Annotated in this window: 47 protein-coding genes (1 of these 47 only partly in view); 17 read left to right on the top strand and 30 right to left on the bottom strand. The window is 71.3% G+C overall.

Going from position 1 to position 57671, the window contains the following annotated elements; genetic code table 11:
- Window positions 1–309, top strand: the 3' portion of a protein-coding gene (locus tag Pen02_RS15445) for a phosphatase PAP2 family protein (protein WP_203866685.1). The gene continues 654 nt to the left of window position 1, outside the view; the window shows 309 of its 963 coding nt (coding positions 655–963); its start codon lies beyond the left edge, outside the window; it ends in the stop codon at window positions 307–309.
- On the opposite strand, the gene Pen02_RS15440 is transcribed toward Pen02_RS15445, so the two are convergent.
- The 4 genes from Pen02_RS15440 to Pen02_RS15425 form a co-directional block, all read right to left on the bottom strand.
- On the bottom strand, window positions 278–1174 hold the full coding sequence (locus Pen02_RS15440; protein ID WP_203866684.1) for a Sco1979 family transcriptional regulator: 897 nt from the start codon (window positions 1172–1174) through the stop codon (window positions 278–280). The two genes, Pen02_RS15445 and Pen02_RS15440, sit on opposite strands and share 32 nt — an antisense overlap.
- Before the next feature lie 117 nt (window positions 1175–1291).
- Window positions 1292–2257, bottom strand: coding sequence for an NAD(P)-dependent alcohol dehydrogenase (locus tag Pen02_RS15435; RefSeq protein WP_203866683.1), 966 nt, complete (start codon window positions 2255–2257; stop codon window positions 1292–1294).
- Window positions 2258–2425: 168 nt separating this feature from the next.
- Complete coding sequence (locus Pen02_RS15430) at window positions 2426–3391, bottom strand: permease prefix domain 1-containing protein (protein ID WP_203866682.1); 966 nt, start codon at window positions 3389–3391, stop codon at window positions 2426–2428.
- Window positions 3388–3723: a PadR family transcriptional regulator gene (locus tag Pen02_RS15425; RefSeq protein ID WP_203866681.1), complete on the bottom strand. Its 336-nt coding sequence runs from the start codon at window positions 3721–3723 to the stop codon at window positions 3388–3390. Before Pen02_RS15425 ends, Pen02_RS15430 begins: the two co-directional genes overlap by 4 nt.
- 202 nt (window positions 3724–3925) lie before the next feature.
- Between Pen02_RS15425 and Pen02_RS15420 the strand changes: the two genes are divergently transcribed.
- Window positions 3926–4279, top strand: a complete 354-nt coding sequence (locus Pen02_RS15420) for an MmcQ/YjbR family DNA-binding protein (protein ID WP_239140735.1) — start codon at window positions 3926–3928, stop codon at window positions 4277–4279.
- Window positions 4280–4403: 124 nt separating this feature from the next.
- Here Pen02_RS15420 and Pen02_RS15415 read toward each other — a convergent pair whose 3' ends face one another.
- Window positions 4404–5813: a glycoside hydrolase family 30 protein gene (locus Pen02_RS15415; protein ID WP_203866680.1), complete on the bottom strand. Its 1410-nt coding sequence runs from the start codon at window positions 5811–5813 to the stop codon at window positions 4404–4406.
- Between the two features lie 318 nt (window positions 5814–6131).
- Here Pen02_RS15415 and Pen02_RS15410 point away from each other — a divergent pair, with 318 nt between their 5' ends.
- Window positions 6132–7478 (top strand): LacI family DNA-binding transcriptional regulator, encoded by a 1347-nt coding sequence (locus Pen02_RS15410; RefSeq protein WP_203866679.1) that lies wholly within the window; start codon window positions 6132–6134, stop codon window positions 7476–7478.
- Window positions 7479–7624: 146 nt separating this feature from the next.
- Here the strand turns inward: Pen02_RS15410 and prfH are convergent, their stop codons facing one another.
- From prfH to Pen02_RS15395, 3 genes are all read right to left on the bottom strand, one after another.
- Window positions 7625–8278 carry a peptide chain release factor H gene (prfH, locus tag Pen02_RS15405; protein WP_203866678.1) on the bottom strand — a complete coding sequence of 218 codons (654 nt, stop codon included), beginning with the start codon at window positions 8276–8278 and terminating at the stop codon, window positions 7625–7627.
- Complete coding sequence (locus Pen02_RS15400) at window positions 8275–9477, bottom strand: RNA ligase RtcB family protein (protein WP_203866677.1); 1203 nt, start codon at window positions 9475–9477, stop codon at window positions 8275–8277. Before Pen02_RS15400 ends, prfH begins: the two co-directional genes overlap by 4 nt.
- Window positions 9478–9722: 245 nt before the next feature.
- Window positions 9723–10832, bottom strand: a complete 1110-nt coding sequence (locus Pen02_RS15395; protein WP_239140733.1) for an SGNH/GDSL hydrolase family protein — start codon at window positions 10830–10832, stop codon at window positions 9723–9725.
- Between the two features lie 184 nt (window positions 10833–11016).
- On the opposite strand from Pen02_RS15395, the gene Pen02_RS15390 reads away from it, so the two are divergent.
- The 3 genes from Pen02_RS15390 to Pen02_RS15380 all read left to right on the top strand — a co-directional run bounded on the left by Pen02_RS15390 (window position 11017) and on the right by Pen02_RS15380 (window position 14331).
- Window positions 11017–11715, top strand: coding sequence for an alpha/beta fold hydrolase (locus tag Pen02_RS15390; RefSeq protein WP_203866676.1), 699 nt, complete (start codon window positions 11017–11019; stop codon window positions 11713–11715).
- Between the two features lie 44 nt (window positions 11716–11759).
- The gene (locus tag Pen02_RS15385) at window positions 11760–12896 is read left to right on the top strand and encodes a phospholipase D-like domain-containing protein (RefSeq protein WP_203866675.1); all 1137 of its coding nucleotides are present in this window, start codon (window positions 11760–11762) and stop codon (window positions 12894–12896) included.
- 223 nt (window positions 12897–13119) lie between these two features.
- Window positions 13120–14331, top strand: a complete 1212-nt coding sequence (locus tag Pen02_RS15380; protein ID WP_239140731.1) for a calcium:cation antiporter — start codon at window positions 13120–13122, stop codon at window positions 14329–14331.
- 110 nt (window positions 14332–14441) lie between these two features.
- Here the strand turns inward: Pen02_RS15380 and Pen02_RS15375 are convergent, their stop codons facing one another.
- From Pen02_RS15375 to Pen02_RS41780, 3 genes are all read right to left on the bottom strand, one after another.
- Entirely contained in the window at window positions 14442–15560 is a 1119-nt protein-coding gene (locus Pen02_RS15375) for a Gfo/Idh/MocA family protein (RefSeq protein ID WP_203866674.1), read from the bottom strand.
- Complete coding sequence (locus tag Pen02_RS15370; protein WP_203866673.1) at window positions 15530–16240, bottom strand: ThuA domain-containing protein; 711 nt, start codon at window positions 16238–16240, stop codon at window positions 15530–15532. The genes Pen02_RS15375 and Pen02_RS15370 overlap by 31 nt, the downstream gene beginning before the upstream one ends.
- A gap of 193 nt (window positions 16241–16433) precedes the next feature.
- Window positions 16434–16976, bottom strand: a complete 543-nt coding sequence (locus Pen02_RS41780) for a hypothetical protein (RefSeq protein ID WP_239140729.1) — start codon at window positions 16974–16976, stop codon at window positions 16434–16436.
- A 203-nt stretch (window positions 16977–17179) separates the two neighbouring features.
- Here Pen02_RS41780 and Pen02_RS15360 point away from each other — a divergent pair, with 203 nt between their 5' ends.
- Window positions 17180–17788 (top strand): flavodoxin family protein, encoded by a 609-nt coding sequence (locus tag Pen02_RS15360; RefSeq protein ID WP_203866672.1) that lies wholly within the window; start codon window positions 17180–17182, stop codon window positions 17786–17788.
- Window positions 17789–17870: 82 nt separating this feature from the next.
- Here the strand turns inward: Pen02_RS15360 and Pen02_RS15355 are convergent, their stop codons facing one another.
- On the bottom strand, window positions 17871–18884 hold the full coding sequence (locus Pen02_RS15355) for an alpha/beta hydrolase (protein ID WP_239140726.1): 1014 nt from the start codon (window positions 18882–18884) through the stop codon (window positions 17871–17873).
- Window positions 18885–19000: 116 nt separating this feature from the next.
- Window positions 19001–19306, bottom strand: a complete 306-nt coding sequence (locus Pen02_RS15350) for a putative quinol monooxygenase (RefSeq protein ID WP_203866671.1) — start codon at window positions 19304–19306, stop codon at window positions 19001–19003.
- 162 nt (window positions 19307–19468) lie between these two features.
- Here Pen02_RS15350 and Pen02_RS15345 point away from each other — a divergent pair, with 162 nt between their 5' ends.
- Window positions 19469–20392 (top strand): AraC family transcriptional regulator, encoded by a 924-nt coding sequence (locus tag Pen02_RS15345; RefSeq protein WP_239140724.1) that lies wholly within the window; start codon window positions 19469–19471, stop codon window positions 20390–20392.
- A gap of 57 nt (window positions 20393–20449) precedes the next feature.
- Here Pen02_RS15345 and Pen02_RS15340 read toward each other — a convergent pair whose 3' ends face one another.
- Window positions 20450–22453 carry a cellulase family glycosylhydrolase gene (locus tag Pen02_RS15340; RefSeq protein ID WP_239140797.1) on the bottom strand — a complete coding sequence of 668 codons (2004 nt, stop codon included), beginning with the start codon at window positions 22451–22453 and terminating at the stop codon, window positions 20450–20452.
- 332 nt (window positions 22454–22785) lie between these two features.
- Here Pen02_RS15340 and Pen02_RS15335 point away from each other — a divergent pair, with 332 nt between their 5' ends.
- Entirely contained in the window at window positions 22786–23562 is a 777-nt protein-coding gene (locus Pen02_RS15335) for an SIR2 family NAD-dependent protein deacylase (protein ID WP_203866669.1), read from the top strand.
- A 72-nt stretch (window positions 23563–23634) separates the two neighbouring features.
- Here Pen02_RS15335 and Pen02_RS15330 read toward each other — a convergent pair whose 3' ends face one another.
- From Pen02_RS15330 to Pen02_RS15285, 10 genes are all read right to left on the bottom strand, one after another.
- The gene (locus tag Pen02_RS15330) at window positions 23635–24114 is read right to left on the bottom strand and encodes a hypothetical protein (protein WP_203866668.1); all 480 of its coding nucleotides are present in this window, start codon (window positions 24112–24114) and stop codon (window positions 23635–23637) included.
- 188 nt (window positions 24115–24302) lie between these two features.
- Window positions 24303–24977, bottom strand: a complete 675-nt coding sequence (locus Pen02_RS15325; RefSeq protein ID WP_203866667.1) for a YwqG family protein — start codon at window positions 24975–24977, stop codon at window positions 24303–24305.
- Window positions 24978–24979: 2 nt separating this feature from the next.
- Entirely contained in the window at window positions 24980–26047 is a 1068-nt protein-coding gene (locus Pen02_RS15320; protein ID WP_203866666.1) for a WxL protein peptidoglycan domain-containing protein, read from the bottom strand.
- Between the two features lie 62 nt (window positions 26048–26109).
- On the bottom strand, window positions 26110–26742 hold the full coding sequence (locus Pen02_RS15315; protein ID WP_203866665.1) for a hypothetical protein: 633 nt from the start codon (window positions 26740–26742) through the stop codon (window positions 26110–26112).
- Between the two features lie 160 nt (window positions 26743–26902).
- Window positions 26903–31645 carry an Ig-like domain-containing protein gene (locus Pen02_RS15310; protein ID WP_239140722.1) on the bottom strand — a complete coding sequence of 1581 codons (4743 nt, stop codon included), beginning with the start codon at window positions 31643–31645 and terminating at the stop codon, window positions 26903–26905.
- Between the two features lie 149 nt (window positions 31646–31794).
- On the bottom strand, window positions 31795–33723 hold the full coding sequence (locus tag Pen02_RS15305; RefSeq protein ID WP_239140720.1) for a glycoside hydrolase family 127 protein: 1929 nt from the start codon (window positions 33721–33723) through the stop codon (window positions 31795–31797).
- Window positions 33720–34637, bottom strand: a complete 918-nt coding sequence (locus tag Pen02_RS15300) for a carbohydrate ABC transporter permease (protein WP_203866664.1) — start codon at window positions 34635–34637, stop codon at window positions 33720–33722. The genes Pen02_RS15305 and Pen02_RS15300 overlap by 4 nt, the downstream gene beginning before the upstream one ends.
- Window positions 34638–34641: 4 nt before the next feature.
- Window positions 34642–35556 (bottom strand): carbohydrate ABC transporter permease, encoded by a 915-nt coding sequence (locus Pen02_RS15295; protein WP_203866663.1) that lies wholly within the window; start codon window positions 35554–35556, stop codon window positions 34642–34644.
- A 119-nt stretch (window positions 35557–35675) separates the two neighbouring features.
- A complete protein-coding gene (locus Pen02_RS15290; protein ID WP_203866662.1) occupies window positions 35676–36977 on the bottom strand; it encodes an ABC transporter substrate-binding protein in 1302 nt (433 codons plus the stop codon).
- A 676-nt stretch (window positions 36978–37653) separates the two neighbouring features.
- Entirely contained in the window at window positions 37654–38613 is a 960-nt protein-coding gene (locus tag Pen02_RS15285) for an AraC family transcriptional regulator (protein ID WP_203866661.1), read from the bottom strand.
- Window positions 38614–38716: 103 nt separating this feature from the next.
- Here Pen02_RS15285 and Pen02_RS15280 point away from each other — a divergent pair, with 103 nt between their 5' ends.
- Window positions 38717–39715 carry a zinc-dependent alcohol dehydrogenase family protein gene (locus tag Pen02_RS15280; protein ID WP_203866660.1) on the top strand — a complete coding sequence of 333 codons (999 nt, stop codon included), beginning with the start codon at window positions 38717–38719 and terminating at the stop codon, window positions 39713–39715.
- Window positions 39716–40196: 481 nt separating this feature from the next.
- Here the strand turns inward: Pen02_RS15280 and Pen02_RS15275 are convergent, their stop codons facing one another.
- The gene (locus tag Pen02_RS15275; RefSeq protein ID WP_203866659.1) at window positions 40197–40508 is read right to left on the bottom strand and encodes an NIPSNAP family protein; all 312 of its coding nucleotides are present in this window, start codon (window positions 40506–40508) and stop codon (window positions 40197–40199) included.
- Window positions 40509–40671: 163 nt separating this feature from the next.
- Between Pen02_RS15275 and Pen02_RS15270 the strand changes: the two genes are divergently transcribed.
- From Pen02_RS15270 to Pen02_RS15245, 6 genes are all read left to right on the top strand, one after another.
- Window positions 40672–42945 carry an ATP-binding cassette domain-containing protein gene (locus Pen02_RS15270; RefSeq protein ID WP_203866658.1) on the top strand — a complete coding sequence of 758 codons (2274 nt, stop codon included), beginning with the start codon at window positions 40672–40674 and terminating at the stop codon, window positions 42943–42945.
- 159 nt (window positions 42946–43104) lie between these two features.
- Window positions 43105–44238: an NAD(P)/FAD-dependent oxidoreductase gene (locus Pen02_RS15265; RefSeq protein ID WP_203866657.1), complete on the top strand. Its 1134-nt coding sequence runs from the start codon at window positions 43105–43107 to the stop codon at window positions 44236–44238.
- A gap of 223 nt (window positions 44239–44461) precedes the next feature.
- The gene (locus Pen02_RS15260) at window positions 44462–44854 is read left to right on the top strand and encodes a hypothetical protein (protein WP_239140718.1); all 393 of its coding nucleotides are present in this window, start codon (window positions 44462–44464) and stop codon (window positions 44852–44854) included.
- A complete protein-coding gene (locus Pen02_RS15255; RefSeq protein ID WP_203866656.1) occupies window positions 44854–47349 on the top strand; it encodes a DUF4132 domain-containing protein in 2496 nt (831 codons plus the stop codon). Before Pen02_RS15260 ends, Pen02_RS15255 begins: the two co-directional genes overlap by 1 nt.
- An 845-nt stretch (window positions 47350–48194) precedes the next feature.
- Complete coding sequence (locus Pen02_RS15250; protein ID WP_203866655.1) at window positions 48195–49877, top strand: hypothetical protein; 1683 nt, start codon at window positions 48195–48197, stop codon at window positions 49875–49877.
- Window positions 49874–50707 (top strand): nucleotidyltransferase domain-containing protein, encoded by an 834-nt coding sequence (locus tag Pen02_RS15245; protein WP_203866654.1) that lies wholly within the window; start codon window positions 49874–49876, stop codon window positions 50705–50707. The genes Pen02_RS15250 and Pen02_RS15245 overlap by 4 nt, the downstream gene beginning before the upstream one ends.
- 90 nt (window positions 50708–50797) lie before the next feature.
- Here the strand turns inward: Pen02_RS15245 and Pen02_RS15240 are convergent, their stop codons facing one another.
- From Pen02_RS15240 to Pen02_RS15220, 5 genes are all read right to left on the bottom strand, one after another.
- Window positions 50798–51352: a GTP-binding protein gene (locus Pen02_RS15240; RefSeq protein WP_203866653.1), complete on the bottom strand. Its 555-nt coding sequence runs from the start codon at window positions 51350–51352 to the stop codon at window positions 50798–50800.
- Between the two features lie 16 nt (window positions 51353–51368).
- Window positions 51369–51734, bottom strand: a complete 366-nt coding sequence (locus Pen02_RS15235; RefSeq protein ID WP_203866652.1) for a DUF742 domain-containing protein — start codon at window positions 51732–51734, stop codon at window positions 51369–51371.
- Window positions 51724–52161: a roadblock/LC7 domain-containing protein gene (locus tag Pen02_RS15230; RefSeq protein WP_239140716.1), complete on the bottom strand. Its 438-nt coding sequence runs from the start codon at window positions 52159–52161 to the stop codon at window positions 51724–51726. The genes Pen02_RS15235 and Pen02_RS15230 overlap by 11 nt, the downstream gene beginning before the upstream one ends.
- The gene (locus tag Pen02_RS15225; protein WP_203866651.1) at window positions 52158–54575 is read right to left on the bottom strand and encodes a sensor histidine kinase; all 2418 of its coding nucleotides are present in this window, start codon (window positions 54573–54575) and stop codon (window positions 52158–52160) included. The genes Pen02_RS15230 and Pen02_RS15225 overlap by 4 nt, the downstream gene beginning before the upstream one ends.
- 759 nt (window positions 54576–55334) lie before the next feature.
- Window positions 55335–55751 carry a VOC family protein gene (locus tag Pen02_RS15220; RefSeq protein ID WP_203866650.1) on the bottom strand — a complete coding sequence of 139 codons (417 nt, stop codon included), beginning with the start codon at window positions 55749–55751 and terminating at the stop codon, window positions 55335–55337.
- 129 nt (window positions 55752–55880) lie between these two features.
- On the opposite strand from Pen02_RS15220, the gene Pen02_RS15215 reads away from it, so the two are divergent.
- Window positions 55881–56834, top strand: coding sequence for a nucleoside hydrolase (locus Pen02_RS15215; protein ID WP_239140714.1), 954 nt, complete (start codon window positions 55881–55883; stop codon window positions 56832–56834).
- Window positions 56835–57671: the final 837 nt, after the last annotated feature.

Raw genomic sequence — 57671 nt, 5'->3', positions numbered from 1 at the left:
GCCGCCGTGCTGGCCCGGCCGCGCCGGGACACCGTTGACCGGGTCGGTCCGACCGGCACGGCGATGCGGCTGCTCGACGGGACACCGCTGCTCGGGCTGCTCGGCGGGGTACCCCGGCTTGGGTTGCTGGGCGACCGGCCGCCGCTCAGCCCGGACGCCGCGCCGGACGGCGTCGGTGGGCTGTTCGTGGCGGTCGCGGCCGGCAGTGGAGTCGTCGTCGTGGTCGTCGCCACCGTCCTGGTCCTGCTGCGGGCGGTGGACTTCGTGGACGTTCCGGTTATCCGGGCACCTCGCCGAGGTCGCGGATGATCCTGTCCAGGATCTGGTAGGTGTCCTTGATCGGCGCGGCCTCGACGAACAGCCGGTTCACCGCCTCGAAGTAGCAGTCGACGTCCTCGCGCTTGTCGAGGTAGAGCGCACTGGTCAACTGTTCGATGTAGACCAGGTCGGCCAGGTCGGGCTGGGGAAAGCGCAGGATGGTGAAGGCGCCGCCGGCCGCCGCGTGCCCACCGGCGGCGAGCGGGATCACCTGCAACCTCACGTTCGGCATCTTGGTGACGATGGCGAGCAGCGCCTCGAGCTGGTCGCGCATCACCTGCGGGCCGCCGACCGGGCGCCGCAGCGCGGCCTCGTCCACCACCGCCCACAACTTCGGCGGATCCGGACGGCTGAGCACCTGTTGGCGCTCCAGCCGCAGCCGTACCCGGCGCGCGACCTCGTCCTCCTTCGCGCTGCCGTGGCCGAGGCGTACCACCGCCCGGGCGTAGTCCTCGGTCTGCAACAGTCCGGGGACGAACTGGACCTCGTAGGTCCGGATCAGCGTCGCGGTCGCCTCCAGGCCCAGATAGCGCTGGAACCAGTTCGGCGTGACGTCGCTGTACGGGTGCCACCAGCCCGACGTGTTGGCCTCCCGGACCCGGGTCAGCAGCACCGCCCGTTCCTGCTCGTCGTCTACGCCGTAGAGCGACAGCAGGTCCAGTACGTCGCGCTCCTTGAAACCGACCCGTCCCAGTTCCATCCGGCTGATCTTCGATTCCGAGGCGCGGATCGGCTCGCCCGCCTCGGCCCTGGTCAGTCCTCGTTCCTCGCGCAGTCGTCGTAGCTGGGCACCCACGAGTATCCGTACGGCCGTGGGACCGTCGCCGGGTCCGTCGTGCTGTGCTGATCCGCTCACCACACACCTCCGGGTTCTTCCCCGCCGCCAAGCATGCCATCGGGCTCGGGCCGGAGCTACCGATCGGTCACGGATTGCGGGTGTCCGGGCGCCTCTGTCACCCTGCGGTGCCGCAGACTACACCGTCAGTACGATCTTGCCCCGGGCGTGCACGGTCTCGACGAGGTGCAACGCCTCGGCGGCCTCGCCGAGCGGGTACGTCCGTTCGATCACCGGCGTGATCCTCCCCGCCGCGACGAGTCCGGCCACCTCGTCGAGGTCGGCGACCCTGGTCGTCGCGGCCAGTACCCGCAGCCGCTGGCGTACGAACGGCGTTGTGGCGGTGACGGCTACGAGCCGGGGCAACGGGCCGAGCAGTGGGCCGCCGGTGCCGGTCGAGCAGACGTAGACACCGGTCGGGGTGAGCAGCCGGCGGACGGCGGCCAGCCGCTGGCTGCCGGCGAAGTCGATGACGGCGTCGAAGCGGGCCGGAACCCCGGCGACGTCCTCGCGGGTGTAGTCGACCACGTGGTCGGCGCCGAGCGAGCGGGCCAGCTCCACGTTGCGGGTACTGCAGACGGCGGTCACCATCGCACCACGCACCTTCGCCAGTTGCACCGTGAACGTACCCACCCCGCCGGAGGCTCCGTTGACGAGCAGGGACCGGCCGGGGCGCAGGTCGGCCCGGCGTACCGCCTGGAGGGCGGTGGTCGCCGCGACGGGCAGGGTGGCCGCCTGTTCGTGGGTCACCCCGTCGGGGCGGCGGGCCAGCCGGTCCTCGGGCACCGCCGCGTACTCGGCGAAGCCTCGCTGGTTCACCTCGCCGAAGACGGCGTCGCCGACCGCGAACCGGGTTACCCCGGGCCCGACCGCCTCGACGGTCCCGGCAACGGCCCGGCCCAGTACGGTCCGGTTCGGCCGGCGCAGTCCGGTCGCCAGTCGGGCCGCCCGGGGCAGGCCGTGCAACCAGACCCGGTCACCGTGGTTGACCGACGCGGCGCGAACCCGGACGAGCACCTCGTGCTCACCGGCGGTCGGCATGTCGACGTCGCCGTAGCGGAGGACGCCGGGCGGACCGTACTCGTCGTGGATGATCGCCTTCATGGGTGTCTCCCTTTCGTCCGAGGGCTTCCAGGGCGGGGTGTTCAGGAACGGTCGGTCGGTGGCACGGGTTGCTGGTGGCACGGGTTGCTGGTGGCACGGCTGTCCGGTGGCACGACTGGCGGTGGTGAACGGACGGGCGTGGCACGGGACGGCGGTGGCGCGGGGTGGTCAGCGGCGACGGGCCTGGCCGGCGGCCTCACCGATGCTGTGCAGGATCGTGAGGACCGCGAGGACGACGAGGCCGGTGCCGATCCACCTGGGCACCTCGGGCGACCAGCCGGCCGCCTCGACGAACGCGGGGTTGAGCATCCGGTCGGTGGTGGCCAGCCAGATCAGCATCGCCGGGGCCGCCAGGTTGACCAGGGTCCCGATGATGCCCAGGGCGAGGTTCCACCGCAGGTAGTACTTCGCGTACGAGAAGCCGAGGCTGAGCGCGGCGACGGCGACGAAGACGTAGACGACGCCGGTGTCCCACAGCCAGGGCGAGAGGACTCCGACGGGTCGGCCGTCGGCGTCCCGCTCGATGCTCAACACCGGCGACAGCAGGATGAGGCTGGAGAACAGGACCAGCGCGGCGGTCTCGCTGACCAGCTCGGCGTACCGGATGCGGCGGCTGGGCGGCTCGGGCAGTGCGGCCGGGTCCCACCGGCCCGGTCGCCAGCCGCCGGGATGACGCCGGGACGGGACGCGCTCGACGATCGCGAAGGCGAGTGTGGTCCAGAAGGCGATGTGCACCGCGACGGTGATCGCCGTGCCGAGGGCGGTGCCGAGCACACCGGTGACGGTGTCGCCCTGGACCGTCCGGAGCAGGGCGACGCCGACGGTGGCCGCCGGCACGACGGTGGCGAGCAGGGTACGCAGCAGCCGCGTGTAGTCCACGAACAGGGCGGGCCCGATCAGGTACGGCGGACGGTCGGCGTAGCCGGCGGCCAGCCGGTCCGGGTCACCGAGTTCGGTGAGTACGGCGGTCTCCGCCTCGGTCGGGTCGGCCCCGGATTCCAGCCGCTCGTCGATCGCGTCGGCGATCGAGGCGCGCAGTTCCCGCTCGATGTCGGTACGCTGCCGCGCCGGCAGCCGGCGGAGGGTCGCCGCCACGTAACGGTCGGTCAGGGTGCTGGTAGCGGTCGTAGTCATGGCTCATCTCTCAGGGTGCGGAAGGCGGCGTTGAGCGTTTCCCAGTCCTGGTGCAGCAGGTCGGCGACCTCGAAGCCCTCCGCGCTGGTGCGGTAGAACTTGCGCGGCCTGGACTCGTCGGTGTTCCAGTCGCTGGTCAGCAGCCCCTGCTTCTCCAGGCGGCGCAGCAGCGGATAGAGGGTGTTGGCGTCGACGGCGAACCCCCGCCGTTGCAGCAGTTCGAGCAGCGCGTAGCCGTAGTTCGGCTTCTTGAGGATCAGCAGGCAGGCCAGCACGACACTGCCCCGTCGCAACTCCTGGAGATGGGTCGAGAGAAGCTCGTCGTCCGGCATGAGTTACACGATACCGTGTGCCACACAGCATTGTAAGAGGACGCGGCGTCGTGTGCGCGACAGCATCATCTCTACGGCCGACGCCAGGCCGTACCGGCACCGGGACGACAAGCCCCGCCGAAAGGGAAAGAGACGAGCCCGCCGGTACGGCGGAACGAGCCTGCCGGGCACCTCGGACGTGCCGGTACGCCAGAATGACGCCGTGACCGTTTCGAGTAGCCGATTCCTGCGGATGGTGGACGACCTCGCGGAGGTCGAGCACGCCCAGGCGCGGGACTACACGTCGTTCAGCGTGCGCGGCAGGCGGTTCGGCTACCACTGGCCCCGGACCCGGACGGTCGGCCTGAAGCAGACCCTCTCGGAGCAGACCGCGCTGGTCGCCGAGCGGCCGGACGTCTTCGAGGTGCAGTTCATCTCCGGCGGATTCGGCTGGGTGGTCGTACACCTGGCCGGGATCGACGCCGACGAACTCGCCGAGCTGCTCTACGAGGCCTGGTGCCTCTCCGCGCCCGAACAACTCGTCGACGAACACCCGCTGGTCCGCCCCGCGAGGTAACGCGGCCGGTCCGCCGTCAAGGTGACCGACAAGGGGCAGCCGGTCCCGGGTACCGGCTCCGCCACGCCGGGTGCCCCTGCCGGCGGCCGGAGGTCCGACCGGGCAGGGGCGACGACGCCGGAGGTCAGCCCCGGCCGGGGCGCTTGCCGACCAGCGTGGTCAGCGACCGGGGCGCCAACTCGACCGTGGTGTGCCGGCCCCGCTTCCCCAGCACGCCCGGGGACCGCTCCAGGTTGTGGGTGGAGTCGGTGAGGTAGGCGGTCGGCCGTGACAGGTTGACGTCGGTGCTGACGGTCGCGGTCGTGGTGTTGATGATCTGCACGACCTCGGTGCCGTCCGCGTTGCGGTAGGCCGACACCAGCACGCCGTCGGGCGCGCCGTCGACACCGATCCGCACCGCACGGGGGCGGACGAACCTGCTGTACGCGGCGAAGGCGTACAGCCGCGACGACACCCGGAAGGTGTCGTTGGCGTCGTCGACCTGCACCAGCGCCGCCGTACCGCCCCGGGACGAGCCGAGCCAGAAGAGGAAGGCACTGCTGTCGGCCAGCGCGAGCGTGTCGTGGATCCGCTGGGCGATCGCGATGCCGTCGGTGCCCTTGCCACTGTCCCACGCCTCGTTCCAGCCGTCGGCGACGCTGGACGGAGCCCACTCGGTCATCCAGGTGGTCTCGCCGGTCGGCAGCGGGCGGTTCGACGGGCTCGCGTAGCCGTGCCCGGTGAAGAGGTCGACATGCCGACGGGCCGCCGGATCCGCCTCGATCGCCTGCACGTAGGCGTCCGACTGCTGCCACCCGAAGGAGTCGCAGCAGGCCACCTTGACCCCGGCCGCCTCGGCGATCGGGCCGAGTACCTTCACGAACTCGGCGGCCTGCGCCGGGGTGAACCGCATCGAGGCGTACGAGGCGGTCCAGTCGGGCTCGTTGGTGAAGCCCAGGGCGTCGAGCCTGATGCCCTCGCGCTTGTAGAACGTGGCGTACTGGACCAGGTAGCGCGCGTACGCCTCGCGCCAGTCGCCGCTGGCACAGGTGACGCCCTGAAGACCGCAGAGGGCACCGCCGTTGCTGTCGCTGCCGTTGTCCTTCATGTAGCCCGGCGCACTCCAGGCGTCGGCGTAGAACTGGTCGATGCCACGCTTACGGGCTTCCTTGACGTACCACACCTGGGCGCCGTCCCAGCCGTCCCAGGTGTAGTTCGGGGTGGCGTCCGGCCCGCCGGGGTCGGTCGGCTGGATGGAGAGCATCGAGTCGTACTGGTTGGTCGCCGAGGATCCGATGCCGAGCCGCAGGATGCTCGGCGCCGCACCCTTGTGCCGGTCGAGCAGCAGTTCGAGGGCAGCTTCCCGGTTGGCCTCGGAGAGGTTGTGCACCAGCGACGACCGCTGGAAGGCGATGGAGTAGCCGAAGCCGTCGATGACCTGGTGCCGCTCGGCACGGTCGACTCTGATCGCGGCTCCGGGGGCTGCCTGGGCCGGCGTACCGGTCAGCACGGTCACCGCCACGACAGCGGTCACCAGGAAGGGGGATCGAAGCACGACACTCTCCTTGGAATGGTTTCGGTCGTGTGGGCTGCCCGTCCACCCGGTCAGGTCCGGCTCAGAAACATTTAGCAGTATGATTCGAACTGGTTCGACTGGCAACCCCGCGAAGCCAAACCTCCAGGCGTCCCGCCCACCGCCCACGCTCCGGCCACGGCAGACGATCGTCCGGCGCCACTGCGGACAATGCCCAGGACATCTCGCCGCGCTCGCCTTTCACCGCGAAACAGCCCATCGGCGTACGCCACTGGTCGTGGAGCGATTCGTGGAGCCAGTTTCGATCGGGCATGGGGTGAGGTCTGTTAGGGTCGCTCCATGTCGGACCCCTCCGCCCGGCGCCGCCCCCGGGGCGAGATCGAGACCCTGCCCAGCGGTTCGCTGCGGGTCCGGGTCTACGCCGGCATCGACCCGGCCACCGGGAAACGGCGCCACCTCGTGCAGACCGTTCCGGCCGGTCCGACGGCCGCGCGGGAGGCCGAGGCGGTCCGCGCCCGACTGCTCGGCGAGGTCGGCGAGCGCCGGGGCCGGCAGCCGCGCCGGACCGACGACCGGCGCGCGGACCGGCGGGCGGTTCCCGACGTCGCCGATGCCGGCCGGGCGGTCACGACCACGCCGCCGGTCGGCGGCACGGCCGGACGGCAGCGCGGGCGCCGGCACGGCGAGTTGACCGTGGCGTCGATCGCGGCGCTGGCCGGAGTGTCGGCGGCCACGGTGTCGAAGGTGCTCAACGGTCGTCGGGACGTGGCACCGGCCACCCGGTCCCGGGTGGAGATTGTGCTCCGGGAGCACGACTACCGCCGCCCGGAGAGCGTCGTCCGGGCCGCCGGCATCGAGGTGCTCTTCTACGGTATGCAGAGCCACCTCGCGGTCCAGGTCCTGCACGGCGTCGAGGAGGTGGCCGGTACGCACAAGCTGGCCGTCTCCTTCGCCGACGTGGTGCACCAGGCGTCGACCGGGCGGCCGTGGGCCCAGGACCTGCTGGCCCGGCGCCCGACCGGCGTGATCGCCGTACACCTGGGTTTCACTCCGCAACAGCACGGGACGCTGACCGCGAGTGGCATCCCGCTGGTCGCCCTCGACCCGACCGGCGAGCCGGAACATCCCGTCCCGTCGGTGGGGGCGACCAACTGGAGCGGTGGGATCGCCGCCACCCGGCATCTGCTCGACCTCGGACACCGGCGGATCGCCGTGATCACCGGACCGACCGAACGACTCTCCGCCCGCGCCCGGTTGGAGGGCGCGCGGGCCGCGACCGACGCCGCCGGCACTCCCCTGGACGAACGGCTGGTACGCATCGGACAGTGGTTCGCCTTCGAGGACGGGCTCAACCACGGCCGCGAACTGCTGCGGCTACCCGAGCCGCCCACCGCGATCCTCTGCGGCAACGACCTACAGGCGCTCGGCGTCTACGAGGCGGCCCGCCAGGCGGGGCTACGCATCCCGGACGACCTCAGCGTGGTCGGCTTCGACGACATCTCCTACACCCGGTGGTGCGGCCCGGCCATGACCACGGTGCGGCAGCCGCTCGCCGAGATGGGCGCCGCCGCCGCCCGGCTGGTCCTGGCGGTGGCCGCCGGCGAGACGCCGGCCCAGACCCGCCTCGAACTGGCCACCACCCTCATCGTCCGGGACAGCACGGCGCCGCCACTCCGGCGGCACTGACCGGCCCGGCGGGCACAGCACGGCGGGCACAGCACGGCGGCCACAGCACGACGGCCACAGCACGGCGGGCACGGCACCGCGCGGCGAGACGGCACGGCACTGCAGCACAGCGCGGCGAGTCCGGGACGGCGGCACCGCGCGGCGTGCTAAGCGCGCGGGCCCGCGCCGGGTGGGCCATCCGGCCGTTCTGTCCGGACCGGGTCACCGCGGACGAGTTCGTCGTGGATGCGCCAGCGGGCGGTGACGACGGCGCGGCCGGCGACGCTGTCGGTGTCCGCGAGGCGTTGCCGGAGCAGTTCCACGGCGAGTCGCCGGTTCTGGCTGAACTGCCGCTCGGTGTCGACCACGACGACGGTCCCGGAGGGCCGGTGCGTCGCCCGTACGGCGGTGCTGGCCTTGTTCCGGTGCTGCCCGCCGGGGCCGCCGGTGCGGCACGCGACGAAGTCGACGTCGCTCTCGACGAAGGACGAGCGCGGGGCGTCGACCTGGCACGGCTGGGCGGTGACGTACCAGTTCTTCCGGCCGGAGCCGGTCCGGTAGGGGCTGGCCGCCTGCCAGCAGAGAGTGCCGGTCCAGGAGGAGAGGAACTCCTCCGCACCGGTCCCGTGCACCCGTACCAGCACCGACCGGTAGGTGCCGGGCCGGGCACCGGCGACGGTCTGCACCCGGTACGTCGACAGGCGACGCCGGCCGGCGTCGGCCTCCAGCCGGCGCAGCAGCTCGGCCACCGCCCAGGAACACTCCTGTGGACCGCGTCCGGCGGAGAGCAGCAGGTGGCCCTGCTCGGGCGGCGTGGTCACGACCGGCCCCGGCTGCGGCGGTTCTGCTCGCGGTCCCGTCGGCCGGCCGGTCGGGCGGTGCCGTCGGGCCGGTCGAGGGTCTTGTAGGTGACCAGCGGAATTGTGCTGGCGGCCGGGGTGGCCAGGCCGTGCTCGACCAGGTCGGCAATCACCTGCTCGATCCGCTTGTACGCCGTCGGCGCCTCCTCGACCAGCAGTTGCCGGTCGCCGCAGACGACCAGCGAGCCGAGCGGGGTACGCCGGAGTTCCTCGACGGTGTGCTTGGCCCGGCCCCGGCGCAGCGCGTCGGCGCGGGACATCTTGCGGCCCGCACCGTGCGCCACCGAGCGGTTGGCCTCCGGCCCGGCGTGCGCGGCCACCAGGTAGGAGTACGTCCCCCGGGTGCCGGCGACCAGGACGTCGCGGCCGTCGCCCGGAGCGGCGCCCTTGCGGTGCAGGTAGACCCCGTCGCGGAACTCGACCAGGTTGTGGCACATGTCGACGATCGGCTCGGTGGGTCGGGCGCCCAGCGCGGACAGCACCCGGGCGGCGATGAGCCGACGGTTGAGCGAACCCCAGCGTACGGCGGCGTCGTGGCTGGCCAGGTAGCCGGTCGGGTCCTCGGCCGGACCGGCGCCGTGCCGCTCGGTGTGTGCCCGCAGGATGCGCTCGCCCAGGCCGCGCGAACCGCTGTGCACGATCAGGACGAGGTCGTCGGCGGCGAGCCCGAGCCGGGCCGTGTGCCCCGAATCGAGCACGGTGTGGATCCGGGCGAGTTCCACGAAGTGGTTGCCCCGACCCACGGTGCCCAGCCCTTCCAGGTGACCGGCCGGGATGTCGCCGTCCACGACGGACCAGGCCGGGTCGTCGGCGTCCCGGTCCGGGTCCAGAGCCCGGTCCAGGTCCGGGAACCGGCGGGCGACCTGCTCGGGTACGACGCGTTTGCGGTCCACCGGGAAGACCGCGATGCCGCAGCCGATGTCGGAGCCGACCAGGAACGGGTACAGCACGGTCGAGGCCATCGCGGCGCCGATCGGGGCACCCTTTCCGGGATGCAGGTCCGGCATGCCGGCGACGTGGATCATCCCGTCGAGGGCGGCCACCTGGTGGCACTGGGCGACGGCGTCGGACTCGATCCAACTGCGTTCGGAGGCGAACACGCTGACGGTGGCGGACCCGGCGCGCGGAGCGGACTCCGGCCGGGACTTCTGCTGGGACAAGGACGCTCTTTTCTGCGGGGAAGAACTACGGGCGGACGGCGTCACGGCCGCGGAGGCGGCGTGGGTGGCGCGGTCGAAGGTTTCGGCTGCACAGGGAACTGCCCGTCAGAACGTCATGCGCCCACCATCCCGGAACCCGCCACCTGCGGCAACCTGATTTCCGCCCGACCCTGCGGACGCGCGGACGTCCAGACGCGCGGCCGAGCCCCGGGACGGCCGGCCCGGCTACCGGGGCGAGGGATCGGCTACCAGCGCAGTGGGAGGGTGCCGAGGAAGGCGGTGAGCCGGTCGGCGATGATCTCGTGGTCCCGCAGCGAGGGGTGCCAGTGGCAGCCGCCGTAGTCCAGGCCGGCGCTGTCGTAGTACCAGTAGTGCACCCGGTCGGTGCGCTCCTGCACGACCTGCCGCGCGGTCTCTGCGAAGACCTCGCCGCCGGGGACGTGGGTGGCACTGACCACGATGGTCGTCCGGGGGCCGTACCGGGCGCGGAGCTTGTCGAGGAAGGCCAGGTAGGCGGCACGGTAGGCGGCGACCAACGTCTCCGGGGTCCACTGCTCGCCCGGGTCGACCGGGGTCGAGAAGTCGTTGATGCCGAGCCCGATCACCACGAGCTGCGGTCGCCAGCCGCCCCGGTCCCGCCAGACGTCACCCTCGACGTTCAGCAGTGCCCGGTCGTAGTAGGTCCGGTAGCTCGTCCCGGGTTCGCCGCCGTTGTAGTTGCGGACCATGCCCCGGCCGGAGAACGCGTTCACCTGGTAGTCGGCGTTCAGCCGCCGGGCGGTGAGCGCGCCGAAGCCCAGGTCCGCGTTGGTGGTCCGGTTGACCTGCTCGCCGGTGCAGTCCCGGCTGTCGGACATGTTGCCGTACCCGGCGGTGTAGGAGTCGCCGACGAACTCGACCTGCCGGGCGCGGGCCCGGGGCCGGTCGAGGATCGCGCCGCCCGGTGCGGCCACGAAGCCGCCGAACCTGCCCGCCGCCCACGGGCTCTCGGTCCGTTTGACGAGCCGGACCCGGTGCACCCCGTCGGCCAGGCCGTCGACCCAGTGGGTGGTCCGGCCGGGGGTGACCAGGGTGGCGACGGTCGTACCGTCGACCGCGACGTCGTAGTCGTTGTCGGCGTCGTCGAGCACGATCCCGACCCCGGTGCCCCGGAACCGGCCCTCGAAGTAGACGCCCGGCCAGGTGTACGCCAGCGTGCTCCGGTCGACCACGACCCGACCACCGACGTGGGTACCGGCCAGGACCGGGGAGGTCGGCTTCGGGCGGGCCGGGTCGGTCGCCCCGGCGGTACCCGGTGACAGCGCGGTGGCCAGCAGTGCGACGGTCAGGGCTGCGGTGAGGCGTACGGGTCGCACGAGATTCCCCTTCCGGTGCCGACGAGGCGGGCACGGGCACTCCGGACCCGGGTAGCGAGCCGGGCCGCCCGGTAGAGAATCGCATATGTCGATGGATTGCCGCGACTCCACGGGTGGAGGCCGACGGCGGTGTGGAAGAGTTTTCCCACATCCCCGCTACCGCTGGTCCTCGGGAGGTACCCGGATGAGCCGTCCGGATGGTCGGCCCACGATCGTCGTCGCGCACGGCGCCTGGCACCGGCCGTCGAGTTGGGACGCCACCCGGGAGGCGCTGGCCGGGCTGGGCTACCAGACCCGGGTACCCGCGCTGCCGAGCGCCGGCCGGGAACCCGCACCGACCGCGTCGATGTACGACGACGCCGAGGTGCTCCGCCGGGAGGTCGCCGCCGTCGACGGCCCGGTGGCCGTGCTCGCCCACTCGTACGGCGGCGTCCCCACCGCCCAGGGCGTGGCGGACCCGACCCGGGTCACGCGACTCGTCTTCGTCGCCGCCTATCTGCTCGACGAGGGCGAGTCAATTTTCACCTTCCACCGTCTGGCAACGCCGGAGGACACCAGCGGCACCTTCCCGCTGATCAGGAACCCACGGGTGGCGCTCTACCACGACATGCCCGACGCACCGGCCGGCCAAGCCCTGGACGGGCTCGTCGCGCAGAGCCTCCGCTCCTTCACCGACCCGGTCACGACGGCGGCCTGGCGGGACATCCCGTCGACGTACGTCGTCTGCGCGGACGACCGTGCGCTCCGGCCCGTACACCAGGAGAAGATGTCGGCCCGGGCCACCACCAGGCGCCGGCTCGCGGGCGGGCACTCGCCCTACCTGGCCGCCCCGGAGCGGTTCGCCGCACTGGTCGACGAGATCCTCCGGTCCGACCTGGCATGATCGTCGATGCCCAGCTTCGGTGTCGAACGCTCTCGGAGGCGGAAATGTCCCTACGTCGTATGGTCGGTTCGGTGACGGCGGTCGCCCTGGTGGGCGCCGGGCTGGTCCTTCCGGCAGCACCGGCGGCCGGTGCCGTGGCCAGCGGGGCGATCTTCAACAACCCGACGGTCGCCGCCGAGCAGAACCGCATCGTCGACCACGTCCGAGGGCTCGTCCAGGGCGCCCCGGCCGGCTCGACCATCTCCATCGCGATGTACCACTGGACGTCCGCCCCGGTCGCCGACGACGTGGTGGCGGCGCACAACCGGGGCGTGAACGTACGGCTGGTGCTGGACCACCTGTCGGAGCAGTACCCGGCGGTGGACACCATGCGGGCGGTGCTGGGCACCAACCGGGCCAACCGGTCGTGGCTGACCTTCTGCACCCAGAGTGCCGCCTGCATCGGCACCGTCAACACGCCGATCATGCACAACAAGTTCTTCCTCTTCTCCAGCACCTCCGGCTCGACCAACGTGGTGGTGCAGAGTTCGGCCAACCTGACCGCCAGCAACTCCACGGGGTACTGGAACAACGCGGTCACCCTGGTCGGGAACGCCGGCCTCTACACCGCCTACCTCGACTACTTCGACGACCTGGCGGCGAAGGCGAAGAACAGCGACTACTACCGCACGGTCGGCAGCGGCAACGCGAAGGCGTACTTCTTTCCCCGGGCCGGGTCGGACAAGACCAGCGACACGATCTACAACATGCTCAACGAGAACGTGACCTGCGAGGGCAACACCACGGTCGGCACCGAGACCGGACGGACGATCATCCGGATCGGGATGTGGTATTTCAGTCGCAACGGCATCGCCGACGAACTCCGCGCGCTGGCCGACCAGAAGTGCTGGATCGAGGTCGTCTACACCACGATGGACGCCGACGTGCTCGACATCCTGAGCGGCCACCCCCGGATCGTGCTCTACCGGATCAGCGGCGACTACATCGTGCACTCCAAGTACATGCTGGTCGAGGGGACCTACGCCGGTACCCGGAACAGCAAGTGGGTGATGACCGGCAGCCACAACTACACCACCGCCGCGCTGCGGGAGAACGACGAGGCGCTGCTGCGGATCGAGTCCGCCCCGATCCACGACCAGTACAGGTCGAACTTCTGGGCCCTGCGCGCGGCGGCCTCCTGAGCCGCGACCGCGCGCCGGAGTTGTGGACCGCCGGTCGAGCCTGACCCACCACCGCCTGCGGCGGCGCGCCAGCCGCGTCGGGCGAGGACCAGGCGAGGATCAGGCGCCGAGGCAGTGGTGCCAGCACCACCGATCGCGTTGCCCGGCACCGGCGGGGGCGGCGGGTGGTGTAATGGCCGGGTACTCCCAAAAGGGGCGTTAACCGGCACCGAAAGGGATCGCATTGACACCGCCACCGGCAACCACCTCGGGTACCTCGATCGATCGCGCGGCCGGCGCAGTGCCACTGCTCGCGGTGGCGGCCCTGGTCGCGGTCTGGGGACGCAGCCTGCCCGCAGCGGTCGAGGTCGTCGTCGTGATCCTGCTGGCCGGCTCGGTACTCGCGGCGGTGCACCACGCGGAGGTCGTCGCACACCGCGTCGGGGAGCCGTTCGGTTCGCTGATCCTCGCGGTCGCGGTGACCGTCATCGAGGTGGGGCTGATCATCACACTGGTGGTCTCCGGCGGCCCCGGTACGGCTTCGCTGGCCCGGGACACCGTCTTCGCGGCGGTCATGATCACCTGCAACGGCATCGTCGGACTGGCCCTGCTGGTGGCGACCGCCCGGCGCGGCGTGGCGGCGTTCAACGCCGAGGGCACCGGGGCGGCGCTGGCCACCGTGCTCACCCTGGCCACGCTCAGCCTGGTCCTGCCCACCTTCACCACCGGCACCCCGGGGCCGGAGTTCACCGGGGCCCAACTGGCGTTCGCCGCCGTGGCGTCGCTGGTGCTCTACGCCCTCTTCGTCGTGGTGCAGAACGTCCGGCACCGGGACTACTTCCTGCCGGTGGACCACCACACCGCGTCGCGGGGCGCCTCCACCGGAACGCCGGGCGCGGACGCCACACCCGGGCAGGCCACGCCGGTGGGCGCCACATCGGTGGACGGGATGCCCGTGCACGCCACGCCGGTGGACGACGCGCACGCGGCGGCCCCGTCCACGCGTACCACGCTGATCAGTCTCGGGCTGCTCGTCGCCGCCCTCGTCGCGGTGGTCGGGCTGGCCAAGGTGGAGTCCAAGACGATCGAGGCTGCGGTCACCGGTGCCGGCCTGCCGCACACGGTCGTCGGCGTCGTCATCGCCCTGCTGATCCTGCTGCCGGAGACCATCGCCGCCGTACGCAACGCCCGGCGCAACCGGGTGCAGATCAGTCTCAACCTGGCCCTCGGCTCGGCCATGGCCAGCATCGGGCTGACCATCCCGGCCATCACGATCGCCTCGATCTGGCTCGACGGCCCCCTGGTGCTCGGGCTCGGCTCCACCCAGATCGTGCTGCTGGGACTGACCGCCGGGGTCGGCATCCTGACCGTCATGCCCGGCCGCGCCACGGTGTTGCAGGGTGCCGTGCACCTGTCGCTCTGCGCGGCGTTCCTCTTCCTCGCCACCAACCCCTGACGGAGCGGCCCGGACGGTCGGCGCGGCAGCTCCGGTGCCGACCTGGCGCCGACCGGGTGCGCCCGACGCTGCCGGCACAGCATCGGACGCACCCGGTCGGCGGGCCGGGGTCAGTGGCCGGAGGTGCGCGGTGCCGCCCACTCCTCGGGCCGGGTGAGCGGTACCGGTACCGGCCGCTCCGCCACCGTCGTCAGCTCGATCCGCCGGCCCTCGGCGGCGGACCGGAGCAGCGCGGTCATCGTCTCGAGTACGTGCAGCCCGAACTCGCCACCGGCACGGGGCGGGCGCTGCCCGTCGGCGTCGACGAGGTCGACCAGGCCGATCCCCCGGGACGCGCCGACGTAGCCCGCCGACGGTTCGAGGACGTGCCATCCGGTACCGCCGAGCGCGAAGTGCCGGACCTCGCCGTCGAACCGGTTCGGATCGGGTACGGCCAGCGTGCCGGTCTCGCCGTGCACCTCGATCGGCGCGGCCGTGGTCGCGACCGCGTCGAAGCTGGTGGTGATGGTGGAGAGGGCGCCGCCGACGTGTTCGAGTACCCCGGTGACGTGACTGTCCACCTCGACCGGAATGCGCTCGCCGACGCGCGGACCGGAGCCGATGACCCGTTCGGCGCGCAGCCGACTGGCGGCACCCACCACCGCACGCACCGGCCCGAGCAACTGGACCAGCGCGGAGACGTAGTACGGCCCCATGTCCAGCAGCGGGCCGCCGCCCTCGGTGTAGTAGAAGTCGGGGTGCGGATGCCAGCGCTCGTGCCCCGGCGTGACCATCACGGCCGACGCGGAGATCGGGCGGCCGATGAGCCCGCCGTCGACCGCCGCACGCGCCGTCTGGATACCGGTGCCGAGCACGGTGTCCGGCGCGCAGCCGAGCCGGACGCCGGCCGCACCGGCCCGCTCGACCACCGAGCGGCCGTCCGGGAACGTGGCGGCGAGCGGCTTCTCGACGTAGACGTTCCGGCCTGCGTCGATCGCGCCGAGCGAGATCTCGGCGTGCGCGGCGGGGATCGTCAGGTTCAGCACCGTCCGCACGTCCGGATGCCGGAGCAGCCCTTCGACGCTGAGCGCCTCGGTGCCGGGCAGCGCGGCGGCGACCGCCGCCGACCGGGCGGCGTCCAGGTCGGCCACCGCGACGACCCGCACTCCCGGATGGCCGGCGAGCGTGTCCAGGTACGCGCGGGAGATGACCCCGAGCCCTACGATGCCGATGCCGTGCGGGTCGCCCACAGCATCCCCCTTTCGATGACGGTACGAACGCTCGGATGTTCCAGCACGTCGAGGCTGTGCCCCGGAGTCGTCACGACGATCCGCCCGGCGCCCCAGCGTCGGGTCCAGATGGCCGGCGAGGTGACCGGCCGGTGCCACGGCTGCCACTCCCGGGTCGGATGGGTGGTGGTGGCGAGTACGTCGACGAGGTCGTCGTGCAGCACCCAGTACTGTTCGGTGACCAGGTCGAAGTCCTCGATCCCGGCGGTGATCGGATGCTCCCGGCCGAGGTCGGTGAGCCGCACCGTGTGCGGTAGGAAGTTGTCCTCCTCGCCGCCCTGCCGCTCACACGGTTCCTTGCCAGGATGGGTCGCGAACTGGCCGCCCACCAGGTGGAGGTAGTCGGACGACGCGCGGAACGAGTCCGCGATCCCGCCGTGCCAGCCCGTGAAGCCCATGCCGGCGACGACCGCCGCGCACAGCCCGGCCACCTGTTCCGGGCTGATCTGCGACATCGTCACGCACTGCACGACGAGGTCGGTGCCGGCCAGCTCGGCGGCGTCGGCGTAGATCTCCGGCGACCCCTCGACCCGGACGGCATAGCCGTTGCTTTCGAGGAAGGGGATGAACAACTCCGTCGCCTCGACCGGTCGGTGTCCCTCCCACCCGCCGCGAACCACAAGTGCCCTGCGCTGCGCCACGCTCACTCCCTCTGCCGCCCCGTCGCGCCGGGACCGGCCGCTCCCGCCCCGGCCTGCCGCCGGTGCCCGTACCTGTCGATCTCCCGAACCTATCCGTCCGGTCTGCGAGGGTCACCGTGATTTGCGTCGTCGTCGACGTCGGCGCGGGTACGCGGAGGCGTTCCGGCCACGGTGGACGCCAGGGCCGTCGCGGTCAGCCGTTGAACGCACGTCCGGTCGCGCCGAGCGTCTCGCCGAGAATCCGGACGGCTTTCGGGCCGACCCCGTGCATCGCCAGCAGTTCGGCCTCGGTCAGCTCGGCCACCTGGTCGAGAGTCGTGATGCCGGCGCCGGTCAGTGCCCGCGTGGCCGGCCGTCCGATGGCCTTCGGCAGGTCACCGACCGCTCCGGGAACGGCGCTGTCGGCGGCAGCGACCCGGGCGGCGAGCCGCTTCGGTGCCCGGGCCAGCCAGGCACGGCGTACCCAGTGGTTGAGCTGCTGGCCGTCGAGGTCACCGAGCGGCACGCGTACGCCGACCGGTGCGGCGCCACGGGTCAGCCGCCCGCCGGTCGGGTGGGCCGCCAGCAGCTCGTCCGCCTCGGGGCCGGGAAGGTGCAGTAGCAGGTGCCCGTTCTCGCCAGCCGAGGCGAACCAGCGGTCGTGCACGGTGAACTCGACCGGGCCGGGACGGCTGCCCCGCTGAGCCGTCCCGGGCAGGGCGAGCGCGGTCCTGCGCAGGTGCGCGAGGGTCGTCATGGGTCCACCTCGTAATGCTCGCCGGTCTCCTCCGTCAGCCCGGGCGGCTGCCGGTGGAGGTCCCGACGCGCCCGGGCTGAGCAGTATACGAACGCCCCCACTCCCCCGCCCCGGGGATCGGCGGGCCCGACGGTTCGGTGCCGGACGAGCGGGGTAGCAGCACCGGGGTACCGAAAAATCGATCGAGTCAGGGGTGGATTCCTGTGGGTACTCTCCGTGCACTGGTGCTCTGCTGCACGCTCAAGCCCTCCCCCGCGCCGTCCAGCGCGGAACTACTGGGTCGGGAGGTACTCGCGGCACTGGCCGACCACGACGTCGACGGCGACCTGGTCCGGGTGGTGGACCACGACGTACGGTTCGGGGTCTCCACCGACGAGGGCGACGGCGACGGGTGGCCGGCCATCCGGGACAGGCTGATGAAGGCGCAGATCCTGGTCGTCGCCACGCCCATCTGGCTCGGGCAGCCGTCCAGCGTGTGCAAGATGGTGCTGGAACGCCTCGACGCCGAACTGTCGGAGACCGACGAGCAGGGCCGGCTGCGCACCTACGGCAAGGTCGCGGCCGTGGCCGTGGTCGGCAACGAGGACGGCGCGCACCACGTCACCGCCGAGGTGTTGCAGGCTCTGAACGACGTCGGGTTCAGCGTCGCCGCCGCCGCGTCCACCTACTGGGTCGGCGAGGCCATGGGCGGTACCGACTACCGCGACGCCGGGCCGAAGTCCGACACCACCGGCAAGGCGACCAGGACGCTGGCCACCAACGCCGCACACCTGGCGCACCTGCTCACCGCGCAGCCGTACCCAGCCAGTTGAGCACGGCTGCCGCCCCGGCCACCGACTTCGGCATCGACTTCCACACCGTCGACGGGCGGGGTACCCGAGGCTCGCTGTCGCATCACGCTGCGGTCCGGTCCCGCCCGGCGAAGGGCTGGACAGGCACGGCCGAGCCGGCGACCGGATCGAGGACCCGGGCGAGCCAGTCGTTGCGGGTCCGGCGGGCGGCGGCCGAGATCCGCGCCTGCGGGTACAGGGCGTCGAACCCGTGGCAGCCGCCGGCCCAGACATGCAGTTCGGCCTGGCCGCCGGCCGCCCAGATCCGGCTGGCGTACTCGACGTCCTCGTCCCGGAAGACCTCGGCCGTGCCGGCGTCGAGATAGGTGGTCGGCAGACCCGACAGGTCCTCGACCAGCGCGGGCGAGACGTATCCGGGCACCTCCCCGTCGGCGAGGTCGCCGAGCACCGACCGCCAGCCGAACCGGTTCATCTCCCGGGTCCAGACCCCGGGCCCGCCGGAGTACTGCCGGCTGGAGGTGGTGCGGTCGCGGTGGTCGAGCATGGGACAGATGAGGACCTGGGCGGCGATGGCGGCGGTCCCGCGGTCGCGGGCCATCAGCGTGACCCCGGCGGCGAGACCACCTCCGGCGCTGGCACCCGCGACGACGACGCGGGCCGGGTCGATCCCCAGTTCGTCGGCGTGCTCGGTGACCCAGAGCAGGCCGTGGTAGCAGTCGTCGACCAGGGTCGTGCCGGTGACCTCGGGTGCGAGTCGGTAGTCCACCGAGACCACGACCGCGCCGAACAGGTCGAGCCACTCCAGCGGGATGTCGAGCTGGGAGAAGCGATCCCCCATGATCATCCCGCCGCCGTGGATCCAGTAGACGCAGGGTGCCGCCGCACCCTGGTCGAGCCCAGCGGGCCTGAAGATCGACAGTGGGATGTCCGCGCCGTCCGGGCCGGCGACGGTGACCTCCCGCCGTTCGACCGCACGCCCGTCGAGCAGGGTCTCGATCGGCGTCGACGGGAGTTGGCGCAGTTGGGCGAGCAGTTCGGGATTGAGTTCGGAGATCGGCGGCATACCGGCGAGCAGGGTACGCAGCTCGGGGTCGAGGTCGGGGCGGGCGGGGGTCACGGCGGGTTCCTTCCGGTGGGGTTCCGTGGGCTTCGGCTCAGGTTCGGCGGGTTCGGCTGGGTTCGGTGGCTCCGGCCGAGGGTTCAGTGGGGCACGGCGGGGGCGCGGTCGGTGCCTCAGAAGGCGGCCTTGCCGCCGACCGGTACCTCGTCGACGTATCCGGACTCGCCGGCGAGCAGCGGCTGGAGCTTTCCGACCAGTGCCTGCGCCTGCTCGGTGGCGAAGAACCTGGCGTGGGCCTGCTCGCTGGTCCAGCCCTCGGTGACGAAGACGACGTCCGGGTCGCCGGCCGAGCGGCCGACCAGGAAGACGACGCAGTCGTCGTTCGACAGGGACGGCGCGTCGAGCAGCAACTCGACCACCTCGTCGGCCTTGCCGGGCCGGGCGGTCATGGTGGCGTGGAAACCGTGGGTGGCGCGCATGGGCGGGCCCATCCTCCTCGTTCGTGGAGCTGTCGTTCGCTCCTGGGATATCGACCAACCCATGTAAGCACCGCTACCAGCAGAAATGTTAGAACGATGCTCCTGATCTCTTGCCTGATCCTACCGTTGCAGGGGCTATCGGTTCGGTGCTTGAATCGGCTCGTGGCCCTCGACGAACTACGTACGCTGCTCGCCCGGCATGCCCGGCCGGATCAGCAGACCGCCATCGACGGCGTCCTGATCTCGAAGGTCGACCGGCCCTATCCGCCGTCGCCGTCGATGTCGGGCACGGTGCTCGCGCTCATCGCGCAGGGCGCGAAACGGATCGCGCTCGGCGACCGGGTGTACGAGTACCGCGCCGGGCAGTACCTGATCGCCTCGGTCGACCTGCCGATCACCGGCCACTTCACCGAGGCCGCTCCCGAGCGGCCGGCACTGGGCTTCGGCCTGACCCTGCGCCCGGCCACCGTCGCCGAGTTGCTGTTGCAGGCGGCGCCCGGCGACCTGCCACCGGTCGGCGGCGGCGCCCCGCCCGGGATGGCCGTCAGCACCGCGCCCGACGAACTGGTCGACGCGGTGGTGCGGCTGCTGCGCCTGCTCGACCGGCCGCGCGACCTGACGGTGCTCGCCCCACTGCTCAAGCGGGAGATCCTCTGGCGGGTCATCACCGGCGAGCAGGGCGCCGCCGTCCGCCAGCTCGGCCTGGCCGACAGCAACCTCAGTCACGTGGCACGGGCGGTCCGGTGGATCCGCGACCACTACACGCGGTCGTTCCGGGTCGAGGACGTGGCGCAACTGGCCGGGATGAGCGGCTCCGCCTTCTACCGCAACTTCCAGGCCGTCACCGCGATGAGCCCGATCCAGTTCCAGAAACAGATCCGGCTCCAGCAGGCCAGGCTGCTGCTGGCCACCCACCCGAACGACGTGACCGGGGTGGGCCAGCGGGTCGGCTACGACAGCCCGTCCCAGTTCAGTCGGGAGTACCGCCGCCAGTTCGGCGTACCGCCCAGTCAGGACGCCGCCCGGCTGCGCGATCCGACGCTCGATCCCGCCGCCGCCGGGACGGTCAGCTACGCCACCGTCTGAGCACGGGAGGCCCACCGGCCGGGTGCCGCAGCCCGCGCCACGGCACCCGGCGACGGTTCAGGAGGTGGTGCCGGTGACGTTGCCGCCCGACTCGGTGACGTGGTAGGTGACGGTCGTGCCGCTCCAGAAGTGGAACGTCAGGGTGACCCGCTGCCCGTCGTTCACCTCGGCGAAGAACTCCGGCTTCAGGGTGATGGTGTTCGCGGTGTAGTTCGGGGCGAACGCGACGTCGAACTCCTTGAACGAGGTCCAGTTGTGCGGGCCGGCGTTGCTGCCGTCGGCGTACTTCGCCTCCATGGTGGCGAGTTGGTCGCCCCGGAACTGGGTCGGTACGGCGAACGAGGCCGCCGCCCCGGTCGCGTTCGAGAGCACCGGCGGGTCGTACGTGATGATGCTGATCCGCCACGGCACGCCCTGCGAGAAGCGGGCCTGGAGGTTGGCGTTGACGCCGTACGCCCGGGAGCCGACCAGCCGGGTGACGGCGGAGGCGGTGAGCGTGAGGGTGCTGCCGGAGACGGTGTAGTCGGTGCCGTTGACCAGGTCGGTGCTGCCCTGCCGCAGCCCCTGGAAGGTGGGGCCGTTCAGGTTGAGGGTCAGGCTCTTGGCGGTGATCGCGCCGGTACGCGGCACGTACACCTGGTCGCTCGACGCGGTGCCGGAGCGGGTGGTCCAGCTCGACCTGATCTGCCCGAACAGCTCCGGGTCGCTCCACTGGAACGACGTACGGCCGAAGTGCTGGCCGTTGTCCCACAGCTGCGTGGTGATCCGCCGGTTCCTGGCGTAGTAGCCGAGGTACTCGAAGAACTTCAGCTTCTCGCCCTGCTCGACGGTGCCGGTGTGCCGGTCGAAGCCGAGCAGCCCGTACTCGCCGATGATGACCGGGATGTTGCGGGAGACGAAGGCGTTGTGGACCCGGTCGAGGACGCCGGTCAGGTCCTGCTGCACCGTGGCGTCGAAGCGGGTGCCGCCGGCGACGTTCACGCTGAACGGCCAGTACCCGTAGAAGTGCACGGTGGCGATCAGGTTCGGGTCGTTCAACGTGTTGAAGGTGCTGACCAGTTCGTCCACCCGGGGCTGGTCGGCCGAGGTGTGCAGGGTCGGCAGCACGAGCAGCCGGGTGGCGTTGCCGCCGCCGGACTGTCGGACGATCCGGTGGAACGACGTGTTCAGCTCGTGCAGCAGGGTCGCGTTCTGGGCGTCGCCGGAGCTGCCGGTGAACTGCGGTTCGTTGACGCTCTCGAAGGTCAGCCGGGGCGAGGCGTCCCGGAACGCGGCGGCGATCTGGGTCCAGAGCGCGTTGTACCGGTTCAGCACGTTGGTCCGGTCGGTCGGCATGGTGTTGATCCACTGCCACGAGTCGTGATGAATGTTGATCATCACGTAGAAGCCGTCCGCGAGCGCCCAGTTGACCACCTCGCGTACCCGGTTGAGCCAGGCGGCGTCGATGGTGTAGCCCGGCGCCGCGCCGTGGTGGTTGCTCCAGGTGACCGGAATCCGGATGCTGTTGAAGCCCTGTGCCCGAATGTTGTCCAGCAGCGCGGCGGTGACCCGTGGGTTGCCCCAGGCGGTCTCGTCCGCGCCGACCGCGTCGAACGAGTTGCCCAGGTTCCAGCCGGGCTGCATCGCGGCCACCGCCGCCATCGCGTTGCCGGCCGGCGGCGGCGTGGTCGGCGGTGCGCTGGTGGGCGGCCGGGTGGTCGGCTGGCCGGTCGGCCCGACGTTGCCGGTGCAGGCCACGCCGTTGAGCGCGAACGAGGTGGGTGCGGTGTTCGTGCCCGACCAGGAGCCGTTGAAGCCGAACGACACCGTCGCGTTGGTGGCGAGCGCGCCGTTGTAGCCGACGTCGGTGGCGGTCACCTGGCTGCCCGAGGAGGTGACGTTGGCGTTCCACGCCTGGGTCACCCGCTGCCCGGACGGGAAGGTCCAGACCAGGCTCCAACCACTGATCGGGTCACCGAGGTTGGTGACGGCCACGTTGGCGGTGAAGCCGCCCGACCACTGGGCCGTCGTCGAGTAGGCCACCCGGCAGCCGGCGGCGGCCTGCGCGCTGACCGCCGCCATCGCGCCTGTGGTCAGCAGCAGCGCGACGCCGCCCGCGACCAGCCCCACCCGCCAGCGGGCTCTCCGCGATGTGCTCTGTGGACTCACAATGGCACTCCTTGCCTGGATGTCGGCCGCTCGGAGGTGGGGGCACGCCGGAGGCGAGGGCACCGCTTCGACCTCCGGACAGCCGACATTAAGTTTGGATACCAAACTTTGTCAATCGGCGTACGACTATGGCTTGCCGGTTGTCCGGCCGACGGCCCGGCACGGTACCGGTCGATCGGCGTATCCGGTCGGGTCGGTTGCCCACGTGCACGGCGTGGGCGTCGGCGGATGGCAGGATCTTCCGGATGGAAGACGTACCGCTGTCCGAGGCCGCCGCGCCGCTCGCCCGGGCCCGTCGGGACGTCGTCTTCACCGGCGCCGGGATCTCGGCCGAGAGCGGCGTACCGACGTTCCGGGACGACCTCACCGGACTGTGGGCCCGGTACGACGCCGAGCGGCTCGCCACCCCGGAGGCGTTCCACGCCGACCCGGACCTGGTCTGGGGCTGGTACGAGTGGCGGCGCGCCCGGGTACGCCGAGCGGAGCCCAACCCCGGGCACCTGGCCACGGCGGCCATCGAGGCCCTGGTCCCCGGCAGCGTCGTCGTCACCCAGAACGTCGACGACCTGCACGAGCGGGCCGGCTCCCGGTCCCCGATCCACCTGCACGGCAGCCTGTTCGCGCCCCGCTGCGTGGCGGAGGCGGCCCATCCGGCCCCGCTGCCGGCGACCGGGACGGGTGAGGCCGCCGAGCCGGAAGAGGGTCGCCGGCTGGCGCCACCCCGCTGCGCGCACTGCGGAGCCCTCGTCCGCCCCGGTGTGGTGTGGTTCGGCGAGGCGCTGCCCGAAGCCGCGCTGACCGCTGCGGCCGAGGCCGCCGCCGGCTGCGACGTGCTGCTGACGGTCGGCACCTCCGGCGTCGTCTACCCGGCCGCCGAGATCCCCCGGATCGCGGCACGCTCCGGCGCCACCGTGATCCAGGTCAATCCGGAGCCGACACCGCTCGACCGGGTCTGCGCGGTCAACCTGCGCGGCACGGCGGCCGAGGTACTGCCCGCCCTGGTCGCCGCCGCCTCGTCCTGACCGCCCCCGACAGCACTCGGTTGAGCGTACGGCGGTCAGCGGCCCACCCTCGCCTCTGCGCGGCGTCCCGCCTCACATGACGTACGTGAGGCTGACCCAGAAGACGAGGACGGAGGCGGCGAGCAGCCCGCTGAGCGTGGTCCCCGTCAGCACCAGTGCCGGCGCGATCCGCACCCGGGTACGCAGCAGGAGGTAGACGCCGACGGCGGCGATGAAGGCGATCACGGCGAGGTAGACCACCAGCAGGAAACTCGCGGTGACGACGGCCGCCGAGCCGGCGGCGGCCAGTACTCCGCGCCGGGTGCCGAGGTCGCGCCGGAGGACCAGGTAGCCGACGACACCGCTGCTCAGGGCGACGAACCCCAGCAGGGCGGGCAGGGCCAGCGTGGCGAGGTAGAGCATGAACAGGAAACTCGCCGCGACGGCCGCCGCCGTGCCGGCGCCGGCCAGCCCGGCCCGGCGGGTGCCGAGGTCACGGAGCAGGACCAGGTAGCCGACGGCGCCGGCAAAGACGGCGGTGCCGCCGATGAGGATCGCGAGAGACGAGTCCACGGCCTTCCCTCTCGGGTACGGAACGAACGGTCATCGGACGTGATGAATGGTATGGACCCCAGGCATCCCCGGCGGACCCGGTTCCCACCCGGCTCGGCGCGGTCCGGCCCAGCTTCGGCTCGGTCCGGGCCGCGACGGCGCAGGCCGGTCCCGTAGCGCCGCCCGACAGAGGTTGTCGCTGGCACGAGTCAGGAGTCGTGCACGAGTAGGCAACCCTCGCGGCCGTCGGTGGAGAGGAAGGCCGAGGCCACCGGTGCCGCGCCGAGGTTGAGGTAGAACGGCGTCCAGTTCGTCGTCAGCCGCAGCAGCAACCGCCACGGCCCACCCTCGGGCAGGTCGGCCGGGTCGAGCGGCAGGTCCGTCCCGCCGATCTTGTCCTGGTCGACCGCTCGGAAGTAGTCGTCCCGCCGTCCGGGCGGCAGGGCCAGGTACGCCTCGAACGAGATGGGTTCGGGGTCCTCGCCCCGGACCAGGTCGACGGTGTACTCCGCAGCCGACCCGTCCGCGTGGTAGAGCGTCGGGCCGCTGGTCAGTGGACGGGTCGGCCCGGCGAAGGCACCGGGCTGGACGACGACCGCGTTCTCGCCGCCGTCGGGCAGCACGACGTCCGGGTCGAACTCCTCGACGTCACGGCCGTGGTCGCCGTGCGTGACGAAGACGTAGGCGAGCCGCACCGGGCCGGCACCGACCAGCTCGGGCTCCAGCACGATCTGACACACGAACCGCATCGGCGTGCCCCATGCCGCGCTGACCGGCCACTGCGCCGGCCCGAGCCAGTGGGGTTGGCCGCCGAACTTGGTGACCGGCCCGGTGACGGGTGCCTCGGCGCGCCGGAACTTCACGATCCGCCAGACGGCGACCATGGCTACCGGCCCGACTCGGCGGGCGTACTCGGGACGAGTGCGGAGTCCCGGCCCTCCGCCCGGCCTTCGTCGCGGGCCCGGGCGAGCAGTTCCGCGAGCCGCCGCCGACGGCGCCGGATGACGGTCCGGACGGCGAGGACGAGGGCGCCGAGGACGGCCGCGAGGGCGAGCTGTGGCCAGGGCAGGGTCCAGACCGTCACGGTCGCCGCCGCCGGCCGGACCTCGGCGGCGGCCGGGCTCCCGTCGGGTACGGCCGGCGCGAGGTCGATCGTCGTGTGCAGCGGCCCGAGCGCCCACACCCCGGGTACCCGGATGTCGACCTTCCGGCCGCTACCCGGCAGCAGCTCCTCGACGCCGGCCCGGGTGTCGTGGCTGGCCAGTCCGAACAGCTCGGTCACCGCCACCCGGCCGGAGCCGGTCACCGCGATGTTGCCCGCGTTCCTGGTGGTGTACCCGAGCCGGACCGTGCCGGCCGAGAACGGGTTCCACGAGTGCCGGTACGTGACGGTGAGGTCGTCGACGGCGAGCGCCGCCCTGGTGGTGCCGCTGGCTCGCAGCATGACCCGGAAACCGACCCGGCTCTCCACCGCCACCGTACCGCCGGTGCTGGTGACCGACGCCGCGATGCCGGCCGGATGGTCGCCCGGGATGGCGTCCCGGGGTGCGGTGACGGTGAACGGCACCACCTTCGTCGCCTTGGCCCCGACCGTGACCGTCTGCTGCACGGTGATCCAGGTGCCGCCGTCCACCGACGACTGGGAGGACGGCAGCATGTTGAAGCGTCCCTTGTCGGTGAGGTAGCCGTCGGCCGCCTTCAGGGCGAAGACCACGGCGTTGTCGCCGAAGTTGCGCACCGCCAGGTGCTCGGTCACCGCCTGCCCCGGGTCGAGGGTCAGTGCGATCCACCGCCGGCCGTCCGGACCCTGCCGGTCGGCCGGCTGGACCGCCCAGGTGACGGTCGGCTTGGCCGGCTCCGCCGTCGCGGCGACCGGCGCGATCGGCACGCTGCCGAGCACCGGGGCCAGCACGGCGAGCAGCCGTGGCAGTACCCGCGACAGGGTTCGGGTCATGGCGGAGTCCTTCGCGGCCGGCGGGTGGTGGGGACCGCGTCGCCACGGCCCCCACCCGTACGTCATTCGAACAGGGACAGGGTCAGGGTCGAGGCGTACGAGCCGGCGGCGACATCCGCCGGGGTACGCAGGTACAGGTCGGCGTCGACGGCGTACGAGTTCCCGGTGACGGCCGCCGAGTCGAACGTCGACACCAGCAGTTCCTGGTCGACCAGACCGACATTGTTGCCCGGCTGGGTCGGTTCGTCGAGGACGGTCACCACCTCCTCGCCCTCGGTGACCTGACCGGTCTCGCCACCGTCGAGCAGGCGCGGCTTCCAGCCGAGGTGGCCGGCGCTGATCGGTGCCTGACCGGCGCTGCCGACGAAGTCGGTCGCACTGCCCAGCACCGCCCAGCCGGCACCCTCCGGCACCTCCGCCGGAGTACGGGTGTCCGAGACCGTCACCGTCGGCAGGGTGCCGACGAACTGCCGGACCAGCAGGGTCGAGCCGTCCTCGGAGAGTGCGACGGAGTCGGCGGCGATCGACAGCGCGAGTACGCCCGGCTCCTGGATCTCCTCGATGTCGACCGTCACCTGTACGTCGGTGCTGTCGCCGGGTTCGGCCAGGGCCGGCGACTGCAACGCCACCGTCCCGGCCAGGACGGCACCGGCCGCGCCCGCCGCGACCAGTCGTCTGCGATTCGATGTGCTCATTCGATGCTCCGTTGTCCTTCGTGGTCGGTGGGGGTGGGCGGACATCAGGTGGTGCAGGTGAGGCCGGGGTACGGCGCGGTGTGGACGGTGCTGTTCACGGTGTCGGTCTTCTCGCATCGGGGCGGGGTGGCGGCGCCCGGTCCGGCGCCGCCACCATGAACTAGCCGCAGGTGAGCGCGGTGTACGGCGCCTCGAGCCGCGCCGTCACCGGTTGGCCGTCGACGGTTCCGGTGACCTGCACCGTCGCGGTGCCGGCCGGCACCGTCGCGCCCCGGGAGTTGAACGCCTGGTAGGCGGCCTTCCCCGGCGCCACGTTCGACACCGTCCGAGATCCGTACGGCGTGACCAGCTCGATCGTCAGCGGCACGTCGTCGGCGTTCACCGCGTTGACCGAGACGTAGCCGTTGCGCCCGATGCACTGGGTACGGGCCTGCACCTCGACCTGCCAGGCCGGCTCCTCCGGTGGGTCGCCGACGGTGAGGGTCAGCGTGGTCCGGGTGGTACCGGCCTCGCTGACGTACTCGGGCAGGATCAGGTTGCCGACCACGGTGTACCGGCCGGGCCGGTCGACGAGGCGCTCGTCGAAGTCCCAGTCGACCCTGATCGCCTGGTTGTCCCGCGACCCGTCGTTGTAGGAGACCTCCACCCGCTCCGGCAGGTAGGGCTGCTCGCCCACCTCGACACGCTGCTCGAACGTCTCGGCGCCCTGGATCGAGATGCCGCGCGGTGCCGTCTCCGGCCGCACGTAGATCCGGGCCTCGGCGATCAGGCCGTAGGCGTCGTTGGTGCCGTGGACCACGAACGGCTCGACGTTGGTCTCGGCGACCATCGCCGGGGTGATCTCCTGCCAGGCGAACCCGACCTTGCCCCGGGCGCCGCTGGCGTAGATCCCGTCGAGTTCCGCCGGCAGGGTCGGCACCTGACCGACGGTGGTCCGGATCAGCACCGGCGAACGCACCGACTCGACGGTCTCGCCGTTGGCCCGCCAGCGGAGCACGCCGGTACCCGCCCCGGCACCCTGCACGCCCCAGATCCGGATCCGCAGCCGGCTGGTGGTGATCGGGGCGAACTTGAGCCGGTTGTAGGCGTTGGTGGCCAGCGCGTCGGCGTACGTGGAGCCGTCGGTCAGGGTGACCGGGGTCCAGGTCGTGCCGTCCGTGGACGACTCGACGACGTACGTGCTGGCCGTCGGCCGTCGGGTGCCGCCGTTGTCGTCGTACCAGTAGACGTCGGTCGAGGAGAGCCGGACCGGCGAGGTCCACTGGTATTGCAGCCACGCCTCCCGCTCGGGGCTGGTGCCGTTCTGCGGCAGGTTCCAGTTGCCCCAGCCGTTGCCGGAGCCCGGGTTCGAGTTGGCCGGGGTGGTCGCCTCGTTGACCCGCTGGTGGTTCTCCCACGACGTGGTGCCGCTGGTGGTGACCGTGGCCGAGGAGCCGAACTCCGCGGTGACCTCCCGCTCGGTGAGGGTCGCCGCCACCGTCGCCGTGCTGCGCCGCTCGCCGTCGTCGGCGAAGAACCGGAACACGTAGTTCCCGGCGACGGTGCCGGTGACCCGGGTCGCCAGTGCCTTCGGATCGGCGAAGATGACGCCGGCACCCTGCGGTGCGGAGACGGTCTCCCAGCCGAAGGTGAGTTCGCTGTCGTACGGGATGCCGTCGTCGGCGGCGGTGCCGACCAGCCGGGTGGAGAGGTTTCCGTCCGCCGAGCCGTCCCGGGTGGCGGTGACCGCCGGGGCCTGGTTGGTGACCTCGGGTACGTCCCGACCCGAGTCGAAGACCTGGAGCTCGGAGATCGCGGTGAAGAAGGTCGGGTTGTCGGTGAACGCGATCCGCAGCCTGTCCGAGGTGACGGTCTCGAAGAGCGCCTCGTTGAACTTCGCCGAGGGTACGGTCGGGTTCTTGAACTGGTTCGGCACCTCCCGCCAGCCGCCGTTGCCGTCCGGCACCTGGATCCACCAGCGCGCCGGCTCGCGGTAGCCGCCGGCCTGCCGGTCGCTGACGAAGAACGCCTTGACGTTGTCGAACGTCTTCGCCGAGCCGAGGTCCAGCTCGACGTAACCGTTCTTCTCCGTCGTGCCGTGGTTGCCCCAGTACGGCTCGTTCGCGGTGCCGCCGTCGGTGACGGCGGCCAGCGACACCGGTCGCTCGGTCTCCCTGATCGCCCCCGGTGTGTGGTTCATCGAGGTGCTGCTCCAGCCGGGCGTGTGGAACTGCCGCCACGGCGTCGGCCGCGCCCCCTGCTGGGTGTACGACGAACGCAGCTCGGCGCCGGTCGCCAGGTTCGGCGCGTCCTCGGTGAGGTCGATGCCGGCCGTCTTGAGGTAGTCGACGACCCGGTCGTCCTGCACCGGGGTCTGCACCGCGCTCGGGAAGTCGGTTCCGGTCGACGCGGTGAAGGTGACGGTCAGGCCCGCCTCGGCCTGCACCTGGTTGGTGTTCGGGTCGTAGGTCAGCTTGCCGAGCCTGTCGGTGCTGACCTTCTTCTGACCGTTCAGGAAGAGGCTGTAGCCGGCGCCCAGGCCGTACTTGTTGCCGTCCGGGTCCCAGACGATCGTGACGTCCTGGCCGTGGTAGCGCAGGTTGTTGACCATGAAGTGGTCGTAGCCGAAGGTGATCGGCCACAGCTCGATCCTGTCGTCGGAGCGCGGCTGTAGCCCCGCCATGTCCTCGACGAAGATGTAGCTCATGTTGCCGAGCATCACGTGGTTGGGGTTGTTCCGGTTGTAGGTCTTCGCGGTCGGGTTCCAGTTGGAGTAGTACTCCGCCTGGTTCGGCGCGCGTACGTCCGCGTTCGGGTAGATGCTCCAGGCCATCCAGTCCAGCAGCCGCCTGGCGTACTCCGGGGTGAGGTACTTCCGCTCCGGGTCGTAGTGCCGCAGCGCCGACCGGACGCCGCGATACTGCACCGTGAAGTTGATGTTGGAGAAGTTGTTCGAGCCGCCGATCCCGTACGCCGCCCGGTCGTACTGGTTGGCGGTGTAGAACGGGAAGATCGGGAAGTTGTCGCCGTAGGTGAGGAAGCGGTACCCGTCGACGTACTTCTGCCACTGGTCGAACGGGATCAGGTTCTCGGCGTAGACGTCGTAGAGGTTCGACTCCTTCGCCGGGATCAGGTCGCGGGCCGACTCGGGCAGCGGGTTGGGCCGCCCGTTCGAGCTGGCCGCACTGCGGGCGCCGTGCGAGGTACCGGCCAGGAACATCCGCATGTCGGGGCTCCACAGCCGGTCCAGGATCGCGGCCCGGATCGCGTCGGCGTTCGCGCCCATCCGGTCGACGGTGGCCTGGTCGCTGCCGGCGATCTGGTGGAGCTGCCGGGCCGCGTCGAAGGCGCCCCAGACGTACGCCGACTCGGGGCGCTCGATCGTCGAGGCCCCGGGTGCCCCGGCGTTGGCCTTCGGGAAGCCGAACGTGATCGCGTCGGAGTCGTTGCCCGGCATGTAGTTGCTGTTGTAGGCGATCAGCCTGTCGCCGTTGCCGTCGTAGTGTTCGAGCTGCCCGACGCCGTCGCCGCCGAAGTAGTCCGCGAACCTCCGGGCGATCTCCTTCCCGCCGCCGTGCACGTTGTACGCCTCCAGGCCGGCGGTGCCCAGATACTGTGAGTAGTGGTTGTTCCAGCTCGTGTGGCCGGGGCTGTCCAGGAAGGCCGACGAGCCGGACAGCTCGCCGATGTTCAGGATCTGCCCGTACGGCAGGTACGGCGTACGCAGCCACTTGGTGTCCTGGAGGTGCATCGGCTGGGTCAGCGCCACCGAGTTCTGGTAGAGGTTCACCCCCTCGATCGTCGTCGGGTACTGGTAGACGTGTCCGGGCGCGTTCGCGTCCAGGCTGTTGTAGCGCTCGCCCCACCACCGGTAGACGATCGCCTTCTCCAGTGCCGGATCGGGCACGTCGACGTACGGCACGTCCTGCGCCCACCGACGGTTGAACTCGGTGATGCCGGTCCGGACGGCCTCGGCCGGCGCCTTCTCCGCGTACTCCCGGTAGCTGCGCACGGTCTCCGGCAGGGTGGCCGAGGAGACCGCGCCGACGACGGAGAGCGAGACCGTGCCGCCGGCCGGCACGGTGACCTCCCGGTCGAGGTTGCTGCCGCTGCGGGTGAAGCCGGCAGCGGTGAGCCCGACCCGGACGGTGTTCCACGCGGTGTCGACGAGCCCGTTGTTGGAGCCGCTGGTGATCGTCCGGGTACCGGTGAGTTCGGCGTCGCCCTCGCCGGCCTGGGTCGCCAGCGGCGACGCGGCCCGGACGGTGAACGTCGCCGCCGCCTCACCCGGATTGCGCAGGTCGATCGCGGTGACCGCGACGTTGTCGTAGGTGATGAACTTGGTCAGGTCGGCGGTGACGCCGGTGCTGCCGATCGTGTACCGACCCTTGGCGTGGCTCGGCGCGTTGAACCGGTTGGCGCCGACCTCGGTGACCGCCTGCCCCGGCACCGTGACGGTGTAGAGGTTGCCGAGGTTGTTCGGCCCGCCGACGAAGGTACTGCCGGCGAAGCCCATCACGGTGAAGTTGTTGTTGCTGGCGCCGCGCAGGTAGAGCGAGCGTCCCCGGGTCATCAGCACCGCCGAGCCGACCGTGCCGCGTACGCCCAGCACCCGGTCGAGGTAGTAGTCGGTGCCGCCGGCCGCTAGGTCCTTGTCGAAGATGGACTGGTACATGCTGGACGCGGTGAACGGGACGCCCGGCGCGAGCTGTTCGGCCACCTCGGCGACGCCTGCGGTGTAGACCGGGTCGCCGATCTCCATCACGTGGTGCTGCCCGTCGGTGTAGACGCCCACGTCGCCCTCGTTGCCCGGCAGGACCGGGTCGGCGGCGTACCCGGGCGAGGGCAGGCCGACCACCCCTCCCGCCACGAGCGCGGCGAGAGCCGCCCAGGTGGGCACTCTCCTGACCCGTCTATTGCCCATCAGTTCCTCCTGCTGGTGGTGGGGTGAAGGTTCGGCTGGAATGCCGGGCGCGAGCCGTGCCAGGACGGCGTCGCGTTCCCGGCGCGGTCTGCGTCGGGTCGTCGGGGTGGCGCCGGCCCCGATGGCTGCTCGGTCCGGCGCCCGGGTACTCAGATCGTCGGCAGCCAGACCCGCATGGTGGACGGCCCACGGTTGGCCCAGGCGTGGTACGGAATCAGCGGCACCTCGACGAGATCGCCGCTCGGCACGGCTGCCGGTGTGGGCCCCTGCCCGTCGTACGGCCAGTCGCGGTCGGGCGGGTCGAGGCGGCGGCAGTGCACCTGCACCCGGCCGCCGGCCAGGGTGGGTGGCCGACCGGTGTCGACCCGGAGTTCGTCGACGTTCCCGCCGCCGGCCAGGTCGACGGACTCCACCGCGAACACCAGCGGGCCGCGCTCGACGGCGACGCAGCCCCGGGTCGCGTCGATCCGGTCGTCCGGATAGCTGAACCGGGGCGCCATCGGCAGGTCCAGCACCACCTCGTCGCCGCCGCGCCAGGTCCGCCGCTCGACGGCGTAGCCGGGGCGTACCGGCCGGACCTCCCCGTCGACGGTCAGCGTCGCGCCCTCACCCGCCCAGCCCGGCACCCGTACCGACAGCGTCCAGGGGTGCGCGTCGGCGTCCTCGACCCGGATCCGGATCTGCCCGTCCGCCGGATAGCCGGTGCTGACGGTCACCCGCCGCTCGGCACCGTCCGCCGGGCGGTACCCGATCGTCCCGGGCACGTACTGGTGGATCTGGAGGCCCTCGTCGTCGGTGCTGGCCACGTACGCCCCGAAGCTGGCCAGCGTGCGTGCCACGTTGGTCGGGCAGCACGACACCTCGAACCACGGCGCCCGCTGGGCGGCGGCGGCCCGGATGCTGGGCCGGTCGGTGTCCGGGACGGTGCCGAGTTCCCGGCGGTGCAGGGTGTTGGTGTAGAAGAACTGCCGCCCGTCGGCCCCCGGTGACGTCGAGACCACGTTGAACAGGGTCCGTTCGACGAGGTCGGCGTAGCCGGAGTCGCCGGAGGCGAGCAGCAGCCGCCAGGCGAGCATCACCGAGCCCACCCCGGCACAGGTCTCCGAGTAGGCCCGGTCGGCGGGCAGCACCCAGTCCTCGCCGAACGCCTCGTCCTGGTGCCGGGAGCCCTGCCCGCCGGTGACGTACGTGCGCCGGGCGACCGTGTTGCGCCACTGGTCGCGTACCGCCTTCAGCAGGCCGGGGTCGTCGGTCTCGGTGGCGACGTCGACCGCACCGGCGGCGAGGTAGTTCGCCCGGACCGCGTGCCCGCGCAGCACGGTGGCCTGCCGTACCGGGGTCTCGTCCTGGAAGTACTCCCGGCCCCACTCGACGTCGCCCAGCCGGCCGTGGCCGCGCCGCTCGACGAAGAGCGCCGCCTGGGCGAGGTATCGGCGCTCGCCGGTGGCCCGGCCGAACTCCACCAGCGCGGTCTCGATCTCCGGGTGGCCGCACAGCCCGTCGATGCCGTCCCGTCCGAAGGTGTCGCAGATGTTGTCGGCGGCCCGGCAGGCGACCGCCAGCAGCCCGTCGTCCGCGCCCGGCCGGGTCCGGACCCGGGCGACGGCGGCCTGGAGCAGATGGCCGACGCAGTACAGTTCGTGCCCCCATTGCAGGTCGGACCAGCGCGGTGGCTGCCCGGCGTGCCCGAACCGGGTGTTCAGATAGCCGTCGGTGTCCTGGGCCCGGGCCACCCGCTGCACGATCGCGCGGAACCTCGACTCCCACTCCGGGTCGCCGGTCCGGCCGATCTCCCAGGCCGTCGCCTCCAGGAACTTGTAGACCTCCGAGTCGGAGAACTCGCGGCCCCGGCGCTCGTCGGCCGGGCCACCGGTGGCGACCAGGTCGAAGTTGCGGATCCAACCCTCCCGTTCCAGCCAGTACGCGATGTGTTCGAGCGTGGCCGCCGCGTTGACGGACTGACGTTCGGCCCAGAAACCGCCGGTGACGCGGACGTCGTCCAGTCCGAGCGGCCGGAGCCGCCCTCGGCTCGGCAGGACGGGTGCCGCCGTGGGCGCGGCGCTGGGTGCCATGGTCATCCCTTCAGTGCGCCGGACATGAAGCCGCGCACGTAGTGTCGTTGGAGCAGCAGGAACAGCACGATGCACGGCAGCGCGAGGACGACGACGCCGGCTTCGGTCGCGCCGTAGTCGACGACGCCCTGGACCTGGCCGCGCAGGTTGGAGACGGCCAGCGGCAGGGTCATCCGCTCGGAGTCGTTGATCAGGATCAGCGGCGCCATGAAGTCGTTCCACGCGGCGAGGAACGAGAAGAGCCCGACGGTGATCAGACCCGGCTTGACCGCAGGCACGAGTACCCGCCACAGCGCGCCGAACGACGTACAGCCGTCGACCATCGCCGCCTCGTCCAGTTCGCGCGGTACCGCCTCGAACGAGATCCGCATCAGGAAGGTGGAGAACGGCAACTGGAACATGGTCAGCACCAGGGCGACCCCGACCAGCGAGTTCTGTAGGCCGACCTCGTTGAGCAGGACGTAGAGCGGGATGAGCAGCGTCGCGTACGGGACCATCAGGATCGCCAGGGTGAGCAGGAACAGCAGGTTCCGGCCGGGAAAGCGGAACCGGGCGAAGGCGTACCCGCCGAGGAACGAGATCAGCAGGGTGAGTACGACCGTCAGCAGCGACACGAACGCCGAGTTGCCGAGGTAGCGCCAGATGCCGGCCTGGTAGTCGGCCAGGGTGGTGTAGTTGCCGAACCCCCAGCCGTCCACCTGGTTCGTACCCGCCTGCGGCGAGACCGAGGCGACGGCGGTCCACGCCAGCGGGAAGAGGAAGACCACCGCCACCGCGCCGGTGAAGACCCAGTAGGGGGTCCGCAGCGCGACACCGGCGATGGTGGTACCGCGCGGCTTCCTCGGACCGGTCGGCCGCTCGGCCGGAGCACGCGGCGTGCCGGCGACGGCGGCGCTGGTGGGTTTGGAGTCCACGGTCATGGCGTCAGTTCCCCTCGGACCGGAAGGCGCGCATCTGCAGCGCGTTGAGCAGGACCAGGGCCGCCAGTACGAGCACCGAGAGCGCCGCGGCGACGCCGAGGTCGTTCTGGCCCTGGAACGCGATCATGTAGATGAGCTGGACCACGGTGATGGTGCTGTTGTCCGGGCCGCCCTTGGTGAGGATGTAGAACTGCTCGAAGGCGAGCAGGGAGCCGGTCACGCAGAGCACGGTGGTCAGCGCCAGCGTCGGGCGGAGCAGCGGCAGGGTGACCCGGCGGAAGGTCTGCCAGCGGGTGGCGCCGTCCGAGCGGGCCGCCTCGAAGACGTCCGCCGGGATGCTCTGCAACCCGACAAGCATCAGCACCATGTAGAAGCCGGCGTAGCGCCAGACGATCAGGAACACCGTGGAGAAGAGCGCCGCGTTCGGCGAGCCGAGGAAGGTGATGCCGAGCCGGTCCACCACCGGCGCCAGCGGGCTGGCGTAGGGCGAGTAGAGCACGTAGAACAGCAGCGACGCCGAGGCCAACCCGAGCGCGCTGGGCACCAGGAACGATGCCCGGAGCAGGTTGTTCCACCGGCTGGACTCCTGGACCAGCAGGGCCATCCCCAGGCCGAGCAGGAGCAGCAGTACGGTCGCGATCACCGTGTACTTGACGGTGAAGACCACCGAGTCGGTGAAGAAGCGGTGGTCGATCGCCTTGGTGAAGTTGTCGGGTGCGTTGATCCCCTGGTCGCCGGTGAGCAGCGGCCATCTCGACAGCGACATCTTGACCACGATCAGCAGGGGCAGCAGGAACAGCGCCACGACGAACACCGCGGTCGGGGTGGCGTAGAGCCAGCCGAGCAGGGCCTGTCGGCCGGAACGGAAGCGGCCGCGCATCGGCGCACTGGGCGGGCGTGCCGGTGCGTTGACATCCATGACGACTCCTCGTTCCCTCGGGCGTTGGGCCGGATCGGTGACGCGTTCCGGTGCCGTGCGGCGGGCGTATGCCGGTCCGGGCGGGCCGGCGGCCGGCATACGCCTGCGGCGAGGCGTTGCTACTGCTGGAGTACCGCCGTGATTTCCTCGTTGTCCTTCTGGAGGTCGCCGCTGCCGTTGAGCACCTGGTTGCGGACGAGGGTCAGCCAGGGGCTGTTCGGCGCGTTGAACGCCTGCTGGAAGTTCATCGCGACCGGGGTGTCGCCCTTGCCGGCGACCTGGTTGATGGTGACCAGGCGCGGGTCCTCGGCGGCGTACCTGTTGTTCGCCAGGTCGGAGCGGGACACCACGTCCTTGTTCTTCGCCAGCACCTCGACCTGGGCCTGGTCGGACATCATCCAGCTCAGGAAGTTCCACGCCTGGGCGGCCTTCTTCGAGTCCTTCGACACGCCGATGCCGTCGCCGCCGACGAAGGTCGACGCGCCGCCGTCGGGGCCGGGGATGCCGGCGACACCGACGTCGAACGGCGTCGAGGAGAGCAGCGTCGCCGGGTAGAACATCAGGCCGACCTTGCCCTCGGTGAACGCGGCCGTCCAGGTCGGGCCGGTCTCCCCGGACGAGGCCGGCAGTACGGCGCCCGACTTCCACAGGTCGGCCCAGGTGCGGTAGACCTGCTGGGCGTTCTCGTCGGCCAGTTTGGACTCCCGGCCGTCGTCGCTGAGCACCTCGCCGCCGGAGGCCCAGATGGACGGGAACCAGGTGAAGACCAGGCAGCCGCCGCAGTTCAGGCCGGCGGCGGTGCCGTAGACGCCGCTCTTCCTGGTGGCCTGGACGGCCTTGGCCGCCGCCGCGTACTCGGCCAGGTTCGCCGGGGCCTTCTCCGGGTCCAGTCCGGCGTCCTTGAAGAGCTGCTTGTTCCAGAACAGCATCGACAGGTCGAGTACGAACGGCAGCACGTGCTCCTTGCCGTCCTTGGTACCGGCGGCGAGGTGGCCCTTGTTGATGGTGTCCTTGAAGCTGAGGCCGGCGACGTTGCTGCTCAGGTCCTGGAACAGTCCCTGTTCGACCCAGTTCGGCACGTAGACGATGTCGGCGGCGAAGAGGTCCGGCAGCCCGTCGGAGCCCGCCGCCGCGCCCACCTTCGCGACGTAGTCGTCGTTGGGTACCACGGTCAGGTTGACCTTGTTCTGGTGACTGGCGTTGTACGCCTCGACGAGCAGTTTCGCCTGCTTCTCCAGCGGAGCCCGGGTCCAGAGCGTCAACTCGCTGCCGTCGTCGACGCCGGTGGGGCCGGCCTGGGCCACGCCGCCCTGCTCGCCGTCGCCGTCGTCACCGCAGGCCGCCACGCCGAGGACCAGTGTCGCCGCGAGCACTCCGGCCAAGGACCGCAGGACGGTCCGCCCGCCCGATGTTCTTCTCATGTCTCTCCTCGAAGTCGTGTGAGTAAGAGCCGTTCTCCCTGTTGTTCCGGTGGAGCTGCGACCACGCCCGGACCGCTCATCGCGCGCCCCTCCCGCCCGGTGACGGTGCTGGCGGACAAACGGCCACCCCGGTGCGCCGGCCGGTGGTGGCCCGCCGGGCCGGCGCGGTTGGTGGCGAGCGGCGGGGGTCCGGGCGCGGCCTCGGTGCGCGGCGGTTCCACCATCGGCACCCGACCGGTTCGCATCACGGTCACCGGCCTCCTCCGACGTGCCGAAAACCTTTTCGGAGATTCTGTCCGCCTGTTTCGGGCCTGTCAACAGTTGATTTCGACGCCTGCCTGCGAATCATCGACCGGCGTCAGGAGTGCGATCCGCGCCGCCTGTACCCGAAATTTTTCGATGATCGTCGGCGCCGGTCGGGCCGCGCCGGAGGCGTGTTCGGCCAGCCGGTCGGCGGAAACCTCCGGCTCGATGCACGTTCGACGCTCTTACTGCGGGACCGACGCGGGCGACCGCTGCCGCCGGCTCCGGTCAACCGGCGGACCCGTTCGGTGACCGCGCTCGCCGCGACGCCACGGAGTATTCGGCGGGCGCTCCTTACCGCAGCTCGGTCCTGAAAGCCTTTTCGGCGCGAGCTTCCGGCCACTTCGCTGACCTGTTCGGCCCCATCCCCACGTCACCGCCCGTCGCCGACTCCGCCGAGACCGGTTCCGCCGGAGGTCGAGGAGTTGCGGTACCTGCCGGGCGAGGTGCCGAACTCCCGTTTGAACGCCTTGGCGAAGGCGAACTCCGACGAGTAGCCGCTGCGTTGCGCGACCAGCCGTAACGGGGTGTCGGCGCCGGAGCTGAGCAGTCGGCCGGCCACGGTCATCCGCCACCAGGTCAGGTAGGCCAGCGGGGGTTGCCCGACGACGGTGCTGAACCGCCGGGCGAACGCCGCCCGGGACAGGCCGGCCCGTGCGCCGAGTTCCCGCACGGTCCACGGCCGGGCGGGGTCGTCGTGGATCGCGTGCAGCGCCTCGGCGATCGCCGGATCGCCGAGAGCGGCGGCCCAGCCGGTGACCGCGTGCTCGGCGTCGCCCCGTAGCCAGGCACGCACGATGAACAGCAGCAGCGTGTCGAGCAACGCGGGCAGCACCGCGTCCGAGCCCGGCCCGGGCCGCGCCAACTCGCCGCCGAGCAGGTCCACCGCCGCGCGCAGCTCCGGGTGCACACCGATCCGGGCCGGCAGGTGTACGACCTCGGGCAGGCCGGTGAGCAGCGGATGCGCCCGCGCCCGGTTGAGCCGGTAGGCGCCGCAGAGCAGCACGGTCGTCGGGCCGCTCCCCGCCGCCACGTCCTCGCCGAGCACCCAGCTTCCGTGCGGCCCCGGCACGACGTCGACCAGCGGCGTCGCGGGATCGTCCGCGAGCCCGTGTCCGCGCCCGTGCGCGAGGAACACCACGTCACCGGGGGCCAGCCCGATCGGCTGCTGCCCGCCCGGCGGGGTGAGCCAGCAGGAGCCCTGGAGTACGACGTGGAAGCCCGCGCCGTCGGAGGCGGCGAACCTCAGGCCCCAGGGCGCACGCTTGACGGTCCGGGAGGAGTGCGGCATTCCGGTCCGCATCGCAGTGATCGCGTCACTGAGCACGTCCATCCGGCCCAGCCTAGCCAGCAGTCCGATGCAGAAGACGATGGGACAAAAGTCCGAGACTTTGTGCCATGGAGGGTCTCGCCTGCCGCTCCGTAGCGTCGTTGGCATGACGACCGAGGCACGTGCGGTGTTGTTCCACCGGACCGGCGATCCCGACGTACTGACGATCGAGCGGGTGCGGCTCGACGATCCGGGACCGGGCGAGGTCCGGATCCGGGTCGACGCTCTCGGCCTGAACCGGGCCGAAGCCCTGTTCCGGGCCGGCAGGTACTACTACCAGCCCACCCTTCCCGCCTCCCGGCTCGGCTACGAGGCGGCCGGCGTCGTCGAGTCGGTCGGTGCCGGGGTCACCGAGTTCGCGCCGGGGGACCCGGTGCTGACCGGCCCGCAGATCGAGATGAGCGCCCAGGGCGTCTACGGCGACCGGATCGTGCTCCCGGTCGAGTCGGTGATCCCCCGGCCGGCCTCGGTCGACGCGGTGACCGGCGCGGCCACCTGGCTCACCTACGCCACCGCGTACGGCGGACTGGTGGAGACCGGCGGGCTGCGGCCCGGCGAGCACGTCGTGATCACCGCCGCGTCCAGCGGTGTCGGCACCGCGGCGATACAGGTCGCGGCGCGTACCGGCGCCGTCCCGATCGCGGTCACCCGGAGCGGTGACAAGCGGCGGCGGCTGCGCGACGTCGGCGCGGCACACGTGATCGTCGCCTCGGAGGTGGACGTGCCGGAGGAGGTCAGGCGGTTGACGGGTGGCCGGGGTGCCGAGCTGATCTTCGATCCGGTCGCCGGTCCCGAGCTGCCCGCGCTGGCCGAGGCGGCGTCGGTGGCGGGGACGATCGTGCTGTACGGCTGGCTCGGTGGACAGCCCATGCTGATGCCGCTCAACTGGCCGCTGACCATCCACGGGTACGCCAACGGTCACTTGTCGGCCACCGTGTCCGGTCGCCGCCGGATCAACCGGTACATCGAGGCCGGCCTGCGGGACGGCGGCCTCCGGCCGGTGGTCGGGAAGGTCTTCACCGGCCTGGAACGGATCGTCGACGCGCACCGGCTGATGGAGTCGAACACGCACGTCGGAAAGATCGTGGTCACCGTCGAACACTGACGCCCACGGGTAGCCGCCCGACACAGGTCGCCGCCAGAGGCATGTGGAGCGGAACCGGATCCCGGACCGGATCGTCTACCGAGTGACCACGACCAACTCGACACCGATCACCACCCGGTACGCCGACAGCGGCGGATTCCCCTGGCGAAGGAGCAGCGGTTCGGATGGCGCCCCTGGCAGACCTGTGCACGGAACGACACGTCCCGGTTCGTCGCGACACCGAAGGCACCCGAGGAGTGGCTCACCGCCGGCGACTCGATCCGGCAGCACCGGGTGAGCCACGACCGGCCCCGGTACGAGCGGGGCGCGCCGGACACCGGGACGGTCGAGCGGCCGACCGGCGCCCGTGCCCGTAGCGCCGAGCAGACCTGGCTGGGAAGACGCCACGAACCGGGGTACGCCGGTACGCCGGGTGGCGGTCGCGCCGGACCGGTCCCCCGCCGGACGGTCGCCGCCCGCACACGCCGCCCTGGATACCGGCTCAGTCGGTCGGTAGCAGCGGACGCATGAAGGTCCGCTCGTACCGCAGGACACAACCCGAGTCGCTGCGGATCCGGTCGGCCGCGACGAACTCGGGGTCCGTGCCGAATCGCGCGCGGTAGCGCTCGTAGGCGGCCAGGCTCTCGAAGCTGAACAGCGCCTCGGCCCGGTCGCTGGCTCCCTCGGCCGGCAGGAAGTAGCCGTGGTGCACTCCCCCGTGCTCGGCCACCAGCCGCATCCACACGCGGGCGAACCGCTCGAACGCCTCGATCTGCCCGGGGTCGATGGTGTAGTGCAGGACGCAGGTGATCACGGTCCAACCGTACGCGTCGGTGCGCGCCCGCGTCCCGGCGCCACTGCGCGCAGCGTCTGCGGGTCCGTGCGGCGGAACCACGCGCCGCAGGAGGTCCGTCGGCAGCGGCCCGGGGCTGCGGTGATCGCCCGGAACCGACGGACCCGTCGTCTAGGGTTGCCGGGTGCATGTCGCAGACAGTCATGACCTGATCCAGGTCCACGGGGCCCGCGAGAACAACCTGAAGAACGTGAGTGTCGAGATCCCGAAGCGCCGGCTGACGGTGTTCACCGGCGTGTCGGGGTCCGGCAAGAGCTCTCTGGTGTTCGGCACGATCGCCGCCGAGTCACAGCGGCTGATCAACGAGACCTACAGCGCCTTCGTGCAGGGATTCATGCCGAGCCAGTCCCGGCCCGACGTCGACCTGCTCGAAGGGCTCACCACGGCGATCATCGTCGACCAGGAGCGGATGGGCGCGAACTCCCGCTCCACGGTCGGCACCGCCACCGACGCCAACGCGATGCTGCGGATCGTGTTCAGCCGGCTGGGCGTGCCGAGCGCGGGGCCGTCGTTCCACTACAGCTTCAACGTACCCGCCGGGGCCTGCCCGAGTTGCGAGGGAATGGGTACTGCGACCGACATCGACCTCGACGAACTGTTCGACCGGGACAAGTCGCTCGCGGAGGGCGCGATCACCATCCCGGGCTACAGCGTCGACGGCTGGCTGGTACGGATCTTCGCGGCGTCCGGCTTCGTCGACGCCGACAAGCCGATCCGTGACTACACCGACCAGGAACTGCACGACTTCCTCTACAAGGAGCAGGTCAAGGTCAAGATCGACAGTATCAACATGACCTACGAGGGGCTCGTCCCCCGGGTCCAGAAGGCGTTCCTGCAGAAGGACAAGGAGGCGCTGCAACCGCACATCCGGGCCTTCGTCGAGCGCGCGGTCACCTTCACGGAATGCCCCGAGTGCGGCGGCACCCGGCTCAACAAGGCCGCGCTGGCTTCGCGGATCGACGGCGTCAACATCGCCGACGCCTGCGCGATGCAGATCAGCGACCTTGCCGACTGGGTACGCGAGCTCAAGGACCCCTCGGTCGCACCGCTGCTGGCGACCCTGCGGCAGACCCTCGACTCGTTCGTCGAGATCGGGCTGGGCTACCTCAGCCTCGACCGGCCGTCCGGCACGCTCTCCGGTGGCGAGGCGCAGCGTACGAAGATGATCCGGCACCTCGGGTCCAGCCTCACCGACGTGTCGTACATCTTCGACGAGCCGACGGTGGGTCTGCACCCGCACGACATCCAGCGGATGAACGGCCTGCTGGTGCGGTTGCGCGACAAGGGCAACACGGTGCTGGTCGTCGAGCACAAGCCGGAGACGATCGCGATCGCCGACCACGTGGTCGACCTCGGGCCGGGCGCGGGCGGTGCCGGCGGCACGGTGTGCTTCGAGGGCACCGTCGACGGGCTGCGCGCCAGCGACACGCTCACCGGTCGACACCTCGACTACCGGGCCACCCTGAAGACGCGGACCCGGGCCTCGACCGGCACGCTCCCGATCCGGAACGCCACCCGGCACAACCTCCGGGACGTCAGCGTCGACGTGCCGCTCGGCGTGCTCTGCGTGGTGACCGGGGTCGCCGGGTCGGGGAAGAGTTCGCTCATCCACGGCTCGATCCCCAAGGGCGCCGGGGTCGTCTCGGTGGACCAGACCGCGATCCGCGGGTCACGCCGCAGCAACCCGGCGACGTACACCGGCCTGCTGGACCCGATCCGGACGGCCTTCGCCAAGGCCAACGGCGTCAAACCGGGCCTGTTCAGTGCGAACTCGGCGGGGGCGTGCCCGAACTGCAACGGTGCCGGCGTCATCTACACCGACCTGGCGATGATGGCCGGCGTCTCGACGGTGTGCGAGGAGTGCGAGGGCAAGCGGTTCCAGGCGGCCGTCCTCGACTACAAGCTCGGCGGTCGGGACATCAGCGAGGTGCTGGCGATGTCGGTCACCGAGGCCGAGGAGTTCTTCGCCGCCGGGACGGCCAGGTCGGCCGCCGCGCACGCCGTGCTGCTCCGGATGGCCGACGTCGGACTCGGCTACCTCACCCTGGGCCAACCGCTCACCACGCTCTCCGGCGGCGAACGGCAGCGGCTCAAGCTGGCGATCCACATGGCGGAGAAGGGCGGCGTCTACGTACTCGACGAACCGACCACCGGCCTGCACCTCGCCGACGTCGAGCAGTTGCTCGGACTGCTCGACCGGCTCGTCGACGCCGGCAAGTCGGTGATCGTGATCGAGCACCACCTGGCGGTGATGGCCCGGGCCGACTGGATCATCGATCTCGGGCCAGGTGCGGGGCACGACGGCGGACGGCTGGTCTTCGAGGGCACTCCGGCGGACCTGGTCGCCGCCCGCTCGACACTCACCGGCGAACACCTCGCGAGGTACGTCGGGGCGTAGTCCGGGCCGCGCCCAGGGACGGCAGCTTGTCCAGCACATGCCGGCGCCGGGCGGGTCGACGTACGGGCCGACGACGAGTGTGGCGACGGTGTGGAGGTACCGGGCGGGTAGCGTGCAGACGCTCGCCCGCACCGGACCACGCCCCTACCGTCGCAGGGTATGCAGACAGTGGACGTACTCGTCGTCGGTGCCGGCCTGGCCGGGCTGCACACGGCCCGCCTGCTCGCGCAACGGGAACTGGACGTGCTGGTGGTCGACCGGCGCAGGTCGCTGGCGACGGGCATCCGCACGACCGGGATCTTCGTACGCCGTACCCTCGACGACTTCGACCTGCCGGACCACCTGCTCGGCCCAGGTGTCCGGGACGTGCTGCTGTATCCGCCGTCGCGGCGGGCACCGGTCCGGCTGCACAGCGACCGGGACGAATACCGGGTGGCCGACATGGCGGCCGTCTACGCGCACGCACACCGGGCGGCGGAGTCGGCGGGCGCCCGGGTCCGGCTGGGCGTGCGGTACCTCGGCGCCTCGGCCGGGGTGGTCCGGTTCGCGGGCGCGGAACCGGTGCGGGCCCGGTTCGTCGTCGGCGCGGACGGCGCCCGCTCGCGGGTGGCCCGCGACCTCGGACTCGACGTCAACCGGCGGTTCCTCGTCGGGGCCGAACTCGTGCACCCGATCGCCCCGGGCCACGCCGCCCCGGCGTTCCACTGTGTGCTGGATCCCCGGGTCGCCCCCGGATATCTGGGCTGGGTCATCGACGACGGCCGGCACGCGCACGTCGGCGTCGCCGGATATCCGGAGGCGATGCGCCGGGGCGTCCGCCACCTGCTGGACACCTTCGCCGCCGACGCGCCCGGCCGCACCCCGCCGACCGGTCCGGTCGAGCGCCGGGGCGGTCCGATCCCGGTCGGCGGCGTGCTGCGGCGGCTGGCCTGTCCGGCCGGACTGCTCGTCGGCGACGCGGCGGGCGCGGTGTCGCCGCTGACCGCCGGCGGGTTGGACCCCTGCCTGCGGATGTCCGAACTGGCTGCGGCGGTGGCCACCGATTACCTGCGTACCGGCGACGAACGGGTGCTGCGCCGCTACGACGGGGACGCGTTGCGGAGCCGGTTCCGGGGCCGGCTGCTGCTGCGCCGGATGTTCGCCGGCATCCGGTACCCCGTCGCGGCGGAGGCGGCGGTGGCCGCGCTGCGCCACGGCGCCGGTCGGGTACTGGCGGCGCGGGTCCTGTTCGGCGACGGCTCGTTCCCGGACGTCGGCCCCCGGCTCGCCGACCCGGCGACCAGCCACCCGTAGCGGCACCAGGTTCTGTCTCGCGGATCATGAAGGTCTAGCCCCGCCGGTCGCAGCGATGTCCGGCGGCCGGGCGTAGCGGTATCGCCCTGCCGGTCGCAGCGGTGCCCGGGGCGGCCCGTCTGCGAGCTTGTGCCGGTGACGGTCGGCGTGGCCACCCCGTCGGCGGGGAAGACGGATTCCTCGGCGGACATCTTGTCGGCGGGCGGTCCTAGACTCCGGCGCCATGGCGATGGTGAGTTTCGTCGACGAGACGACGGCAGGCGAGCGTAGTGCCGAGTGGCATCTGGAGATCTTCGAGGAGCGCCTGCCGCTGCGGGAGGTGATCCGCCGCCGCGTCTTCCAGGAGGTCGCCGAGCACAACGCGAAGGACGGCGACGTCTTCCGTGGACTGGTGCAGCCGACCGACACCGAGCGGACGCTCAACGGCTTCAAGCTCAGGCAACCGCGCCGGGTCGACCCGGAGCAGCAGGCCGCCAGCGCGCTGGACGCCTTCTCCCGCAACGGTTACGTGGTCCTCGTCGACGACCGGCAGGTCGAGGAGTTGGACGAGGTCGTGGAGCTGAGCCGGGGCACCCGGATCACCTTCCTCAAGCTCGTACCGCTGGTGGGTGGCTGATGTCGACGTCGACGCCGCTGGGCGAGCGCACCGAGCGGATGGCGGAGCTGGCCCGCCACGGTGACATCGAGGGGCTCGCGGACGAGGTGGTGGCGTACGCCGCCGCCGGCAACGAGCACGGGCGCCGGGGCGGCCGCACGGTGACCAACGCGCTCGGGCTCGTCGCGGCCGGGCGCGGGGCCGAGTTGCTGATGGCGGTGCTGGAACGCTGCTGCCTGGTCACCGACAACGAGCAGCGCCGGGTCGTCAACGAGCTGTTGGAAGCTCTTGTGCAGCCGTACAGCACGAGCCCTACCCCGGACGCGGCGGCGGTCGCGCTGGCCTTCGCCGCCCGGCACACCGCCTACTTCGGCGGCGACGAGCAGCGGCACATGGCCGAGCTGCTGCTGGCGGCCGGCCGGCCGGTCCCGCTGGAGGTCGTCGCCATGATGCGGCGCACCGTCGCGCACGGGTACTGGGGATCGCCCGGGGCGCTCAAGCCGTTCCTGGCGAAGCTCGACGCACCGGCGCTGAACCCGGGCGAGATGTGGGCCGACCGGGCCCTGGCCGACGTCGGCTCGCTCGACCCGGCCGAGGCCGCCCGGTGGCACGCGCTGTTCCGGCACGCGGCGACCGCGACCAGCGCCAGGCCGGCGCAGAAGTGGGAGACGGCCGGTCGGGAGCTGCTCGACGGGCTGACCGAGCCCGGTGACCGGCTGCGGAGCTGGCTCACGCTGGTCGGCCGACCACGCACGATCCGGCTCAACCGCACCCAGTGGGAACACGACGTCAACGAGACCTTCGACCAGTACAACGCGACAGCGCTGCGCGGGCTCGTCTGGTTGGTGTCGTTCCTGCCGGACCATCCGGAGACCTCCCGGGTGCTCGGCGCACTCGTCGAGACCGCACTGCGCAAGGTCGCCGGGGTCGGGCCGCGCAACCCCAAGATCGCCAATGCCGCCGTGTACGCGCTCTCGCGCGTACCGTCCGAGGACGCGCTCGCCCAGATCGCCCGGCTCGCCACGCGGGTCACCTTCAAGGGCACGCTGAAGGAGTTGAACGCGGCCCTCGACGCCCGGGCAGCGGCACTGGACCTGAGCCGGGACGAGGTCGAGGAGCTTGCCGTCCCGGCGTACGGGCTGACCGAGGTGGGCCGCCGGGTCGAACACTTCGGCGACGTCTCGGCGACGGTGGACGCCACCTCCGGCACGGTGGTGGTCACCTGGCGCAACAGCGCCGGAAAGGTCGTCAAGTCGGTGCCCGCCTCGGTCCGGTCCGGGCATCCCGAGGAGCTCGCCGAGTTCAGAGCCGCCGTCAAGGATCTCGAAAAGATGCTGTCGGCCCAGGTGGAACGCCTCGACCGGCAGTTCCTCGCCGAACGGGTCTGGCCGTTCGACGCCTGGCGGGCCCGCTACCTCGACCATCCGCTGGTCGGTACGCTGGCCCGCCGGCTGATCTGGCTGGTCGACGACGTGTCCTGCGCGTACGACGACGGGGTGCTGCGTACCGCCGGGGGCGACGAGGTCACGGCCGGCGGCACCGTACGGCTGTGGCACCCGATCGGCCGCGAGGTGGCCGAGGTCCTCGCCTGGCGTACCTGGTTGGAGGCCAGGCAGGTGACCCAGCCGTTCAAGCAGGCCCACCGCGAGGTCTACCTGCTGACCGCCGCCGAGGAGAACACCCGGGTCTACTCCAACCGGTACGCCGCGCACGTCCTGCGCCAGCACCAGTTCCACGCCCTGGCCGCAGCCCGGGGGTGGCGCAACAGGCTGCGGCTGATGGTCGACGACACGTACCCGCCGGCCACCCGTGACCTGCCGCGGTGGGGGCTGCGTGCCGAGTTCTGGATCGAGGGCGCCGGCGAGGACTGGGCGGCCGACGCGACCGAGTCGGGGGCGTACCTGCGGATCGCCACCGACCAGGTCCGGTTCTATCCGGCCAGCGCGCCGGAGCACCACGCGCACGCCGGTGGCGGCGGCTACGAGCAGTGGGTGCACCAGGACGAGCAGCCGACCGACCCGCTACCGCTGGCCGAGATCCCGCCGCTGGTGCTCAGCGAGATCCTCCGCGACGTGGACCTGTTCGTCGGCGTCGCCAGCGTCGGCAACGACCCGACCTGGCAGGACGGCGGTCCGGACGGCAGATTCCGGGAATACTGGGCATCCTACAGCTTCGGCGAGCTGAGCGGCACCGCGCAGACCCGCCGGGAGATGCTCGAACGCCTGGTTCCCCGGTTGGCGATCGCCGATCGGGCGAAGGTGGAGGGTCGTTTCCTCGTGGTCCGGGGTGACCTGCGCACCTACAAGATCCACCTTGGTTCGGGCAACATCCTGATGAGCCCGAACGACCAATACCTGTGCATCGTGCCGAAGCAGTCGGTCGGCTCCCCGACCGGCGACCTGTTCCTGCCGTTCGAGGGGGACCGGGTGCTCGCGGTCATCCTCAGCAAGGCACTCATGCTGGCGAAGGACACCCAGATCACCGACCGGACCATCACCCAGCAGCTACGGCTCTGACGCGGCTCGACCTACCCGCGATCGCCGCCGGCCGCCACGCGTCGCCCGGATGTCGGGACGACGGAAAGGATGCGGGTCGGTCCTCCGCAGTTTGCGCTCCGTGAGCAATTCCGTTTGACGGACACGTTCGGCAGTCACAGGAAAAAGAGTTCATGCACTTCAATGGAATCGCAGCGTCGGAGCCATTACCCAACGAATCTGTCGACGTCACTGTCCGAGTAGCAGGATAGGCTTTTGTGACAATGATCTCACTCGACAGAAGGGCGCCGACACCGTCATCATGCGCCTTCTGGCGAGCACTTCCGCAGCGGCCGTCGACGTGGACGCGGGTGGCCGCCGGCCGGTGGCCGCTCGGCGCGATCCCGACCGCCGCACGACTGCGAGCGGCCCCCGGGTACGGCGGGGCGTCGGCGGTAGCAGCACCTCGGAAGCCCAGCCACGCTGCGGTGGTGGCAGGTGCTCTGAGCCACGTCAGCCCGCCACCCGGGCCGTCGACCGGCACCAGCCGCCGCCCGGCGCGGCAGCACCCCGGGGATCTTGTTCGCTCTGGGTGATCAACTCAATCCGGAGCGACCGATGCGGCCAGCAAGCCGACGCGACATTTCCGCACCTCACAGAATGGATCCTCGGCACGCCGCCAATAATCGAAGTGGGTCAATGTCACGCTGCGCGATAACCGGCGACACCCACCCTCGGGTCGCACCGACGGAAGCCCTTGGTTCGCGCATGTGAAAGCGTGTTCACTCGCATTGACACCCCGGGTCTAATGGGTCACTCTATGCCGCATGAGCTCGGACCATAGCCTGGGCCGGACGGTGAGCAACCCTTGGTTTGGCGGCTCTCACGTGCGGGATCTGCGGTTTGCCGAGTTCCTCTGTGGATTGTGGGGCAGCGCGTGCGACGCGCTCGGCGTGCCCGCCGGACAGGCCACGCGGACCGTTCGGGAGCTGCGCGAGCTGCTTCCGGCGTGGGCCGACGAACGGATCGGGGACGAGCCGCGCCAACCCTCGTTCGTCGCGGCGGACGGGTTCCCGGCGGAGATGTCGCTGAACTGGTCGGGCGGACGCCCCGAGCTGCGAATACTGTTCGACTGCCTGTCGGATGCGGACAGCGTCCGGCCCGCCCTGGCCGCGACCTCCCGCCGCTTCGAGCAGGTCAGCGAGGTCTTCGCGGCGGCACCCCTGTGGTATTCGATGGCGTGGCGCCCGCCCGGGCCGGCGGCCTACAAGGCATACTTCGGGCTGTACGCATGGCCGGCCGAGCAGCGCTCCGCCGCACTGGGCCAGGCGATGGAGCGGCTGGGCATGGCCGAGGCGTGGGACGACACCCGCCGCCGGGTGGACGGGGACGACCAGGGCGGCCGGCGTGAGATCGAGTTCCTCGGCCTCGACCTGACCGACACCGCGGAGTCCCGGGCGAAGGTCTACTACCGCAACCACGGCGCCGGAATCCGCGAACTGGACCGGATGGCGTCGGTGGCGTTGGCGCACAACACCGACGAGGCGCTGGCCGCGTACCAGACGCTGACCGGTGCGCCGGTCGACGGGGGCCAGGAGGCGTTGACCTGCCTGGCGTTCCGGTCCGGCCTGGGCCGGGCCGCCGAGTCCACGACGTACCTGCGGATGCCGAGCCTGACCTCCTCCGACCAGGAGGCGGTCGACCGCGCCGCCGACCTGCTGCGCCGTGCCGGGGTGGACCCCGGGCCGTTGCACGCCGTCGCCGCCGCGCTGGCACCGACCAGCCTGGCCGAGAGTCAGGGCCTCCTGGAACTGGTCAGCTACCGGGCCGCACGACGCCCCGGTGACATCACCACCTACTTCCGGTTCCCCGTCTACCACCAGCCCGCGGCGCCGCCGGTCGCACCCGTCGACCCGGCGTACCCGATGGAGAGGATCACCCCGATGAGCCAGCCGGACCTACAGCGCGTCGCCGACTTCAACACCGGGCGGCAGGAGGAGTACGAGTCGTCCCGACTCATCCGGCTGCTCGCGGACGAGGCGACCCCGGACGCCACCAAGAAGGCCGTCCTCACCTACCTACAGCCGTGGTCGAACGCCTTCCAGCGGATGATCAGCGCCCGGGTCACCTACGAGAGTGACTTCGCCCTGCGGACGATCGCCCTCGAACACCAGCGGGAGGAGATCGGCCACGACGAGATCCTCGCCCGCACCCGGGCGGAGGACCAGCGGGTGGTCTGGGACCCGGTCATCGAGGCGGGCGCGTCGTGGTTCGTCGACCAGTTCGCCACGCTGCCCGGGGTGCAGCGGGCGATCCTGGCACACCTGGCCCTGGAGGCCGGCAGCCTGTCGCTGAGCAAGGCCGGTGTCCGCGCCTTCCCCAACGATCCGTACTTCTCGCTGCACGACGAGGCCGACGTCGAGCACCTGGAGATGGGCTACGAGATCCTGCGGCAGCGCAGCGACTGGAACGTGGACGACATCGTGACCGTGCTCGATCGCGCCTGGCAGGTCATCACCGTCGTCTCCGACCGCATCGCCGAGTGTGCCGTACGCGACACGGCCGCGTGAGCACTGTCATCGGGCCGGATCCGGCGACCACGGCGCGGGCGGTCGCCCTGGAGGCCGCCCACGCCCACCGGACGGTCTTCGCCGACCGCTTCGTCGCCGGGTACGCGCTGGGCAGCCTCGCGCACGGCGGCTACGCCCCGGCGGTCAGCGACATCGACCTGGCGGTGATCCTGACCGACACCCGCAGCGGCGACGCCGACCGGATCGCCGAGACGTTCCAGGCCCTGCGCGAGCGCGGCGAACCGCACCGCAAGCTCTCCGTGTTCTGGGGCTCGCTCGACGCGCTGCGCCGAGGTCACGACGACGGGCGGTTTCCCGCCATCGACCGGCTCGACCTGGCCGAGCAGGGTCTGCTCCTGCTCGGCTCCGACGTGGCCCGGCAGGTCGCCGTTCCCGGCACCGACGAGCTGCTGGTCGACAGTGCCCGGTTCGCCGTCCAGGTGCTGGCGACCGACGAGGTGCTCGCCGAGCTGGCCCGACCCCGGCGCCTGCTAGAGGATCCGGTGTGGTTCACGAAGGCCGTACTCTTCCCGGTCCGGTTCTTCTACAGCAACGCCGTCACGATGGGCCGGGCCGCCGTCAACGACGAGGCCATCAGGTGGTATCTGGTCCAGCCCGGGGCCGTCGCAACGCCCCTGGTCCGGCTGGCCGCCGAGGTACGGTCGGGGGCGCCGCTGGATCCGTCGGCCGCAGCACCGCTGCTGGAAGCCGGCCTCACTGCGCTGTATCGGCGCTACGCCGAAGACCAGGTACGGCGGCTGCGCCAGGCGAGCGCGCCCGCCGACCTGGTCAGCGCCTTCGAGAACTGGCGCGAACGGCTGGGTGACTGAGGTACGACCACCGCACCGACGCCGCACCCCCGGTCCACCGGCCCGGGCGGCCGATCCGGCGCACCGCCCAGGCAGGTCGAGCCGGTCGAATCAGTTGGACACCGGCATCCGGGCGAGCGCGTGCCGGACCAGTCCGATCAGCGCCTTCTTGCTGGACTCCCGGTCCCGGGCATCGCACCAGAGCAGCGGCACCTCGTCGTCGAGCTTCAACGCGGCCCGGATCTCCGCCTCGGTGTAGAGGCACTCGCCGAAGAACCGGTTGACGGCGGCGACGAACGGAATCCCCCGCCGCTCGAAGTAGTCGACGGCCGGGAAACTCGTGTCCAGCCGCCGGGTGTCGATCAGGACTACCGCGCCGACCGCGCCCTGGGCCAGCTCGTCCCAGATGAACCAGAACCGGTCCTGCCCGGGTGTGCCGAACAGGTAGAGCACCACGTCGGAGGTGATGGTGATCCGTCCGAAGTCGAGCGCGACGGTCGTCCGCGTCTTGCCCTCCACCCCCGTGACGTCGTCCACGCCGACGCTGGCCTGGGTCAACACCTCCTCGGTGGTCAGCGGCGGAATCTCGCTTACGGCGCCGACCAGGGTGGTCTTGCCCGTACCGAAGCCGCCCGCCACGACGACCTTGACCGACTTGCGATCCACGTTGCAGTCCCTTTGCCTAAAGCCTCTCGAGGCCAGCGAGAACCGTTTCCAAAATGCGCCGATCCGCGATCTTCTGCTGTGCCGGCGCGCCGACGCGCACGTAGCCCTGTTCGAGCAGCACGTCCACCATCACCTTCGTAATGGTGAGCGGTCGGTGCAGATAGGCCCCGATCTCGGCGATCGATATCCAGCGGGCGCAGCGGTCGATTATCTCCCGGTACTCCAGCTCCAGTCGGCTCGGGTCGACCGGCAGTGCGATGACCTGGGTGGCCAGGTCGAGGTTCGTGTTGCGCGGGCTCGTCCGCCCGTTGACGAGGATGTACAGCGGCACTAACCGCCCGGCCTGCGCCTCGTCGTCACCGTCCCACACGTCATACGCCATAACCCCTGCCCTGCTGACCATTGGCGGCCGTCGCGGTTCGGCGTACCTCGGCGCCGAGGTGCTCACCGATCCGGGTTACCAGCCGGCTCATCTCGTACGCGACCGTTCCCATGTCGACGGTCTGTTCACAGAGTACGGCCAGCCGCGCGTTCTGGCCGGCTGCGGCGACGAACAGGGTCCGGCCGTCGTACTCGATGATGACCTGCAGCACCTGCCCGCTCTCGAACCGCCGGCCCATCCCGGCGGCCACGCTGTGCAGCGACGAGGCACCGGCGGCCAGCAGCTCCGCCGCGTCCTGCGCCAGCGAGGTGGATTTCTGGACGATCAGCCCGTCGGTCGACAGGACGACGGCGTAGACAACGTCGGGAACCTCTACTAGCTCGTCCAGCATCCAGGTGAGGTCATTCCCGGAGGTCGAGTTGGTCACGCTTTTCCGCCTTGGTTGTCGCTGGTTGACGCTTCCTCGTTGCCATCTGTCTTACCGGCGGCCCACGCCCGCTGGTACCGCGTGAACCGGTCCCGGGCCTCCTCGGGTGTCCTCGCCGTGCCGGCCGCCGGTGTGGCGGTGCCCGTAGCAGGGGTGTCGTCCCGCAGTTCGGGCGCGATGTGCTGCTGCGGTTGCCGGTTCGGCAGCGGTGGGCGGGAGGGTCGCGGCGGAGCCACCCCGGCGTCGGCCGCACGGGGAGCGGAGGCTTCCGGTGTTGTGCCGGCGCTGCCGTTGACCTGACGCTCTCGCTTCATCTCGCCCGCCCGATCGGGTCGTCGGCTCTCGGCCGTCCGAGGGTCGCGGCGTACCTGGGCCGCCCCGTTCGTGACCGTACCGACTCCGCCGCCATGACCGCCGCCCGCGGGGCGTGGAATCCGGTGACCGGTGCCGGCCCGGCCCGGCACCGCACCGGCCATCGCCGGCAGGTGGAGAAGCTCGGGATCGGTCCGGTCCGAGCCGGAACCGGCGGCCTCGGGGGTGATCAGCCGGTCGGGCAGCAGCACGATGGCGAGCAGCCCGCCGTAGGCGGAGGTACGGAGACTCACCTGGATGCCGTCGCGCTTGGCGAGCTCGGCGACGACGTGCAGACCCACCTGCGCGCCGTCCTTCAGCGCCGCCACGTCCGGGGTGGGTGCCGTCGCCAGCAGTTCGTTGGCGGTCTGTAGCGCCTCGGAGTTCATCCCGACGCCGCCGTCCTCGATCTCGATCGCGACGCCGTGCTTGACCTCGTTGCAGGTCACCCAGACCGTCGTCTTCGGCGGGGAGAACGCCAGCGCGTTGTCCAGCAGCTCGGCCAGCAGGTGGATGGTGCCGGCGACGGCGCGGCCGGCCAGCGCCACGTCGGGCGCACCACGCAGGGTGATCCGTTGGTACTGCTGGGCCTCCGCGAACGCGGCCAGCAGCACCCGGCGTACCGGAACGGGGTTCTGGAACCGGCGGCCGATCTGGCCACCGGCGAGGATGACCAGGTTTTCCAGGAACCGTCGGGTCTGGGTGAGCTGGTGGTTGATGTCGAAGAGTTCGGTCAGCAGCTTCTCGTCGCCGACCCGGTCCTGCAGTTCCTCGATCACCTTCAGGCCGCGCTGGAGTGGACGCTGCGGACGACGGGCCACGCCCATCAGCATGGCGATACCGGCGGCCCGGGTCTTCGCCTCGTCGACCGCGGCTGCCGCCGCCGCCTTCAGGGACCGGTTGATGACCTCCGCGACCTGGCCGATCTCGTCACTGCCGTAGTCCCGGCCGGGCAGTTCGACCGCGAGGTCGACCTTCTCCCGGCGCCGCAGCCGCGCCATCATGGCCGGAAGACGCTCGTCCACGATCGCGGCGGCGTCCTGGCCGAGTCGGGCCAGCCGGACGGAGAGGGCCTGGTCCACCAGGATGCGTGACTGGCGGAGCGCCCACAGGATCGCGGCGACCGCGATCGACAGTGCGAGGAGACTACCGAGCGACGCGGTCAGAAGTTGGTTGTTACCGGTGTGCAGCGCCTTTGCCGAGACCCCGTCGGCCTGTAGCACGGCCAGGCTGATCAGCTCGTCGGAGACCTGCCGGGTGATGGTCTCCCAGCGGGTCCGGTTGACCGGAATTCCCCGGGGTACGCCGTCGTCCCAGGCGCCGGCCCCGATCAGGGCGTTCTCCGCGGCGACGAGCTGTTTCCACGGCGCACCGGCGGTGATGCTCTCGTAGCGTGCCCGCGCGGCCGGTTCCAGGTGCGGCGCGACGTTGGTGAGCGCGGCACGGTAGGCGCCGACCAGGGCGGTGAACTCCAGGTGTTCCTGCTCGTTGAGCGAGCGGGAGCTGAACGCACTGTCGATCGTCGAGCCGGCCCGGGACATCTGGTCGCTGACCCGGAACGCCTCCGTCGCCGCGATGCCACCCAGGCTCGCCTCGACGTCGGGCACCACCCGGGACTGGGTGTCGAAGAGGATGGTCGCGGCCGACAGGAGACCGTTGTAGAAGTCGTAGACCCGGGAGCCGCTGGCCGCCCTGGAGTCGATCGTCGGACGCAGGTTCGGCAGCTCGTCCAACTGGTCCGTCAACGCCTGCCAGCGGGTGGTGATGGACTGCGGCGCGTTGGACAGTGCCGCGTTCGCGGCGCTACGCAGCGCGATCAGCCGCTCGTCGGTCTCCTTGCGCTGGTCGGCCAGCGCCTTCAGGTCCCTCGACGACTCGGCGAGGTAGGCCACGCTCAGCCGGCGCTCGTGCTGGAGCGACGCCAGCGCCGGAACCGCCGGGATCGACACGTCACGGACGCTGTTGGCGACCGCGCGGTTGTAGAAACCCTGAAAAACAAGGTATCCCGAGGCGACGAGCCAGATGACGAGGGCGACGACACTGGGAATGAGCACCAGCCTCATCACGCGTCGTCTGATCGACTGCTGCCGACCACGCCGCCGACTCGTCGTCGACTGACGCTGCGCTTCCGAATCAGGTTGCCTGCTCGCGCCGTCGGCTTGCTTGTCCGCCAACTTCGATCCAATCGTGGGCAGCCCGGAAGAATTCAGCGGCAAGGCACAGGAGGCCGTTGCCGATGTGTGCGCAACCCTACCAATCTGTCCGGTCTCGCACTAGCCGTCCCGTCCAGATACCGAAACAGCCGATCGTCGCGTCCCTGGAGTCGATGCCGCCCACGCCAATCCGGCGACGTCGGCAAGCCACTCCATTGTGGACCTGTCTGACCGGTGGCGCTGTTCGTTCCGGTGCACGGGCGGCATAACGCCTCGGAGCGGCGCCGCACGGTCTCAGTCGTGATGTTCTCGTTCGGAACTACCGCGGTCGGCGGCGGAATCCGGGGCCGGGCTGTCTGGGATCCGGAATGCCACCATCGCCGAGGGAGGAGGTTACACGCCACCCCACGGCGGCTCCAGACCGCACCGCACCGATCTCGTAACCGCTGCCCGGACCGGCTGCCACGGCGTCCGGTAATCCGCGCGGGTGGTAGCCGTGGAATCAAGGCATTCGGCGCCGGATGCCGTGGGACGAAAACCTCCGGCGCCTCGCTTCGGAATTGTGCCGAGGTCGGGGATCGGCCGACATCGACCGAGGTGGTCCGGCGGCTGTCCCCGCCGCACCTGGACGGCCTCGACGTCGACAGCGCTCGGTAGTCGCGGTGCGGCTCAGCGCAGTTCCTGGATCCGGATCAGGTTGCCGGCCGGGTCGCGGACCGCGCAGTCGCGTACCCCGTACGGCTGCTCGGTCGGCTCCTGGACGACCTCGGCGCCGCTGCCGTCGGCCTGCAACCGCTCGAAGGTGCCGTCCAGGTCGGCGGTGGCCAGGGTGATGCCGGCGTAAGTGCCCTTGGCCATCATCTCGGTGATGGTGCGGCGCTCGTCGGCGGTGATGCCGGGGTCGGCGGCCGGCGGCTCCAGCACCAGGGACGTACCGGGCTGGTCGGCCGGACCGACCCTGATCCACCGCATCCCGTCGTAGCCGACGTCGTCGCGGACCTCGAAGCCGAGGGTGTCGCGGTAGAAGGCCAGGGAGGCGTCCGGGTCGACGTGCGGCAGGAAGCTGGCGTGGATGGTGATGTCCATGCAAGCCACGCTAGGTGCGGCACGGACGCCGGTGCTTCTCGATTCCTGACCGGTCCGGCCGGCCTGTGACGACTGCTGCCGTACCGTGGGACGACCGCTGTCGCGGACCTCGGAGAAGGGTGGTGTTCCTTGGCTACGCCGATGATCCTCGACTGCGACCCGGGACACGACGACGCGCTGGCCCTGCTGCTGGCGGCGGCCGACCCCCGGATCGAGCTGCTCGCCATCACCACCGTCGCCGGCAACCAGACCCTGGACAAGACCACGGTGAACGCACGGCGGATCTGCACCATCGCCGGCATCACCGACGTGCCGGTCGCCGCCGGCTGCGCCGCGCCGCTCGTCGGCGAACTGCGGGTGGCGCCGGAGATCCACGGGGCGAGCGGACTCGACGGCCCGACCCTGGGCGAGCCGACGGTCCCCGTCGTCGACGAGCACGCCGTCGCGCTGATCCGCCGGATCCTGCTCGACCATCCGGAACCCGTCACGCTGGTACCCACCGGACCGCTCACCAACATCGCGACGCTGCTGCGGGACCACCCGGAGGTGGCGCCGAGGATCCGCGAGATCGTCTTCATGGGCGGCTCGACGGGGCGCGGCAACGTCACGCCGTACGGTGAGTTCAACGTGGCGGTGGATCCGGAGGCCGCCGATATCGTGCTGCGCTCCGGTCTGCCGGTGACGATGTGCGGGCTGAACATCACGCACCAGGCGCTGGCGACGCGGGACGTCATCGCGCGGTTCCAGCGGCTCGACACCGACCTCGCCCGGTTCTGCGTCGACCTCATGACGTTCTTCGCGACGACGTACGAGACCGTGTTCGGGCTGGCCGACCCGCCGCTGCACGACCCGATCGCGGTCGCCCGGGTGATCGACCCGTCGATCGTCGCCTGTGTGCCGGCACCGGTCGCGGTGGAACTGGCCGGTACGCACACCCGGGGCGCGACAGTGGTCGACCTGCACCACCGCACCGCCGCACCGGACAACGCCAACGTGGCGATGCGGCTGGACGCCGAACCGTTCTGGGACCTGGTGGTCGGCGCCGTCGCACGGTTGGCCCCCACCCCGCCGGTCCCGGGATAGAGGCCCGTCCCGGGTCCTCCCGCACCGGTCCTGCCGGACGAGTCGGCACGGCGAGATGCGGCGGGCAGCGGTCGTCGGCGGCCGGAGGCGGCGGCCCGGGGCCGGGTCAGTCGCCCACGAACACAGATACAGGTGCTGTCCATTCTCGACCTGCGCACAGAGCGCCTCGATCTCCGCCACGGCATCCGCCCCGAGGATCTCCCGGACCTCGTGGGCGGCGAGTTCGCGCCGGAGCCTCGGCGTCTGCCGCGAGTTGAACATGGTGTCCGCGTAGGGCAACAGGCTCCCCAGGAACGGGAACCGCTCCTCGTCTATCCGACCGACCGTCGACGTCCAGGCCAGTTGGCTGGACCCGTGCACCAGGATCTCCCCGGTCTCTCCGCGTACCTGTAGATTGATCATCGTTCCTCCGAGCTTCCGGGACGCGGCACCGACGAAAGCACCCCCGGGGCGACCACCACGGGTTCGCCTCCGCGACCTGAACCGGTCATCAGTCTCGTACCGGTGGACAACTGGCGCAGTTGCGACAGCACGGGTGGGACCGACCCGTCGCGGTCCGACCGGGCGGACAGCTCCGGCGGGATCTCCACCGAAGGCGGCGACCCGCGCCGAGGTGTCCGGCCGACAGGCAGCGCCCAGTCCGCCGGGGTGTCCCAGTCGGTGGCAGTGGTCTGTCCGGTCGGCAGGACAGCCCGCGCAGCGGTCGGTGCCGCCGTCGGCGTCTGCCGCTCGCTCTGACCATCACTGCGGACCCACCCCTAAGCCGTGAATCCGGACTGGACAGATAACTGTCGCATTCGGCCGGTATCGTCGGGGATCTCGTGAGCAAGTGCGGAT

The sequence above is a fragment of the Plantactinospora endophytica genome (assembly GCF_016862915.1).
Lineage (GTDB): Bacteria > Actinomycetota > Actinomycetes > Mycobacteriales > Micromonosporaceae > Plantactinospora > Plantactinospora endophytica.
This window is presented reverse-complemented; position numbering and strand designations above follow the sequence as displayed.

What these genes read in the sequence shown, in the direction of transcription:
- Pen02_RS15435 (WP_203866683.1), bottom strand. Translation starts at nt 2,257, where the DNA reads ATGAAGGCGATCATCCACGACGAGTACGGTCCGCCCGGCGTCCTCCGC.
- Pen02_RS15430 (WP_203866682.1), bottom strand. Translation starts at nt 3,391, where the DNA reads ATGACTACGACCGCTACCAGCACCCTGACCGACCGTTACGTGGCGGCG.
- Pen02_RS15425 (WP_203866681.1), bottom strand. Translation starts at nt 3,723, where the DNA reads ATGCCGGACGACGAGCTTCTCTCGACCCATCTCCAGGAGTTGCGACGG.
- Pen02_RS15410 (WP_203866679.1), top strand. Translation starts at nt 6,132, where the DNA reads ATGTCGGACCCCTCCGCCCGGCGCCGCCCCCGGGGCGAGATCGAGACC.
- Pen02_RS15390 (WP_203866676.1), top strand. Translation starts at nt 11,017, where the DNA reads ATGAGCCGTCCGGATGGTCGGCCCACGATCGTCGTCGCGCACGGCGCC.
- Pen02_RS15385 (WP_203866675.1), top strand. Translation starts at nt 11,760, where the DNA reads ATGTCCCTACGTCGTATGGTCGGTTCGGTGACGGCGGTCGCCCTGGTG.
- Pen02_RS41780 (WP_239140729.1), bottom strand. Translation starts at nt 16,976, where the DNA reads ATGACGACCCTCGCGCACCTGCGCAGGACCGCGCTCGCCCTGCCCGGG.
- Pen02_RS15350 (WP_203866671.1), bottom strand. Translation starts at nt 19,306, where the DNA reads ATGCGCGCCACCCACGGTTTCCACGCCACCATGACCGCCCGGCCCGGC.
- Pen02_RS15340 (WP_239140797.1), bottom strand. Translation starts at nt 22,453, where the DNA reads ATGGCGGCGGTCAGCGCGCAGGCCGCCGCCGGCTGCCGGGTGGCCTAC.
- Pen02_RS15335 (WP_203866669.1), top strand. Translation starts at nt 22,786, where the DNA reads ATGGAAGACGTACCGCTGTCCGAGGCCGCCGCGCCGCTCGCCCGGGCC.
- Pen02_RS15325 (WP_203866667.1), bottom strand. Translation starts at nt 24,977, where the DNA reads ATGGTCGCCGTCTGGCGGATCGTGAAGTTCCGGCGCGCCGAGGCACCC.
- Pen02_RS15320 (WP_203866666.1), bottom strand. Translation starts at nt 26,047, where the DNA reads ATGACCCGAACCCTGTCGCGGGTACTGCCACGGCTGCTCGCCGTGCTG.
- Pen02_RS15315 (WP_203866665.1), bottom strand. Translation starts at nt 26,742, where the DNA reads ATGAGCACATCGAATCGCAGACGACTGGTCGCGGCGGGCGCGGCCGGT.
- Pen02_RS15310 (WP_239140722.1), bottom strand. Translation starts at nt 31,645, where the DNA reads ATGGGCAATAGACGGGTCAGGAGAGTGCCCACCTGGGCGGCTCTCGCC.
- Pen02_RS15305 (WP_239140720.1), bottom strand. Translation starts at nt 33,723, where the DNA reads ATGACCATGGCACCCAGCGCCGCGCCCACGGCGGCACCCGTCCTGCCG.
- Pen02_RS15300 (WP_203866664.1), bottom strand. Translation starts at nt 34,637, where the DNA reads ATGACCGTGGACTCCAAACCCACCAGCGCCGCCGTCGCCGGCACGCCG.
- Pen02_RS15295 (WP_203866663.1), bottom strand. Translation starts at nt 35,556, where the DNA reads ATGGATGTCAACGCACCGGCACGCCCGCCCAGTGCGCCGATGCGCGGC.
- Pen02_RS15290 (WP_203866662.1), bottom strand. Translation starts at nt 36,977, where the DNA reads ATGAGAAGAACATCGGGCGGGCGGACCGTCCTGCGGTCCTTGGCCGGA.
- Pen02_RS15285 (WP_203866661.1), bottom strand. Translation starts at nt 38,613, where the DNA reads ATGGACGTGCTCAGTGACGCGATCACTGCGATGCGGACCGGAATGCCG.
- Pen02_RS15280 (WP_203866660.1), top strand. Translation starts at nt 38,717, where the DNA reads ATGACGACCGAGGCACGTGCGGTGTTGTTCCACCGGACCGGCGATCCC.
- Pen02_RS15265 (WP_203866657.1), top strand. Translation starts at nt 43,105, where the DNA reads ATGCAGACAGTGGACGTACTCGTCGTCGGTGCCGGCCTGGCCGGGCTG.
- Pen02_RS15260 (WP_239140718.1), top strand. Translation starts at nt 44,462, where the DNA reads ATGGCGATGGTGAGTTTCGTCGACGAGACGACGGCAGGCGAGCGTAGT.
- Pen02_RS15255 (WP_203866656.1), top strand. Translation starts at nt 44,854, where the DNA reads ATGTCGACGTCGACGCCGCTGGGCGAGCGCACCGAGCGGATGGCGGAG.
- Pen02_RS15235 (WP_203866652.1), bottom strand. Translation starts at nt 51,734, where the DNA reads ATGGCGTATGACGTGTGGGACGGTGACGACGAGGCGCAGGCCGGGCGG.
- Pen02_RS15225 (WP_203866651.1), bottom strand. Translation starts at nt 54,575, where the DNA reads ATGAGGCTGGTGCTCATTCCCAGTGTCGTCGCCCTCGTCATCTGGCTC.
- Pen02_RS15220 (WP_203866650.1), bottom strand. Translation starts at nt 55,751, where the DNA reads ATGGACATCACCATCCACGCCAGCTTCCTGCCGCACGTCGACCCGGAC.